49 protein-coding genes (1 of these 49 cut by a window edge) are annotated in these 56,043 nt (G+C 72.7%); 14 read left to right on the forward strand and 35 right to left on the reverse strand.

Annotated features, from left to right (window positions below):
* Window positions 1-305 precede the first annotated feature (305 nt).
* From ACWCRA_RS06740 to ACWCRA_RS06785, 10 genes are all read right to left on the reverse strand, one after another.
* Window positions 306-1,628 carry an MFS transporter gene (locus ACWCRA_RS06740; RefSeq protein ID WP_351548930.1) on the reverse strand — a complete coding sequence of 441 codons (1,323 nt, stop codon included), beginning with the start codon at window positions 1,626-1,628 and terminating at the stop codon, window positions 306-308.
* A 146-nt stretch (window positions 1,629-1,774) separates the two neighbouring features.
* Entirely contained in the window at window positions 1,775-2,386 is a 612-nt protein-coding gene (locus ACWCRA_RS06745) for a TetR/AcrR family transcriptional regulator (RefSeq protein ID WP_351548927.1), read from the reverse strand.
* A gap of 128 nt (window positions 2,387-2,514) precedes the next feature.
* On the reverse strand, window positions 2,515-3,588 hold the full coding sequence (locus tag ACWCRA_RS06750) for an agmatine deiminase family protein (protein ID WP_351548924.1): 1,074 nt from the start codon (window positions 3,586-3,588) through the stop codon (window positions 2,515-2,517).
* Between the two features lie 53 nt (window positions 3,589-3,641).
* Complete coding sequence (locus tag ACWCRA_RS06755) at window positions 3,642-5,333, reverse strand: urease subunit alpha (RefSeq protein ID WP_451066973.1); 1,692 nt, start codon at window positions 5,331-5,333, stop codon at window positions 3,642-3,644.
* Window positions 5,330-5,572: a hypothetical protein gene (locus tag ACWCRA_RS06760; RefSeq protein WP_451066974.1), complete on the reverse strand. Its 243-nt coding sequence runs from the start codon at window positions 5,570-5,572 to the stop codon at window positions 5,330-5,332. Before ACWCRA_RS06760 ends, ACWCRA_RS06755 begins: the two co-directional genes overlap by 4 nt.
* Entirely contained in the window at window positions 5,569-6,252 is a 684-nt protein-coding gene (ureA, locus tag ACWCRA_RS06765) for an urease subunit gamma (protein WP_351548915.1), read from the reverse strand. Before ureA ends, ACWCRA_RS06760 begins: the two co-directional genes overlap by 4 nt.
* A gap of 280 nt (window positions 6,253-6,532) precedes the next feature.
* Complete coding sequence (locus ACWCRA_RS06770) at window positions 6,533-7,621, reverse strand: branched-chain amino acid aminotransferase (protein WP_351548912.1); 1,089 nt, start codon at window positions 7,619-7,621, stop codon at window positions 6,533-6,535.
* Window positions 7,622-7,860: 239 nt separating this feature from the next.
* A complete protein-coding gene (locus ACWCRA_RS06775; RefSeq protein ID WP_351548909.1) occupies window positions 7,861-8,901 on the reverse strand; it encodes a 3-isopropylmalate dehydrogenase in 1,041 nt (346 codons plus the stop codon).
* 123 nt (window positions 8,902-9,024) lie between these two features.
* Complete coding sequence (locus tag ACWCRA_RS06780; RefSeq protein WP_351548906.1) at window positions 9,025-9,156, reverse strand: hypothetical protein; 132 nt, start codon at window positions 9,154-9,156, stop codon at window positions 9,025-9,027.
* Between the two features lie 325 nt (window positions 9,157-9,481).
* A complete protein-coding gene (locus ACWCRA_RS06785; protein WP_351548903.1) occupies window positions 9,482-10,081 on the reverse strand; it encodes a helix-turn-helix domain-containing protein in 600 nt (199 codons plus the stop codon).
* Window positions 10,082-10,188: 107 nt separating this feature from the next.
* On the opposite strand from ACWCRA_RS06785, the gene ACWCRA_RS06790 reads away from it, so the two are divergent.
* Window positions 10,189-10,815, forward strand: a complete 627-nt coding sequence (locus tag ACWCRA_RS06790; RefSeq protein ID WP_451066975.1) for an SAM-dependent methyltransferase — start codon at window positions 10,189-10,191, stop codon at window positions 10,813-10,815.
* 24 nt (window positions 10,816-10,839) lie between these two features.
* Here the strand turns inward: ACWCRA_RS06790 and ACWCRA_RS06795 are convergent, their stop codons facing one another.
* Window positions 10,840-11,454: a class I SAM-dependent methyltransferase gene (locus tag ACWCRA_RS06795; protein ID WP_351548897.1), complete on the reverse strand. Its 615-nt coding sequence runs from the start codon at window positions 11,452-11,454 to the stop codon at window positions 10,840-10,842.
* A 291-nt stretch (window positions 11,455-11,745) separates the two neighbouring features.
* Between ACWCRA_RS06795 and ACWCRA_RS06800 the strand changes: the two genes are divergently transcribed.
* The 5 genes from ACWCRA_RS06800 (at window position 11,746) to ACWCRA_RS06820 (ending at window position 15,400) form a co-directional block, all read left to right on the forward strand.
* On the forward strand, window positions 11,746-12,321 hold the full coding sequence (locus ACWCRA_RS06800) for a CDP-alcohol phosphatidyltransferase family protein (protein WP_351548894.1): 576 nt from the start codon (window positions 11,746-11,748) through the stop codon (window positions 12,319-12,321).
* Complete coding sequence (locus tag ACWCRA_RS06805) at window positions 12,318-13,184, forward strand: phosphatidate cytidylyltransferase (RefSeq protein ID WP_451066976.1); 867 nt, start codon at window positions 12,318-12,320, stop codon at window positions 13,182-13,184. Before ACWCRA_RS06800 ends, ACWCRA_RS06805 begins: the two co-directional genes overlap by 4 nt.
* The gene (locus ACWCRA_RS06810; RefSeq protein ID WP_451066977.1) at window positions 13,181-14,422 is read left to right on the forward strand and encodes a lysophospholipid acyltransferase family protein; all 1,242 of its coding nucleotides are present in this window, start codon (window positions 13,181-13,183) and stop codon (window positions 14,420-14,422) included. The genes ACWCRA_RS06805 and ACWCRA_RS06810 overlap by 4 nt, the downstream gene beginning before the upstream one ends.
* A 97-nt stretch (window positions 14,423-14,519) precedes the next feature.
* Window positions 14,520-14,975, forward strand: coding sequence for an SRPBCC family protein (locus ACWCRA_RS06815; RefSeq protein ID WP_351548885.1), 456 nt, complete (start codon window positions 14,520-14,522; stop codon window positions 14,973-14,975).
* Complete coding sequence (locus ACWCRA_RS06820; RefSeq protein WP_451066978.1) at window positions 14,972-15,400, forward strand: ArsR/SmtB family transcription factor; 429 nt, start codon at window positions 14,972-14,974, stop codon at window positions 15,398-15,400. Before ACWCRA_RS06815 ends, ACWCRA_RS06820 begins: the two co-directional genes overlap by 4 nt.
* 165 nt (window positions 15,401-15,565) lie before the next feature.
* On the opposite strand, the gene pruA is transcribed toward ACWCRA_RS06820, so the two are convergent.
* Both pruA and ACWCRA_RS06830 read right to left on the reverse strand, forming a co-directional pair.
* Window positions 15,566-17,197 (reverse strand): L-glutamate gamma-semialdehyde dehydrogenase, encoded by a 1,632-nt coding sequence (gene pruA, locus ACWCRA_RS06825; RefSeq protein WP_351548879.1) that lies wholly within the window; start codon window positions 17,195-17,197, stop codon window positions 15,566-15,568.
* Between the two features lie 41 nt (window positions 17,198-17,238).
* A complete protein-coding gene (locus tag ACWCRA_RS06830; RefSeq protein WP_351548939.1) occupies window positions 17,239-18,165 on the reverse strand; it encodes a proline dehydrogenase family protein in 927 nt (308 codons plus the stop codon).
* A 181-nt stretch (window positions 18,166-18,346) separates the two neighbouring features.
* Between ACWCRA_RS06830 and ACWCRA_RS06835 the strand changes: the two genes are divergently transcribed.
* Entirely contained in the window at window positions 18,347-19,633 is a 1,287-nt protein-coding gene (locus tag ACWCRA_RS06835; protein WP_451066979.1) for a PucR family transcriptional regulator, read from the forward strand.
* A 104-nt stretch (window positions 19,634-19,737) separates the two neighbouring features.
* Here ACWCRA_RS06835 and serA read toward each other — a convergent pair whose 3' ends face one another.
* The 6 genes from serA to ACWCRA_RS06865 form a co-directional block, all read right to left on the reverse strand.
* Window positions 19,738-21,342 carry a phosphoglycerate dehydrogenase gene (gene serA, locus ACWCRA_RS06840; RefSeq protein ID WP_351548873.1) on the reverse strand — a complete coding sequence of 535 codons (1,605 nt, stop codon included), beginning with the start codon at window positions 21,340-21,342 and terminating at the stop codon, window positions 19,738-19,740.
* Between the two features lie 276 nt (window positions 21,343-21,618).
* Entirely contained in the window at window positions 21,619-22,620 is a 1,002-nt protein-coding gene (gene ilvC / locus ACWCRA_RS06845; protein ID WP_351548871.1) for a ketol-acid reductoisomerase, read from the reverse strand.
* Between the two features lie 169 nt (window positions 22,621-22,789).
* Window positions 22,790-23,314, reverse strand: a complete 525-nt coding sequence (gene ilvN / locus ACWCRA_RS06850) for an acetolactate synthase small subunit (protein WP_351548869.1) — start codon at window positions 23,312-23,314, stop codon at window positions 22,790-22,792.
* A 29-nt stretch (window positions 23,315-23,343) separates the two neighbouring features.
* On the reverse strand, window positions 23,344-25,203 hold the full coding sequence (locus ACWCRA_RS06855; protein ID WP_351548866.1) for an acetolactate synthase large subunit: 1,860 nt from the start codon (window positions 25,201-25,203) through the stop codon (window positions 23,344-23,346).
* A gap of 296 nt (window positions 25,204-25,499) precedes the next feature.
* Entirely contained in the window at window positions 25,500-28,286 is a 2,787-nt protein-coding gene (locus ACWCRA_RS06860) for a putative bifunctional diguanylate cyclase/phosphodiesterase (RefSeq protein WP_351548935.1), read from the reverse strand.
* 402 nt (window positions 28,287-28,688) lie between these two features.
* Window positions 28,689-29,639: a 2-hydroxyacid dehydrogenase gene (locus ACWCRA_RS06865; RefSeq protein ID WP_451066980.1), complete on the reverse strand. Its 951-nt coding sequence runs from the start codon at window positions 29,637-29,639 to the stop codon at window positions 28,689-28,691.
* A 55-nt stretch (window positions 29,640-29,694) separates the two neighbouring features.
* On the opposite strand from ACWCRA_RS06865, the gene ACWCRA_RS06870 reads away from it, so the two are divergent.
* Both ACWCRA_RS06870 and ACWCRA_RS06875 read left to right on the forward strand, forming a co-directional pair.
* Window positions 29,695-30,708: an aldo/keto reductase gene (locus tag ACWCRA_RS06870; RefSeq protein ID WP_351548860.1), complete on the forward strand. Its 1,014-nt coding sequence runs from the start codon at window positions 29,695-29,697 to the stop codon at window positions 30,706-30,708.
* Between the two features lie 162 nt (window positions 30,709-30,870).
* Window positions 30,871-32,055 (forward strand): PQQ-dependent sugar dehydrogenase, encoded by a 1,185-nt coding sequence (locus tag ACWCRA_RS06875; RefSeq protein ID WP_351548857.1) that lies wholly within the window; start codon window positions 30,871-30,873, stop codon window positions 32,053-32,055.
* Window positions 32,056-32,071: 16 nt separating this feature from the next.
* Here ACWCRA_RS06875 and ACWCRA_RS06880 read toward each other — a convergent pair whose 3' ends face one another.
* From ACWCRA_RS06880 to ACWCRA_RS06895, 4 genes are all read right to left on the reverse strand, one after another.
* Entirely contained in the window at window positions 32,072-35,110 is a 3,039-nt protein-coding gene (locus ACWCRA_RS06880; RefSeq protein WP_351548854.1) for a helix-turn-helix transcriptional regulator, read from the reverse strand.
* A gap of 60 nt (window positions 35,111-35,170) precedes the next feature.
* Window positions 35,171-35,341, reverse strand: coding sequence for a hypothetical protein (locus tag ACWCRA_RS06885; RefSeq protein ID WP_351548851.1), 171 nt, complete (start codon window positions 35,339-35,341; stop codon window positions 35,171-35,173).
* Between the two features lie 327 nt (window positions 35,342-35,668).
* Window positions 35,669-36,277, reverse strand: a complete 609-nt coding sequence (locus tag ACWCRA_RS06890; protein ID WP_351548848.1) for a hypothetical protein — start codon at window positions 36,275-36,277, stop codon at window positions 35,669-35,671.
* Window positions 36,278-36,345: 68 nt separating this feature from the next.
* Window positions 36,346-36,924 carry a GNAT family N-acetyltransferase gene (locus ACWCRA_RS06895; RefSeq protein ID WP_351548845.1) on the reverse strand — a complete coding sequence of 193 codons (579 nt, stop codon included), beginning with the start codon at window positions 36,922-36,924 and terminating at the stop codon, window positions 36,346-36,348.
* A gap of 231 nt (window positions 36,925-37,155) precedes the next feature.
* Here ACWCRA_RS06895 and ACWCRA_RS06900 point away from each other — a divergent pair, with 231 nt between their 5' ends.
* On the forward strand, window positions 37,156-38,055 hold the full coding sequence (locus ACWCRA_RS06900) for a hypothetical protein (RefSeq protein WP_351548842.1): 900 nt from the start codon (window positions 37,156-37,158) through the stop codon (window positions 38,053-38,055).
* Window positions 38,056-38,299: 244 nt separating this feature from the next.
* On the opposite strand, the gene gatB is transcribed toward ACWCRA_RS06900, so the two are convergent.
* The 9 genes from gatB to ACWCRA_RS06945 all read right to left on the reverse strand — a co-directional run bounded on the left by gatB (window position 38,300) and on the right by ACWCRA_RS06945 (window position 49,479).
* On the reverse strand, window positions 38,300-39,811 hold the full coding sequence (gene gatB / locus ACWCRA_RS06905; protein ID WP_351548839.1) for an Asp-tRNA(Asn)/Glu-tRNA(Gln) amidotransferase subunit GatB: 1,512 nt from the start codon (window positions 39,809-39,811) through the stop codon (window positions 38,300-38,302).
* Window positions 39,812-39,828: 17 nt separating this feature from the next.
* Window positions 39,829-40,068 (reverse strand): hypothetical protein, encoded by a 240-nt coding sequence (locus ACWCRA_RS06910; protein ID WP_351548836.1) that lies wholly within the window; start codon window positions 40,066-40,068, stop codon window positions 39,829-39,831.
* Window positions 40,065-41,558 (reverse strand): Asp-tRNA(Asn)/Glu-tRNA(Gln) amidotransferase subunit GatA, encoded by a 1,494-nt coding sequence (gene gatA, locus ACWCRA_RS06915; protein ID WP_351548833.1) that lies wholly within the window; start codon window positions 41,556-41,558, stop codon window positions 40,065-40,067. Before gatA ends, ACWCRA_RS06910 begins: the two co-directional genes overlap by 4 nt.
* Window positions 41,559-41,565: 7 nt before the next feature.
* Window positions 41,566-41,862: an Asp-tRNA(Asn)/Glu-tRNA(Gln) amidotransferase subunit GatC gene (gene gatC / locus ACWCRA_RS06920; RefSeq protein ID WP_190125320.1), complete on the reverse strand. Its 297-nt coding sequence runs from the start codon at window positions 41,860-41,862 to the stop codon at window positions 41,566-41,568.
* Between the two features lie 449 nt (window positions 41,863-42,311).
* On the reverse strand, window positions 42,312-44,441 hold the full coding sequence (locus ACWCRA_RS06925; protein ID WP_351548830.1) for a putative bifunctional diguanylate cyclase/phosphodiesterase: 2,130 nt from the start codon (window positions 44,439-44,441) through the stop codon (window positions 42,312-42,314).
* Between the two features lie 318 nt (window positions 44,442-44,759).
* Window positions 44,760-46,997 (reverse strand): NAD-dependent DNA ligase LigA, encoded by a 2,238-nt coding sequence (gene ligA / locus ACWCRA_RS06930; RefSeq protein ID WP_351548827.1) that lies wholly within the window; start codon window positions 46,995-46,997, stop codon window positions 44,760-44,762.
* On the reverse strand, window positions 46,997-48,004 hold the full coding sequence (locus ACWCRA_RS06935; RefSeq protein ID WP_451066981.1) for a methionine synthase: 1,008 nt from the start codon (window positions 48,002-48,004) through the stop codon (window positions 46,997-46,999). Before ACWCRA_RS06935 ends, ligA begins: the two co-directional genes overlap by 1 nt.
* Window positions 48,005-48,189: 185 nt before the next feature.
* The gene (locus ACWCRA_RS06940) at window positions 48,190-48,879 is read right to left on the reverse strand and encodes an SDR family oxidoreductase (RefSeq protein ID WP_351548821.1); all 690 of its coding nucleotides are present in this window, start codon (window positions 48,877-48,879) and stop codon (window positions 48,190-48,192) included.
* 60 nt (window positions 48,880-48,939) lie between these two features.
* On the reverse strand, window positions 48,940-49,479 hold the full coding sequence (locus ACWCRA_RS06945) for an LOG family protein (RefSeq protein ID WP_351548818.1): 540 nt from the start codon (window positions 49,477-49,479) through the stop codon (window positions 48,940-48,942).
* 129 nt (window positions 49,480-49,608) lie between these two features.
* On the opposite strand from ACWCRA_RS06945, the gene ACWCRA_RS06950 reads away from it, so the two are divergent.
* The 3 genes from ACWCRA_RS06950 to ACWCRA_RS06960 all read left to right on the forward strand — a co-directional run bounded on the left by ACWCRA_RS06950 (window position 49,609) and on the right by ACWCRA_RS06960 (window position 51,770).
* Window positions 49,609-50,406, forward strand: coding sequence for an alpha/beta fold hydrolase (locus tag ACWCRA_RS06950; RefSeq protein WP_351548816.1), 798 nt, complete (start codon window positions 49,609-49,611; stop codon window positions 50,404-50,406).
* 207 nt (window positions 50,407-50,613) lie between these two features.
* Window positions 50,614-51,465: a helix-turn-helix domain-containing protein gene (locus ACWCRA_RS06955; RefSeq protein ID WP_351548813.1), complete on the forward strand. Its 852-nt coding sequence runs from the start codon at window positions 50,614-50,616 to the stop codon at window positions 51,463-51,465.
* A gap of 20 nt (window positions 51,466-51,485) precedes the next feature.
* Complete coding sequence (locus ACWCRA_RS06960) at window positions 51,486-51,770, forward strand: DUF397 domain-containing protein (protein WP_351548810.1); 285 nt, start codon at window positions 51,486-51,488, stop codon at window positions 51,768-51,770.
* A gap of 13 nt (window positions 51,771-51,783) precedes the next feature.
* Here the strand turns inward: ACWCRA_RS06960 and mnmA are convergent, their stop codons facing one another.
* Entirely contained in the window at window positions 51,784-52,923 is a 1,140-nt protein-coding gene (mnmA, locus tag ACWCRA_RS06965; protein WP_351548807.1) for a tRNA 2-thiouridine(34) synthase MnmA, read from the reverse strand.
* Between the two features lie 60 nt (window positions 52,924-52,983).
* Between mnmA and ACWCRA_RS06970 the strand changes: the two genes are divergently transcribed.
* Window positions 52,984-53,715 carry an N-acetylmuramoyl-L-alanine amidase gene (locus ACWCRA_RS06970; protein ID WP_351548804.1) on the forward strand — a complete coding sequence of 244 codons (732 nt, stop codon included), beginning with the start codon at window positions 52,984-52,986 and terminating at the stop codon, window positions 53,713-53,715.
* Between the two features lie 31 nt (window positions 53,716-53,746).
* Here ACWCRA_RS06970 and ACWCRA_RS06975 read toward each other — a convergent pair whose 3' ends face one another.
* Both ACWCRA_RS06975 and ACWCRA_RS06980 read right to left on the reverse strand, forming a co-directional pair.
* Window positions 53,747-54,910, reverse strand: coding sequence for a cysteine desulfurase family protein (locus ACWCRA_RS06975; RefSeq protein WP_351548801.1), 1,164 nt, complete (start codon window positions 54,908-54,910; stop codon window positions 53,747-53,749).
* Window positions 54,911-55,405: 495 nt separating this feature from the next.
* Window positions 55,406-56,043, reverse strand: partial view of a helix-turn-helix transcriptional regulator gene (locus ACWCRA_RS06980; protein ID WP_351548798.1) — the 3' portion only. The gene runs 319 nt beyond the window's last position; the window shows 638 of its 957 coding nt (coding positions 320-957); its start codon lies beyond the right edge, outside the window; its stop codon occupies window positions 55,406-55,408.

Below are 56,043 nucleotides of genomic sequence, written 5' to 3' on the forward strand. Positions count from 1 at the left end.
CCGAGGCCGCCAGCAAGGCTGGAGCTGCCCGGGTCACCGGAGAAGCCGAGGCCGCCAGCAAGGCTGGAGCTGCCCGGGTCACCGGAGAAGCCGAGGCCGCCAGCAAGGCTGGAGCTGCCCGGGTCACCGGAGAAGCCGAGGGGTGCGGCACACGCGCCCGGAGGGGCTGGGGTGGTGTGCCTCGGGGCGCCGGAGGGGCTGGATCTTGTGCCTCGGGTCGCCTGGAAGGGCTGGGTTTCGTGCCTCGGCGCCGGGCGGAGGCGGTGGTGTGCGCGGGGCCCCGGTGAGGGCAGACGGCGGCAGGGCTACTCCGCAGGGGCGTGGGCCGGTTTCCTGGGGGCGGGGGGCGCGGGGCGCCCCACCCGGTTCAGATCGATGTCCCGGGTCTCGCGCATCGCGAGATAGACGACCAGCGAAACCGCCGCACACCCAGCCACATACCAATAGAACCCCGACTCCACCCCGGAATCCTTGAACCACAGCGCCACATACTCCGCCGTCCCCCCGAACAGCGCGTTGGCGATGGCGTACGGCAGCGCCACCCCCAGCGCCCGCACCCCGGTCGGGAACAGCTCCGCCTTCACACAGGCGTTGATCGACGTGTAGCCCGTCACCACCACCAGCGCCAGCAGCGCCAGCCCCAGCGCCGGCCAGAAGGAGTCCGCGTGCTTCAGCATGGTCATGATCGGCACGGTGAGGAAGGTGGAGCCCAGCGCGAAGGTGATCAGCAGCGGGCGCCGGCCGATCCGGTCGGAGAGCGCCCCGGCGAGCGGCTGGAGGCAGGCGAAGACGATCAGGGCGCAGAACGACACCAGGGTCGCGGTCTGCTTCTCCATCCCGGCGGAGTTGGAGAGGTACTTGGTGAGATAGGTCGTGTACGTGTAGTACGCGACGGTGCCGCCCATGGTCAGCGCGATGACGAGGAACGCCTCCCGCTTGTGGACCAGCAGCGCCCTGACGGTGCCGCGCTCGGCGGCCGGGGTGTCGTCGCCGGACTCCTCGTACACCTCCGTCTCCAGCATGTTGCGGCGCAGATAGAAGACGACGGCCGCGCCGAGCGCGCCGATGATGAACGGGATGCGCCAGCCCCAGCTGTGCAGCGCCTCGTCGGACATGGTGCGCTGGAGGACGATCAGCAGCCCCAGGCCGAGGATCTGGCCCACCGTCATGGAGACGTACTGGAAGCTGGAGGCGAGCCCCCGGTGGCGGGGGGCGGAGGCCTCGGTGAGATAGGTGGCGCTGGCGGCGTACTCCCCGCCGACGGAGAGACCCTGGAGGAGCCGGGCGACCAGGAGGACGGCGGCGCCGCCGTACCCCGCGACGGCGTAGGTGGGCGCGATGGCGATGAGCAGCGCGGAGGCCGACATCAGGGTGACGGTGAGGGTCAGCGCGGCCTTGCGGCCCTTGCGGTCGCCGACCCGGCCGAGCAGCCAGCCGCCGACCGGGCGCATGAAGAAGCCGACGGCGAAGATACCGGCGGTGTTCATCAGCTTGGCGGTGTCGTTCCCCTCGGGGAAGAACGCTCCGGCGAAGTAGGTGGCGAAGCTCGCGTAGACGAACCAGTCGAACCACTCGACCATGTTGCCCGCCGAGCCGATCCAGATCTTCTTCCAGTGCTCTCGTCCCATGGGGGGAAACCGTGCCGGGCGGCGCGGGGGGCCGACAAGGGGAGGCGGGGCAACGATCGGGAGTACTTGCGTGCGTTGCGTTCCCGGCGGGGTGCCGGGCTCGGTGCGCGGGGAGCGCGCTCCGGAGCGAGCGCGGCCCGAGTGCTTCAGCGCGCCGGGGCGAAGAGGGTTTCGGCGAGGAATTCGCCCACGTGCGCGAGGACTTGCGGCCGTCCGGTCCCGGGGAGGCCGACCGCGACATGGACGCTGAAGCCGTCGAGCAGCGCCCGCAGCCGGGTGGCGTAGCGGTCCGGGTCGACGGCCCGGAAGTCGCCCCGGGAGCTGCCCTCGGCGAGCAGGGCGACGAGGTCCCGGTGCCAGGCGCCCTCGATGGCCGCCTGGCGGGCGCGGGCGTCCTCCCCCGCGTTCTGGGAGCGGTTCCAGACCTCGAGCCACAGCGCCCAGTGGGGGTCGCCCGGTCCTTCGGGGAGGTAGAGCCCGACATAGCCGGTGAGCCGCTCGGCGGTGGGCGCGGGCCCGGAGAGCAGGGCGGCGCGCTCGGCGCCGAGGCGGCCCTCGCTCCACTCCAGGGTGCGCAGCAGGAGTTCGTCCTTGGTGCGGAAGTAGTAGAGGAGGTGTCCGCTGCTCATGCCGACCTCGCGGCCGAGCCCCGCCATGGTGAGCCGGTCGAGTCCATGGGCCGCGATGGTGGCCATGGCGGCGGCGAGCACGGACTCACGGGGCGGGGCGACATTGCGCCGTCGGGCGGGCGGGGTCATTCGGGTGCCTCCACGCGGGGAGCCGCGGTCGTCCGGGGGTGTGACGGCGGGCCGGGGCGGGCGGGCGTCCGGTGGTCACGGACGGCGCACGGCGGCACGGCCGTCCGCGCGCCGCCGTCCATGCGCTGTCATCCGTACGTTGTACCTGATCCGCCGGGAGACTCAAGGGGCGGGCCGGTCTCCCGGGGTACCCGGGGCTGCTGTTGTGTGATGCAGTGGATGCCGCCGCCGCCCGCGAAGACGGTCCGGGCGTCGACCAGGACCACTTCGCGGTCCGGGTGGAGCCGGCGGAAGATCTCCGCCGCGTGCTCGTCGCGCGGGTCGTCGAAGGCGCAGAGGACGACCGCGCCGTTGCAGAGGTAGTGGTTGATGTACGAGTAGTCGGCCCAGCCGCCGCTCTCGTCGCGCAGGGCGGTCGGGGCGGGGACCTCGATCACCTCGATCGGGCGGCCCCGGGCGTCGGTGCTGCTCCGGAGGAGGCCGACGTTCTCCCGGCAGAGGTCGTGGTCGGGGTGGGCGGGGTCCGGCTGGGTGTGGGCGACGATCGTGCCGGGGCGGGCGAAGGCGGCGACGATGTCGACATGGCCGAGGGTGCCGTAGCCGTGCGGCGGGTAGTCCGCCGTCAGACCGCGCCGGAGCCAGATCGCCTTGGTGGTGCCGAGCCGGGCGTGGATCTCGGCCTCGACCTGCTCCCTGGTCCAGCCCGGGTTGCGCTCGGGGCCGAGCTGGACGGTCTCGGTCAGCAGCACCGTGCCCTCGCCGTCGACATGGATGCCGCCGCCCTCGTTGGTGAGGGGTGAGCTGTGCACGGGGACACCGGCCAGGGCGGCGACATGGCGGGCGAGTGAGGCGTCGTGCTCCCAGCTCGCCCACTCCTGGGCTCCCCAGCCGTTGAAGACCCAGTCCACGGCGGCCAGCCGGGTGCCGTCGGTGACGAAGGTGGGGCCGGTGTCCCGCATCCAGGCGTCGTCCAGCTCGCGCTCCACGATCTCGGTCCCCGGGCCGAGGAGGGCGCGCGCCTCCGCCGTCCCGCCGGGGCCGACGACCATCGTCACCGGTTCGAAGCGCCCCACCACACGGGCGACCTCCGCCCAGGCGCGGCGGGCGGCGGCGAGGTCGTCGCCGGTGAAGGTGGGGTTGGCGACCGGCCAGGCCATCCAGGTGCGCTCGTGCGGGGCCCATTCGGGCGGCATGCGGAACATCGTCCGTCCTAGAGGAGCTAGAGGAGCCAGAGATAAGAGAGATAAGAGAGGTACTAGAGGAAGTAGAGGCGGTTGAGGGAGACCGACTCGGCGGGCGAGGAGCGGACCGGGGCGCCGTCGAGGGTGACCGCCCCGGTGCGGGCGTCGACGGACACCTCGCCGATCCGGGAGTTCAGCAGCAGATCGGCGGGGCCTTTCCCCCGGGTGTTCCGGACGGCGACCCGCCGCCGGCGGGTCGGCATCCGGTCCCCGCCGAGGTCGGCGGCGGCCCGGGCGACAAAGGCGACGGACAGCTCGGCCGGGGCCGCTCCATGGGCGCCGAACTGAGGGCCGAGGACCAGGGGTTCGCAGGTGTCCGTGGCCGCGTTGGGGTCACCGGTCACTCCGTACGCGGGGAAGCCGGACTTCAGTACGAGCTGGGGTTTGGCCCCGAAGAACTCCGGGCGCCACAGCACGATGTCGGCCATCTTCCCCCTCTCCACGGAGCCGATCTCATGGGCGAGGCCGTGGGCGATGGCGGGGTTGATGGTGAGCTTGGCCAGATAGCGCAGCACCCGGCCGTTGTCGTCGTGGGCGCCGTCGCCCTCCGCGGGGCCGAGTTCGGCCTTCATCTTCCCGGCCATGGCGAAGGTGCGGCGGACGGTCTCGCCCGCGCGGCCCATGCCCTGGGCGTCGGAGGAGGTGATGCCGATCGCGCCGAGGTCGTGCAGCACGTCCTCGGCGCCCATCGTCCCGGCGCGGATGCGGTCCCGGGCCATGGCGGCGTCCCCGGGCAGATCGGTCTTGAGGTCGTGTACGGAGACGATCATGCCGTAGTGCTCGGCGACGGCGTCCCGGCCGAAGGGGAGGGTCGGGTTGGTGGACGAGCCGATGACGTTCGGCACGCCCGCCATTCTCAGGACGTTGGGGACATGGCCGCCACCGCACCCCTCGATGTGGAAGGCGTGGATGGTCCGGCCGTCCAGGACGCGGAGGGTGTCCTCGACGGAGAGGCACTCGTTGAGTCCGTCGCTGTGCAGCGCGACCTGGACATCGTGCTCCTCGGCGACGCGCAGGGCGGTGTCCAGGGCACGGGTGTGGGCGCCCATGTCCTCGTGGACCTTGAATCCGCTGGCGCCGCCCTCGGCGAGGGCCTCGGTCAGCGGGGCCGGGTCGGACGAGGAGCCCCGGGCGAGGAAGCCGATGTTGACGGGCCAGGCGTCGAAGGCGGCGAAGGCGTGCCGCAGGGCCCAGGGGGAGTTGACCCCGACACCCCAGACGGGGCCGAACTCCTGGCCGATGACGGTGGTGACCCCGGAGGCGAGGGAGGCCTCCATGATGCGCGGCGAGAGCAGATGGACATGGGTGTCGACGGCGCCGGCGGTGGCGATCAGGCCCTCGCCGGAGACGATGGCCGTGCCGGTGCCGGTGACGACATCGACCCCGTCGAGGGTGTCGGGGTTGCCGGCGCGGCCGATGCCCGCGATCCGGCCCTCGCGGATGCCGATGGAGACCTTGCGGATGCCCTGGACGGCGTCGATGAGCAGGACGTTGCTGATGACGAGGTCGCAGGTGTCACGGACGGCGGCGGCCTTGAGGTGGAGTCCGTCGCGGGCGGTCTTGCCGAAGCCGGCGAGGAACTCGTCGCCGGGTTTCTGCGCGTCGGACTCGACGCGCACCACGAGCCCGGTGTCGCCGAGCACGACCCGGTCACCGGCGCGGGGGCCGTGGACGGCGGCGTACTCGGCGGGGTCGATTCCGGTCATGGGCTCCGCTCCTTCTTCCGGGGCTGTCCGGGGCGCCCGGGGCGCCCGGGCCGGGCGGTGGCGGCCCTGCGGGCGGCGGTTCCCGCGCGCGGCGAGAGCAGCCCGGTCACCGCGGTCACGGCGGCCACCACGAGGACGACCGTCAGCAGGGAGTACGAGGGCAGTTGGGGGGCCGGGGAGGTCTGGCCGGGCGGCTCGGGCCGGGCGACCACCGCGATCACCGGAATGACCGCGATCACCGCTCGGCGCCCAGATACCCGCAGGCGGCGGCCCTGCGCAGGGCCTCCTCCCTGGCTCCCGGGGCGTCCAGCTCCCCGTCGACCAGCCCTGCGAAGCCGATGGCGATCCGGGCGCCGCCGATGGGGAGGAGACCCACCTCGGACTCGGCTCCGGGGTCGAAGCGGACGGTGGAGCCGGCCGGGACGCACAGCCGCATGCCGTAGGCGGCGGACCGGTCGAAGTCCAGCCGGGGGTTGGCCTCGAAGAAGTGGAAGTGGGAGGTGACGCTCACCGGTACGGGCGCGGTGTTCCGCACCGTCAGCCGCAGCTCCGGCTCCGGCCCGGGCAGCGCGGGCCCGGGGAGCACCGCGCCGGGGGCGGCGGCGCCCAGACCGCCGCCGCCGATCGGGTCGGCGACCACCGCGAGCCGGGAGCCGTCGTCGAAGACCGCCTCGACATGGACCTCGGTCACCACATCGGCGACCCCGGGCAGCACGTCATCGGGCCCGAGGACGGAACGGGCCGCCTCGATCGCCTCGGCCAGCCGCCGCCCGTCGCGCGCGGCCTCGCAGACGGTGTCCGCGATCAGCGCGGTCGCCTCGGGCACATTGAGCCGCAGCCCCCGCGCTCTGCGGGCCCGCGCCAGCTCGGCGGCGCTGAAGAGCAGCAGCCGGTCCCGCTCGGTCGGGGTGAGTCGCACAGCGTGACCTCCTTCTTGGAACGGCACTCTAATCATGAGGTCCGAAAAGTGGAAGGCCACTGCTTGATTCATTGAACCCGGCTCGAATATCCAACGGCCCGGGCTCAGTCGACTGCTCCGCCCAGATCCTTGGCACAGGCCGAGACCGCCGCGCGGAACGGACGCGCCGAGGGGTCGTCGTCCCGTTTCCGCTCGGGGTCCTCCCCCCCCCGTGACGCGCCCATGCCCCCGTCCTCACCGAAACGGGAGGACAGGGGCATGGACAGCGGGGCGGAATCGGTCAGCCCAGGTCGTGCATCCAGCCGTGCTCGTCCGGGGTGACGCCGCGCTGGATGTCCAGCAGGGCCTGGCGGAGCCGGAGCGTCAGCTCGCCCGGGCGGCCGTCGCCCTGGGTCCACTCGGCGTTCGCCGACTTCACCGAGCCGACGGGGGTGATCACCGCGGCCGTGCCGCAGGCGAAGACCTCGGTCAGGGTGCCGTTCTCGGTGTCGCGCCGCCAGTCCTCGGTGGAGATCCTGCCCTCCTCCGACTCGTACCCCAGGTCCTCGGCGAGCTTGAGCAGCGAGTCCCGGGTGATGCCGGCGAGCAGGGAGCCGGTCAGCTCGGGGGTGACGATGCGGTTCCCGTACACGAAGTACAGATTCATCCCGCCCATCTCCTCGACCCACCGGTGCTCCAGGGCGTCCAGCCAGACGACCTGGTCGCAGCCCTTCTGGGCGGCTTCGGCCTGGGCGAGCAGGGAGGCGGCGTAGTTGCCGCCGGTCTTGGCGAAGCCCATGCCGCCGGGGACCGCGCGGACATAGTTCTCGGAGAGCCAGACGGAGACCGGCTGGACGCCGCCGGGGAAGTACGCGGCGGCGGGGCAGGCGATCACGATGAAGAGGTACTCGTTGGCCGGCCGGACCCCGAGGCCGACCTCGGTGGCGATCATGAACGGGCGCAGATAGAGGGAGGCCTCGCCGCCGTGCGCGGGGACCCATGCCTTGTCCTGGCGGACCAGCGCGTCACACGCCTCGATGAACAGCTCGGTGGGCAGTTCGGGCATGGCGAGCCGGCGGGCGGAGCGCTGGAAGCGCTCGGCGTTGGCGTCCGGGCGGAAGGTGGCGACGGAGCCGTCGGGGCGGCGGTAGGCCTTGAGTCCCTCGAAGATCTCCTGCGCGTAGTGCAGCGTCATGTTCGCGGGGTCGAGCGAGAGCGGCGCGTACGGGGTGAGCTGGGCGTCGTGCCAGCCGACACCCTCCGACCACTTGATGGTCACCATGTGGTCGGTGAAGTGGCGGCCGAACCCGGGGTCGGCCATGATCGCCTCTCGCTCCGCGTCGGAGAGCGGGTGCGACGAGGGCTTCAGCTCGATCGTGGGCGTCGTCATGAGTGCAAATGTCCTTCACCGTTGATTGTGACGGACCGCGCTCACGCCGCTACTGATGCTAGGACGTCCGAGCATTCCCGTATGCCACGGCCCGGTTCGATTATCGCTCGAAGGTACCGGTGCGAGAAAGCAGGGTGGAACGGGTGAAAGCGGTCCCGGTCAGATGATGCACCCGGGGCCGCACAGGAGGAAGCCGCCGGGTGCGTGTGCGACCCGGCGGCTTCCGTGGAAGCGTCGGGTCAGCCGGCTACTCGTACGGCGAGCGCGTCGCCGATCTCCTCCGTGGTACGGAAGGTGCCATCGCGCTCCGCGAGGTCGGCGGAGACGGCCTGCTCGATGCGCGCGGCCTCGGGCTCGAAGCCGAGGTGACGCAGGAGGAGGGCGACGGAGAGAACGGTGGCCGTCGGGTCCGCCTTGCCCGTGCCCGCGATGTCGGGGGCCGAGCCGTGCACGGGCTCGAACATCGACGGGAAGGCGCCCGAGGGGTTGATGTTGCCGGAGGCGGCGAGGCCGATCCCGCCGGTGACGGCGGCGGCCAGGTCGGTGAGGATGTCACCGAAGAGGTTGTCCGTGACGATGACGTCGAAGCGCTCCGGCTGGGTGACGAAGAAGATCGTCGCCGCGTCGACGTGCAGATAGTCGGTGGTGACCTCGGGGTACTCCTGGCCGACCCGGTCGAAGATGTTCTTCCACAGATGGCCCGCGTAGACGAGGACGTTGTTCTTGTGGACCAGCGTCAGCTTCTTGCGGGGGCGGGAGTTGGCCCGCTCGTACGCGTCACGGACGACGCGCTCCACTCCGTACGCCGTGTTCAGGCTGACCTCGGTGGCCACCTCGGCGGGCGTGCCGGTGCGCAGCGAGCCGCCGTTGCCGGTGTAGGGGCCCTCGGTGCCCTCGCGGACGACGACGAAGTCGATCTCGGGGCGGCCGGCCAGCGGGGTCGCGGTGTTCGGGAAGAGCTTCGACGGGCGCAGGTTGACGTAGTGGTCGAAGGCGAAGCGCAGCTTGAGCAGCAGCCCGCGCTCCAGCACCCCGGAGGGGACGGAGGGGTCGCCGATGGCGCCGAGGAGGAGGGCGTCATGACCCTTGAGGGCCTCCAGCTCCGCGTCGGGGAGGGTCTCACCCGTGCGGTGCCAGCGCTGGGCGCCGAGGTCGTACTCCTTGGTCTCCAGCTTCACATCCTGCGGGAGGACCGAGGAGAGGACTTTCAGGCCCTGGGCCACGACCTCCCGGCCGATGCCGTCACCGGGGATCACTGCGATGTTGAGGCTGCGAGACATGTCGGGCACCCTACTCTTCGTCCCATCCCATGACATCGCACGTCCAGAATATGGACGCGCCCGGTTACCGGACCCACGGCCGGCGCTCAGCGCGCCCGGGCGCCGGGCGCCGCGGCCCGCCGGTCAGTGCCCGGCGGAGCCTCCGTTGTCGCGGCGGTCCAGGGCGCGCTGGAGCGCCGCCGCGGCGTTCTTCCGGTCGGACTCGGACAGATGGCGGGCGGCGTGGCGGACACGGCGGACGGTCGCTGCGGGCATGGTGATCGACTCCTCGGAGATCGCGGGGATTTCGAAGGCGCCGGGCGGGGCGGGGAGCGGGCCACAGGGGTTGCCTGCGCGGGCACCGGCTCACAGCCGCCATTCGCTGGATCGAGCGATTCGTTCGGCTGCCACCACGCTAAGGCAGCGGCCTCTCACTGTCTCCACAAATAGTCGGACTTCCTAGTATCTGAGACGGAGATCATGGAACCCGCAGGTCACAGAGGTACGTCCAGGGGGCCGTCCAGGGCGCTTCCTGGGACCAGGCCGGATCAGGGAGCGGGCCCCCAGGCGCGCGAGCCCGGCACGATCCACAGGAAGCGCCTCAGGTCCGGGGCGCCCGTGGCTCCCGGCCGGCACGCGCATGCGCCCGCACCCCCTGCACATCGAAGAGAACGAGGAGTTCCGCCGCCCGGCCGTCCGCGCTGCCCATCCAGTGCGGTACGGAGGTGTCGAACTCGACGGCGCTGTCCGCCCGTACGGTCAGATCCCGCTCCCCGACCACCAGCCGCAGGGTGCCGCTGAGGACATACAGCCACTCATGGCCCTCATGGGTCCGCAGGGTCGGCTCCAGCGGTTCCGCCCGCGCCGGAATGATCATCTTGAACGCCTGGGTGCCGCCCGGGCGCCGGGACAGCGGAACGAGCGTCACGCCGAACCGGCTGATCGGCCTCAGATGAATCCGGGGGTCGCCGGCCCGGGGGGCGCCCACGAGATCGTCCAGCGGGATGTCGTAGGCGCCGGAGAGCCGCAGCAGCAGTTCCAGGGTGGCCCGGCGCAGACCGCCCTCCAGCCGGGACAGGGTGCTCTCCGAGACCCCGGTGGCCGCGGAGAGCTCCCCGAGGGTGAGGCCGCGCGAGAGCCGCAGCGCGCGCAGCCTCGGCCCGACCGCGTTCAGTACGTCTTCCCTTGCGGAATGGTCCATGGGGCCAGCTTGCCGAAACAGCAAGGATCGGTGCGACACCGGGGCACCGCCGCCGAGACTGGCCGCCCGGAACCCACCCGGGAGTCCGAAGGCGAGGAAGGGACCTCATGGAGCACTCCGAAGCGGCACGTTACTGGGACCAGGTGTACGCGGAACGGCCCGCGCCGACCGATCCCCGGCCGAACGACCGGCTGGTCGAGACGGTCGGCGCACTGCCCCCGGGGGACGCGCTGGACCTCGGCTGCGGGGGCGGCGGCGACGCGCTCTGGCTCGCGGGCCGGGGCTGGCGGGTCACCGCCCTGGACATCTCGGCCGTGGCGACCACCCGCCTCGCCGGGCTGGCCCGGGCACGCGGCCTCGACGATCTGATCACCGCCGAACAGCACGACATGCGCGCCTCACTGCCCGCGGCGCCCCGCGATCTGGTCACCGCCCACTACTTCCACACCCCGTACGCACAGGACCGGACGGCCATCCTCCGCTCCGCCGCGGAGCTGTTGCGCCCGGACGGACGGCTCCTGGTCGTCGACCACGGATCAACCGCGCCGTGGTCGTGGAACCAGGACCCGGAGGCGCGCTTTCCCTCTCCCCACGAGGTGGCCGCCCTGATGGACCTCTCCCCCGCGCGGTGGACGGTCGAGCGCGCGGACGCGGCGCGCCGGATCGCGGCCGGCCCCGACGGCAGCACCGCCGAGGTCGTCGACCACATCCTGCTCATCCGCCGGACCGGGTGACACCCGGGCGGGCCGCCGGTCCGGTCAGGGGTGGGCGGGGCGCTCCCAGACCAGGAGATAGCGCCAGAGCACCAGCCGCCGGTAGCGGCAGCCGGGCAGCGCGGCGGACGCCTCCGCGCGCACCCGGGACCAGCTCATCTCCGCGTCGCGCACGGGCATCCCCGCCGGGCCCCCGTCACCGCCGTGCCGGCGGGCGTGCAGCCGGTGGGCCACCGCTCCCGCCCCGCTGGTGAGCCAGTCGCCCGGTGTCCGGTCCCGGCCCAGACCGAGGACGGCGAGCCGGCCGCCGGGGGCGAGCAGCTCCGACAGTCTGGTGAGGGCGGCGGTGAAGGGGACATGGTGGAGCACGGCGACCGCGCTGATGAAGTCATAGCCCGCCGAGGGGAGGCCGGAGCCCGCCGGGTCGAGGAAGTCCGCCTCCCGGAAGGTGAGTCCGGGCACCCCCGCGCCGCGCTCGCGGGCGAGACGGATCATCTCGGGCGAGCGGTCGATCCCGGTGACCGCCCCGGCCCGCCGGGTCAGCCGGTGCGCCAGTAATCCGTCGCCGCAGCCGATGTCGAGGGCGGTACGGGCACCCGGCGGCACGGCGGCCAGGAGTCGCGGGTGATAGTGGACGTTGTGGTTCCAGTAGTCGGTCATCGGATCACCGTAGACAGCGGGGTCCCCGTAGCCGGCCATCGGGTCACCGTGGACAGTGGGGCGGCGCCGTCGCGAGCCATCGGCGCCCGCCCCGGGCCCTGCCCCCCGGCGCCCGCCCCGAACCACCCGGCGCCCAACCACCCGGCGCCCAACCGCCCGACCGCCCGGCCGCCGCCCCCGCGCCCGGGTCCCCGGCCGCCCGGTGTCCGATCCGGTCGCTCACACATACTCAGGAACGGTTGAGTATCCGGCCCGTGGTGGGGATTCGGCCACCGGACGAGAGTGAGCGCCATGAACGGCCTCTACGCTCTCAAGCCCTGGTACGCGGCCCGGCTCTCCGGAGTCCGGGGCGCGCTCGTCCGGCGGCAGGTGTCGCCCGACACCCTCACGGTCGCGGGTGTGGTGTGCGCGGCCGGTGCCGCCGCTGCGCTCGCCTGGCTGCCGGCGCCCCTCGCCGCCGCGCCGGTCGCGGTGCTGCTCGCCGCGCGGCTCGCCTTCGCCAATCTCGACGGCGCGCTCGCCCGGGACACCGGCCGCGCCACCCGGCGCGGCTCGGTGCTCAATGAACTCGGCGACCGGGCGGCCGATCTGCTGGCCCTGGCCGGATTCCTCAGCCTCGCGCCGCTGTGGCTGGTGGCCGTCGCCGGACTCGCCGCGACGCTGCCCTCCTGGGTGTCGCTGGCGGGCGCGGCGGCCGGCGGTCCCCGGCTCAACGGCGGCCCCGTGGGCAAGACCGAGCGCTGTCTGCTGGTGGTCGTGGCCGCGGCCACCGGCTGGGCGGTCCCCGTGCTGGCCGTCATCGCCGCCGGGTCCGCGCTCACCGCGCTGCTCCGGCTGGGACGGCTCCGGAAGGAGCTCGCGCGATGAGCGGGGTGATGGTCGCGGGCGACGCGGTGGGGCGGGCCCTGCCGCTGGTGGCCGGGGCGCTGGGGGCGGGCGGGATCGCGGTCGCCGCACTGCCCGCGCGGATACGGGCGCGGGCCGAGCTGCGCCGTCGCTGGCGCACCTGGGCGCTGGCCGCCCCGGTCTTCCTGGGGGCGCTGTTCCTCGGCGGGGGCGGGGCGTTCGCCCTGGCCGCCGGGCTCGGGGTGATCGCGGTGGGCGAGTACGTCCGGATGGCGGGGCTGCGCACCGCCGATCACGCGGTGCTCGTGGTGGCGTCGGTGCTGCTGCCGGGGCTCGCCTGGCTCGCGCCACAGGCCCTGGATTCGCGGACGGCGGGTCTGCTGCTGCTCGCCGCCGCGCTGCCGCCGCTGCTGTCGGGGGACACCGGCGCGGGCTTCACCCGGGCCGCCCGCTCGGTCTTCGCCCTGCTGTGGATTCCGGTCGCGCTGACGGGTCTGGTGACGCTCGGGGAGACGGCGGTCGCGGTGGGGCTCGCGGTGGCGCTCGGCGATGTGGGCGCGTGGTGCGGGGGTACGGCCCTGGGCCGGCGCGGCCCGCTCGCCCGGCCGCTCTCCCCGCTCTCCCCCAACAAGACCTGGGCGGGTGTGATGGGGGCCGCCGCGGCGACGGCCCTGGTGCTGGTCGCGGTCGGTGCCTTCGGCTGGCTGCTGTGGGCGGCGGTGCTGGCGGGGGGCGTGCTCGGGGATCTGCTGGAGTCGATGGTGAAGCGCGAGTCGGGTGTGAAGGACGCCGGGACCTGGCTGCCGGGGTTCGGCGGCCTCCTGGACCGGATCGACTCCCTGCTGCCGGCGCTGCTGCTGACGATGGTGGTGACGGTCCGATGACCCCGGTCACCGCCGGGCGGCGGCGCCCCGAGGTCCCGGCCGGGGCCTCCGGCCCGGGTGCCGCCGGACGCGGGCGCGGTTCCCTGGGCGGGGCGCTGCTGCGGCGGGCGCTGTGGTGGCTGGTGCTCACCCTCACCGGAGGGATCGAGCGGCGCGGGCGGCTGCCGCGCGGGGGGTGCGTGGTGGTGGCCAACCACGCCTCGCACGCCGACACCGCCGCCCTCCTCGCCGCCCTCGACGCCCGCCACACCCCCGCGATCGGCGCTGCCGCCGACTACTGGTTCGCCTCGCCGTGGCGGAGCCGGATCTGCGGCAGGCTCGCGGCCGGCTTCCCGGTGCGGCGGACCGGCGGCGGGATGGACGATCTGCTGGCGATGGCGGACGGGCTGCGGGCCGGGCGGGCGGTCGTCCTCTTCCCCGAGGGCACGCGCGGCGGCGACGGCCCGGTGGGCGCCTTCCACCGGGGGGCACTGGTGCTGGCCGCCGAGGCGGGGGTTCCGGTGGTCCCGGTCGGCATCGCGGGGACGGACCGGCTGCTGCCCAAGCACGGGCGGCTGCGCTCCTCGCTGGTCAGGGTGCGGATCGGCGTACCGCTGCCGCCGTCGGCCACGCCCGGGGAGGCGCGCGCGGCCGTCACGGCGCTGCACCGCAGGACGCGTGCCGAGTCGCTGCGGGACTCGGCGGCCCGGCGCCGGGTCGCCGCGTGGGCCGTCTCCCGGCTGGGGCTCCTGACCGCCTTCGTCTGGGCCTTCGCTGAGGCGCTGAGCTGGCCCCTGATGCCCGAACTGCTGCTGGGCGCGGCCTGTGTGGCGGCGCCCGGGGCCGCTCTGCGGCTCTCGGTGACCGCTCTCGCGGGCAGCCTCGCGGGCTCGCTGCTCGCGCTCCAGCTGGCGGGCGCCGGTCTCGCGCCGCCGGCGCCGCTGACGACGGACCGGATGCGGAGCGAGGTCCGGCGGCACATGTCGTCCGAGTCGGCGGACGCGGTGCGCCGGCAGCCCTGGAACGGCATCCCGTTCAAGGTGTACGCGGCCGAGGCGGGCCGGGCGGACATCCCGGCGGGCGAGTGGCTGGCGTCATCGGCCGCGGCGCGGGGCTCGCGGACCCTGACGGTGGGTCTGGGATTCGCGGCGCTGGGGCTGCTGCTGCGCCGCTGGCGGCGGTGGTACGGCGGATATCTGGTGCTGCTGGGCGGTGTCTTCGCGGTGGGCCTCGCCCTGATCGTCCGCGCCTGGCACTGACCGCCGGATTCGCGCAACCGACCGGTTGCGGATGGATCGGCCAGGTGCAACCCTGGAGTAGCACGTCACGAGAGATCCACCGAAGGAGGCGGCCACCATGACCGCGGACCGCATCGAGAAGGAGATCACCATCGCCGCGCCCGTCCAGCGGGTGTGGGCGGTCCTCACGGAGCCGGAGCACGTCGGCGCCTGGTTCGGCCAGGGCGAGCCGACACCCGTGGACCTGCGCCCCGGCGGGACGATGTTCCTGGACCACGGCGAGTACGGACAGTTCCCCACCACCATCGTGACGGTGGAGCCCCCGCACCGCTTCTCCTACCGCTGGGCGGCCGGATTCCCCGGCGAGCAGGCCACCGAGTCCAACTCCACCCTGGTCGAGTTCACCCTGACCCCCGAGGGCGACGGCACCCGGCTGCGGGTGGTGGAGACCGGCTTCGCCTCGCTCACCGTCCCCGAGGAGCGGCGGCAGAACGCCTCGTACGAGAGCCACGACGCCGGCTGGGCCGACCAGGTGGTCAACATCCGGACGTACGCGGAACGACCGGCGGCATGACGGAGGAGCCGATAGCCGCGACGGAGCGGTCCGGCGCCGACGGGACGGCGGAGGCCGCGGTCTCCGCCGTCCTGTCGGCGCTGGCCGACCCCACCCGCCGCCGGATACTGGACGCCCTCGCCGCCCGCGGCCGCGCCACCGCGACCGTGCTCGCCGGCGAGATGCCGGTGAGCCGGCAGGCCGTCGTCAAACATCTGGCCGTCCTCGCCGCCGCGGGGCTGGTCTCCGGCCGCCGGGAGGGCCGGGAGACGCTCTACACGGTCCTGCCCGCCCCGCTCGGGGTCACCGCCCGGTGGATGGAGCGGGTCGCGTCCGACTGGGACTCCCGGCTGGCGGCCGTCAAACGGCTGGCGGAGGCGGAGCGGGAACGGGACAGCCCCGCGGGAGCGCCGGGAGCGACGGGCGGCCGGGATGACCGGGGGTGACCGGACGGCCGGGGGTGACCGGGTCACCGGGTCACCGGGTCACCGGGTCACCGGGTCACCGGGTCACCGGGTCACCGGGTCACCGGGTCACCGGGAGCATGGAACCGCCCCCGTTCCGGCGTGGGGGCCGGAACGGGGGCGGGATCAGGGGGGCGGCCCGAGGGCTCAGCCCATGTGCGGGTAGCCGTACTCGGTCGGCGGCACCAGCGTCTCCTTGATGGCGCGGGTCAGCGTCCAGCGCATCAGGTTCTGCGGCGCGCCCGCCTTGTCGTTGGTGCCCGAGGCCCGGCCGCCGCCGAAGGGCTGCTGGCCGACGACGGCACCGGTCGACTTGTCGTTGATGTAGAAGTTGCCCGCGGCGAAGCGGAGCTTCTCCATCGTGTGCGCGGCGGCGGCGCGGTCGTTGGAGATGACCGCACCGGTCAGCGCGTAGTCCGAGACCGACTCCATCTGGTCCAGCATGGCGTCGTAGCGGTCGTCCTCGTAGACATGGACCGCGAGGATCGGACCGAAGTACTCCGCCTTGAAGACCTCGTTCTCCGGGTCGGAGCACTCGATGACGGTCGGGCGGACGAAGTAGCCGACCGAGTCGTCACAGGTGCCGCCGGCGATGATCGTGCACGCCGGGTCGGCGGCGGCACGGTCGATCGCGGCCTTGTTCTTGGCGAAGGAGCGCTCGTCGATCACGGCGCCGATGAAGTTCGACAGATCGGTGACATCACCCATGGCGATGCCGTCGACCTCGGCCGCGAACTCCTCCTTGAACCCGTCGTTCCAGATGGAGGCCGGAACGTACGCACGCGAGGAAGCGGAGCACTTCTGGCCCTGGAACTCGAAGGAGCCGCGGGTCAGCGCGGTCTTCAGCACGGCGCGGTCGGCGCTCGGGTGCGCGACCACGAAGTCCTTGCCGCCGGTCTCGCCGACGATCCGCGGGTAGGAGCGGTACTTCTCGATGTTGTTGCCGACCGTCCTCCACAGGTGCTGGAAGGTCCGGGTCGAGCCGGTGAAGTGGATACCGGCCAGGTCGCGGTGGTTCAGCGCCACCTCGGAGACGGCGATGCCGTCACCGGTCACCAGGTTGATGACGCCCTTGGGCAGGCCCGCCTCCTCCAGGAGCCGCATCAGCAGCACGGCGGAGTGGGTCTGGGTCGGGGACGGCTTCCACACCACGACATTGCCCATGAGGGCGGGGGCGGTGGGGAGGTTGCCCGCGATGGCGGTGAAGTTGAAGGGCGTGATCGCGTAGACGAAGCCCTCCAGCGGGCGGTGGTCCATGCGGTTCCACACACCCGGGGAGTTGGCCGGGGGCTGCTCGGCCAGGATGTCGCGGGCGTAGGCGACATTGAAGCGCCAGAAGTCGATCAGCTCACAGGGAGTGTCGATCTCGGCCTGCTGGGCGGTCTTGGACTGGCCCAGCATGGTGGAGGCGGCCAGCGTCTCGCGCCAGGGGCCGGAGAGCAGCTCGGCGGCGCGCAGAATGATCGCGGCGCGGTCGTCGAAGGACATGGCGCGCCAGGCGGGGGCCGCGGCCAGGGCGGCGTCGATCGCGTCCTGGGCGTCCTGCTCGGTGGCGCCGGCGAAGGTGCCGAGCACCGCGCCGTGGTTGTGCGGCTGCACGACGTCGACCCGCTCGCCGCCACCCATCCGCCGTACGCCGCCGATGGTCATCGGCAGGTCGATCGGGTTCTCGGCCAGCTCCTTGAGCCTGGCCTCCAGACGGGCGCGCTCGGGGGAGCCGGGGGCGTAGCCGTGCACCGGCTCGTTGACCGGCGCGGGAACCTTGGTCACAGCGTCCATGGGTGCCGAATCTCCTTAAGCAGTAGGTCGGTTGTGGGGGTTCAGCCGCGGCTGACCAGCGAGCGCAGGAAGAACGCCAGGTTGGCGGGGCGCTCCGCGAGGCGGCGCATGAAGTAGCCGTACCAGTCGGTGCCGTACGCGATGTAGACGCGCACGCGGTGGCCCTCGGCCGCCAGCCGGTGCTGCTCGGCCTCACGGATGCCGTACAGCATCTGGAACTCGTACTCGTCGAGCTTACGTCCGGCGCGGCGGGCCAGCTCCTGGCTGATGGAGATGATGCGCGGGTCGTGGGACCCGATCATCGGGTAGCCCTCGCCCTCCATCAGGATCTTCAGGCAGCGGATGTACGCCTTGTCGACCTCGGCCTTGTCCTGGTGGGCGACGGTCTCGGGCTCCTTGTAGGCGCCCTTGACCAGCCGGACCCGGGAGCCCGCGTCGGCGAGCGCGCGGCAGTCGTCCTCGGTGCGGAAGAGGTACGACTGGACCACGGCGCCCGTCTGGGGGAACCGCTCGCGCAGCTCGGCGTGGATCGCCAGGGTCGAGTCGACGGTGGTGTGGTCCTCCATGTCGAGGGTGACCGTGGTGCCGATCTCGGCGGCGGCCTCGACCACCGGAGTGACATTCCGCAGCGCCAGCTCGTGGCCGCCGGTGAGGGCCTGGCCGAAGGAGGAGAGCTTCACCGACATCTCGGCGCGGACCCCGAGGTCCAGCGGCTTGAGGGCCTCGATCAGCTCCAGATAGGCGTCACGGGCGCGCAGCGCCTCGGCCGGGTCGGTGATGTCCTCGCCGAGGACATCGAGCGTGATCTCCAGACCCCGGGCGGCGGTCTCCTGGACGACGGGGACCGTCTCCAGGACCGACTCACCGGCGATGAAACGGTTCACCACGGGCTTGGTGACCGGAGCGGCCGAGACAATCCGGCGCATCTGGTCGCTGCGCGAGGCGGCGAGGATCACGGGACCCAGCACGGGGACCTCCATCGAGAAGTACGGACGGCGCCGGGCACGGATCACGGGAAACGCGTCCGGAACGGCACGAAGAACCACCGTGAAATCTAAGGATCGCTCCGGTGCCCGGCCATCGACAGCTGTCACGCATCCGTGGCCGGGATCTCAGACATATGTCTGAGAGACATGCCAGAATGTCCTGATGAAGGGCGATTACCAGGATCTCGTCGATGAGATCTCCGGTCTGCTGGAGGCCCCGGCGACACTGGAGAACCGCGATTTCGGGCTGATCGCCTTCGGCGCGCACGACAGCGACGACGACAGCGCGATGGACCCGGTCAGGACCCGCTCGATCCTCACCCGGAAGTCCGCCCCCGCCGTCCGCGCCTGGTTCGAGGGGTTCGGCATCGCCCGCGCGACGGGCCCCGTCCGCATCCCCGCCGCCCCGGACGCCGGGGTGGTCCGGGGCCGGATCTGTCTCCCGGTACGGCACCGGGGCGTCGTCCTCGGCTATGTCTGGCTGCTCGACTCCACCCCCGGCCCCACCGACGACCGGCTGGCGGCGGCGATGGAGGTCGCCGAGCGGATCGGGAGCCTGCTGGCGGACGAGGAGCGGGCGGGCGCGGATCTCTCCCGGGAGCTGCGGGCGGTACTGACGGCCCGGCGCGGCTGGCAGTACGACATGGCGGTGGCCGCGCTGCGGACCGCGCTCGGCGGGGACGAGCGGGGGGCGGACGGGCCGCACGCCGTGGTCTGTGTGACCCCGTGGCCCTCGGCCGACGCACCGCCGGCCCGCTCGCTGCCGGGTGCGGCGGCCGTCTGCACCATGCCCCTGCCCGGCCCCGGCGAGCCGGAGCCCGCCGGCCCGCCGCCCGGGCCGGGGGCGGCGGGACCGGCCGGCGGCGCCCCTCCCGGGGCGGCTCCCACCGGCCCCGGGGCATCCGGATCTCCCGGCTCCGGGGACCGTCCGGCCGGGCACACGGCCCACGCCCTGGCCGTGCTGGTGCGCCTGCGCGCCGCCGACACCCCCGCCCCCGCGCTGGCGGCGGCCGAACGCCTGCGCACCACGGCGGGCGGCCCGGCGACCGGAGGCGTCGGCGCCTCCCGGCGCGGGCTCACCGGGCTGGGCGAGGGCTGGCGGGAGGCGCTGGCGGCGGCCCGGGCGGCCCGGGCCCAGCCCCGGCTCGGCCCGGTCGCCCCGTGGTCGGGCATCGGCCCCTACCGCCTGCTGGCCGCCCTCCCCCACGGCGCCCCGCCGGACCGCTCCGTACGGGAGCTGCTGGAGCGCTCCCACACGGAACTGGCCCGCACCGCCGAGGTGTTCCTCGACTGCGCGGGCCAGGCGGGCCGCACGGCGTCCGCGCTCGGCATCCACCGGCAGACGCTGTACTACCGGCTCTCCCGGGTGGAGCAGCTGACCGGTCTCGATCTCGCGGACGGCGAGGACCGGCTGCTCCTCCACATGGCGCTGAAGGCCGCCCGTCTGTAGCGGGACCGGCCGGTACGGGTGAGGGCCCGGCGCGCCGGGAGGCCCGAGCCTCCGGTGCGCCGGGCCCTCACCCGTACGGTCGTGCGCCGTGCGGCGGGAACGGCTCAGTCGGTGAGGTTCACCGAGCGGGCCGAGACCGCGCCGATCTCCTCGGCGATCTCCGTGAGCACGGACTGGGGCACGGTGTCGTCGACGGTCAGCACGACCAGCGCCTCCCCGCCCTCCTCCGCGCGCGAGACCTGCATGCCCGCGATGTTCAGCCCGGCCTCGCCGAGAATCCGGCCGACGGTGCCGACGACACCGGGGCGGTCCTCGTACCGCAGCACGGCCATGTGGTCGGCGAGCGCCAGATCCACGCCGTGGTCACCGATGGCGACGATCTTCTGGTGGTTCTTGGGGCCGGCGAGGGTGCCGGAGACCGAGACCTCCTCGCCACCGGAGAGCGTGCCGCGCACGGTGACGACATTGCGGTGCTCCGGGGACTCGGAGCTGGTCGTCAGCCGCACCTCGACACCGCGCTCCTGGGCGAAGAGCGGGGCGTTGACATACGAGACGGTCTCGTCGACGACGTCCTCGAACACGCCCTTCAGCGCGGAGAGTTCGAGCACCTTCACATCGTGCTGGGTGATCTCGCCGTAGACCTCGACATCGAGGCGGACCGCGACCTCGCCGGCGAGCGCGGTGAAGATCCGGCCGAGGCGCTCGGCCAGCGGCAGTCCGGGCTTGACGTCCTCGGCGATCACTCCGCCCTGGACGTTGACCGCGTCCGGGACCAGCTCGCCGGCGAGCGCGAGCCGCACCGAACGGGCGACGGCGACGCCGGCCTTCTCCTGGGCCTCGTCGGTGGAGGCGCCGAGGTGCGGGGTGCAGACGACCTGGTCGAACTGGAAGAGCGGGGAGTCCGTGCAGGGCTCCTTGGCGTACACGTCGAGACCGGCGCCCGCGACCCGGCCCTCCTTGAGTGCCGAGTACAGCGCCTCCTCGTCGACGATCCCGCCGCGCGCGGCGTTGACGATCCGCACGGTCGGCTTGACCTTGTGCAGGGCGTCGTCGCCGATCAGCCCCAGGGTCTCGGGCGTCTTGGGGAGGTGGACCGTGATGAAGTCCGCGACTTCGAGCAGCTCGTCGAGGGAGAGCAGCTTGACGCCCATCTGCGCGGCCCGGGCGGGCTGCACATAGGGGTCGTACGCCACGATCTTCATGCCGAAGGCGGACATCCGCTGGGCGACCAGCACACCGATGCGGCCGAGGCCGACGACACCGAGGACCTTCTCGCTCAGCTCGACACCGGTGTACTTGGAGCGCTTCCACTCGCCGTTCTTCAGCGCGGTGTTGGCCTGCGGGATATTGCGCGCGGTGGCGACCAGCAGACCGCAGGCCAGCTCGGCGGCGGTGACGATATTGGAGGTCGGGGCGTTGACCACCATCACGCCGGCCTTGGTGGCGGCGGAGACGTCGACATTGTCCAGGCCGACGCCCGCACGGGCGACGACCCGCAGTTTGCGGGCGGCGGCGATGGCCTCGGCGTCGACCTTGGTGGCGGAGCGGACCAGGATGGCGTCGACATCGGCGATGGCGGGGAGCAGCTCCGCGCGGTTCGCGCCGTTGCAGTGCCGGATCTCGAAGTCGGGGCCGAGCGCGTCCACAGTGGCGGGCGACAGCTCTTCAGCGATGAGTACCACTGGCTTCTTGCTGGGGTTCGAGCTCACGTGAGTCCTCACATGTCCAGTGCGGACGGCCGTCCCGACGGCCGCAGGCGGTGGAGGGGGCAAGCCGCGTGGAAGACGCACGACACTGTGGGCCTGACGCGTGTGTTGTCGAGAAGTGTAGTGGTGCTTTGGGCCATGTCTTGCGCCTGAGAGGCAGGATCACCCGTCCGTGGCCGGACGAAGTGGAGCACTGCCCGCCCCCGGCGGTGCCGGTCCCGACCGGGCCGGGATACGGCGAAGGGCCGGGACCCCTGCGTCCCGGCCCTCGCCCACGACTCACGCGTCGTCGTTGTCGACCCAGCTCATGAGCTTGCGCAGCTCCTTGCCCGTGGTCTCCAGCAGGTGGTTCTCGTCCTGCTTCTTGTACTCGTTGTACTTCTTCAGACCGCCGTGGTACTCGTCCATCCAGTTGCGGGCGAAGGTGCCGTCCTGGATCTCGGTGAGGACCTTCTTCATCTCGGCCTTGGTCTGGTCCGTGATGATGCGGGGGCCGGTGACGTAGTCGCCCCACTCGGCGGTCTCGGAGACCGACCAGCGCATCTTCTCCAGGCCGCCCTCGTACATCAGGTCCACGATCAGCTTCAGCTCGTGGAGGCACTCGAAGTACGCGATCTCCGGCTGGTAACCGGCCTCGACCAGGGTCTCGAAGCCGGCCTTGACGAGCGCCGACGCACCGCCGCACAGCACGGCCTGCTCGCCGAAGAGGTCGGTCTCGGTCTCCTCGGTGAAGGTGGTCTTGATGACGCCGGCGCGGGTGCCGCCGATGCCCTTGGCGTACGAGAGGGCGAGCGCGAAGCCGTTGCCGGTGGCGTCCTGCTCGACGGCGGCGATACACGGAACGCCGCGGCCCTCCTCGTACTGGCGGCGGACCAGGTGGCCCGGGCCCTTGGGGGCGACCATGGCGACGTCGACACCGGCCGGCGGCTTGATGAAGCCGAAGCGGATGTTCAGGCCGTGGCCGAAGAACAGCGCGTCGCCGTCCTTGAGGTGCGGAGCGATGGACTCCTCGTAGACCTGGGCCTGGATCGGGTCCGGGACCAGGACCATGACGACATCGGCCCAGGCCGACGCCTCGGCGGGGGTGACGACGGTCAGGCCCTGCTCCTCGGCCCTGGCCTTGGACTTGGAGCCCTCGTGCAGACCGACGCGGACGTCGACACCCGAGTCACGGAGCGACAGCGCGTGGGCGTGGCCCTGGCTGCCGTATCCGATGACCGCGACCTTGCGGTTCTGGATGATGGTCAGGTCGGCGTCGTCGTCATAGAACAGCTCGGCCACTGGAATGTCTCCTTGGTGTGCAGGTGTGCGTCCCACCGTACGGCGGGGATGGATGGACAAGTCTTCCGGTCTCGCTATGCGAGCACAGGTCACGGTGCGGTGCGGGCACAGGTCACGGCGCCGCTCCGCGAGCGCGTCCCACAGCACCGCTGTGGGGCGCGCGGGTGGGTCAGGCGCTGCGGTCCAGGGCCCGCAGGGAGCGGTCCGTGATCGAGCGGGCGCCGCGCCCTATGGCGATGGTCCCCGACTGCACCAGCTCCTTGATACCGAACTGCTCCAGCATCTTGAGCATCGCGTCGAGCTTGTCGCCGGAGCCGGTGGCCTCGATGGTGACCGCGTCGGGTGAGACATCGACCGTCTTGGCGCGGAAGAGCTGGACGATCTCCACGATCTGGGAGCGGGTCTCGTTGTCCGCGCGGACCTTCACCAGCACCAGTTCGCGCTGGATCGCGGAGCCCGGCTCCAGTTCGACGATCTTCAGAACGTTGACCAGCTTGTTGAGCTGCTTGGTCACCTGCTCCAGCGGCAGGTCCTCGACCGTGACCACGATGGTGATGCGGGAGATGTCGGGGTGCTCGGTGACGCCGACGGCGAGGGAGTCGATGTTGAAGCCCCGGCGGGAGAACAGGGCGGCGATCCGGGCGAGGATGCCGGGGGTGTTCTCGACCAGAACGGAGAGCGTGTGCTTGGACATGGGTCGGTCTCTCGTCTCTCTCTGCTCGGTCAGTCGTCTGCGCTGTCGCCGAAGTCGGGGCGGACGCCCCGCGCGGCCAGGACCTCGTCGTTGGAGGTGCCGGCGGCGACCATCGGCCAGACCATGGCGTCCTCGTGGACGATGAAGTCGATCACCACGGGGCGGTCGTTGATCGCGTTGGCCTCGGCGATGACCTTGTCCAGGTCGTCCGGGGACTCACAGCGCAGTGCGACACAGCCCATGGCCTCGGAGAGCTTGACGAAGTCGGGGACGCGGGTGCCGGCGCTGGGCTCCTTGCCGCTGGCTCCGGGGCCGGAGTGCAGCACGGTGTTGGAGTACCGCTGGTTGTAGAAGAGGGTCTGCCACTGGCGGACCATCCCGAGCGCGCCGTTGTTGATGATGGCGACCTTGATCGGGATGTTGTTGAGCGCGCAGGTGGTGAGTTCCTGGTTGGTCATCTGGAAGCAGCCGTCGCCGTCGATGGCCCAGACGGTGCGGTCGGGGGCCCCGGCCTTCGCGCCCATGGCGGCGGGGACCGCGTACCCCATCGTTCCGGCGCCGCCGGAGTTCAGCCAGGTGGCGGGCCGCTCGTAGCTGATGAAGTGGGCCGCCCACATCTGGTGCTGGCCGACGCCGGCCGCGTAGATGGTGTCCTCGGGGGCGAGCTGTCCGATGCGCTGGATGACCTGCTGCGGGGAGAGGCTGCCGTTCTCGGGCTGGTCGTAGCCGAGGGGGTAGGTCTCGCGCCAGCGGTTGAGGTCCTTCCACCAGAGGCTGTAGTCGCCGGTGTGGCCGTCGCTGTGCTCGGCCTGGACGGCCTGGACCAGGTCGGCGATGACCTCGCGGGCGTCGCCGACGATCGGGACGTCGGCGGTGCGGTTCTTGCCGATCTCCGCCGGGTCGACATCGGCGTGGACGATCTTCGCGTACGGGGCGAAGCTGTCGAGCTTCCCGGTGACGCGGTCATCGAAGCGGGCTCCCAGGGCGACGATCAGGTCGGCCTTCTGGAGTGCGGTGACGGCGGTGACCGAACCGTGCATGCCCGGCATTCCGACGTGCAGCGGGTGGCTGTCGGGGAATGCGCCCAGCGCCATCAGGGTGGTGGTGACGGGGGCTCCGGTGAGTTCCGCGAGGACCTTCAGCTCGGCGGAGGCGCGGGCCTTGAGGACCCCGCCGCCGACGTAGAGGACCGGGCGCCTGGCCTGGACGATCAGCTTGGCGGCCTCCCGGATCTGCTTGGCGTGCGGCTTGGTGACCGGGCGGTAGCCGGGCAGATCGAGGGCGGGGGGCCAGCTGAAGGTGGTCCGGGCCTGGAGGGCGTCCTTGGCGATGTCGACCAGGACGGGCCCGGGGCGGCCGGTGGAGGCGATGTGGAAGGCCTCGGCGATGGTGCGCGGGATGTCCTCGGCCTTGGTGACGAGGAAGTTGTGCTTGGTGATCGGCATGGTGATGCCGACGATGTCCGCCTCCTGGAAGGCGTCGGTGCCGATCGCCTTGGAGGCGACCTGGCCGGTGATCGCGACCAGCGGGACGGAGTCCATGTGCGCGTCGGCGATCGGGGTGACCAGATTGGTGGCGCCGGGGCCCGAGGTCGCCATGCAGACCCCGACCTTGCCGGTGGCCTGGGCGTATCCGGTGGCCGCGTGGCCGGCGCCCTGCTCGTGGCGGACCAGGATGTGACGGACCCGGGTGGAGTCCATCATCGGGTCGTACGCCGGGAGGATGGCCCCGCCGGGAATGCCGAAGACGGTGTCGGCGCCCACTTCCTCCAGAGAGCGGATGAGCGACTGCGCGCCCGTGACGTGCTCAACTGCGGCGGTCGGGTGTCCGCCGTTACGGGCCCGCGGCTGCGGATGGTGGGCCCCGGTGGCCTGCTCGGTCATCGGCATTCTCTTCTCGAAGCTGAGGGCTGAAGCTGAGGGTTGGAGCTGAGGAGCGGACTGACGTTTTCGCGTGGTTTCTTGCGGCTTGGGCGGGGTGCCGGTGCAACAAAAAACCCCTCGTGCCGTGAGGCAAGCGAGGGGAGCGCGTCGGGAGGGTGTCAGCGGGGGCCTGGTGAGGTCCCCGCTCAGCCGACGCGCTTTCCAAGTACGAGAATTCGGGTGCGCATGGCATTGACCCTCTCCCCGACCCGCCATGACTGTCAAGCGGGTGGGATGCGCGTCTCACTATCTGAGCCATGCGCCTACTTGGTCCACTGCGGATGCTCCACCCTCCAGCGGTGCGGAACGGGCAGGGCCAGACCGCCCGGCACCGGGAAGTCGTCCCGGACCAGGGCGCGGCGCAGCCGGTACTCGTCGAGCAGTCCGGAGAAGGCCATGCCCTGGCCATGAGTGCAGCCCATGGCGCGCAGGGCGATCACCTGCTCCGGCGCGTCCACCCCGTCGGCCACGGACTGGAGACCGAGGTCTCCGGCGATCCGCAGCAGCCCGTTGGTGATCTTGTGCAGCCGGGCGGACTCCACGATGCCCTCGACCAGACATCTGTCCAGTTTCAGTATGTCGACGGGGAGTCTGCGCAGCGCCGTGAAGGCGGCGTGGCCGGTGCCGAAGCCGTCGAGAGCGATCCGCACGCCGAGTCTGCGCAGGGCCACCAGCCGCTGCTCCAGCTCGTCGAAGGAGATCCGGGGGTCGCTGTCGGCCAGCTCGACGATCAGCGCCCCGGACGGTAGCCCGTGCCGGTTGAGCAGGGCCTCGACGGTGCCCATCGGCAGGGATCTGTCCAGCAGCCGGCGGGCGGAGAGCCGGACCGACACGGGGACCCGGTGGCCGAGCCGGTCCCGCTCGGCGGCCTGCTGCACGGCCTCCTCCAGCAGCCAGCGCCCCAGGTCGGCGGTGCGGTCGCTGTCGGCCGAGACCCGGAGGTACTCGGCCGGGGTGAAGAGGATGCCCTGGGTCGAGCGCCAGCGCGCCTGGGCGGTGACGGACTCGATCCGGCCGGTGGTGAGCGAGACCACCGGCTGGTGGAGCAGGGCGAACTCGCCCTCGTGGAGCGCGCTGCGGAGCCGGGCGGCCAGCTCGGTGCGGCGCACCACCTCGGCCTGCATCTGGGGCACGTACAGCTCGACCCGGTCCTTGCCGGCGGCCTTGGCCCGGTACATGGCCAGATCGGCGTTGCGCATCAGATCGGTGGGGGTGATCCCCTTCTCCGCGAAGGCGACCCCGATGGAGGCGGCCACCCGTACGTCGTTGCCGTCGATGCGGTAGGGCTGGGAGAGGGTGAGGCGGAGCCGGTCGGCGATCTCGACGACCTGGCTCTCCCGGTCGGTCTGGTCGCGGATGCCCTCGCCGAGGATGAGGGCGGCGAACTCGTCGCCGCCGAGCCTGGCGGCGGTGTCGCCGGAGCGGACGGAGTCCTCCAGCCGGTGGGCCGCCTGGATCAGCAGATTGTCCCCGGCCTGGTGGCCGAGGCGGTCGTTGACGCCCTTGAAGCCGTCGAGGTCGATGAAGAGCACGGCGGTGCCGGGGTCGCCGGCGCGCCGGCCGGTGAGCGCCTGCCGGACCCGCTCGGTGAACAGGGCCCGGTTGGGCAGATCGGTGAGCGGGTCGTGCTCGGCGCTGTGCTGGAGCTGGGCCTGGAGCCGCACCCGGTCGGTGACATCGCGGCTGTTGAAGATCAGCCCGCCCTGGTGGCGGTTGACGGTGGACTCCACATTGAGCCAGGCGCCCCCGCCGGACTTGAAGCGGCACTCGATGCGGGTGGTGGGCTCGTCCGCCGGCGGGGCGGCCAGGAAGCGGCGCACCTCGTGCAGGACCCGGCCGAGGTCGTCGGGATGGATGAGGGAGGAGAGCGGGGAGCCGACCAGCTCCTCGGCGTCGCGTCCGTAGACACCGGAGGCGGCGGGGCTGACATAGTGCAGCATCCCGCTGGGGGCGGCGATCATGATGACATCGCTGGACCCCTGGACCAGGGAGCGGAAGTGGTTCTCCTTCTGGGCCAGCTCGTGGGTGAGGGCGACATTGTCCTGGAGCATGATGCCCTGCCGTACGACGAGGGCGAGGACCACCGTGCAGCCGGTGAGGACGACGACGCGGTCGGGGGTGCGGCCCTCGACAACGTTGTAGAGGATGCCGAGGGTGCAGACGGCGGCGGCGAGATAGGGGGTCAGGGCGGCCAGCGATCCGGCGACCGGCCGGCCCGCGGGGTGGCGCGGTGCGCGCTGGACCCGGACCACTTCGACGCAGCGGCGGGCCCCCCAGGGGGCGTAGGCGAGCAGCAGGGAACCGGCGAACCAGCCCGCGTCGAGGAGCTGTCCCGACCGGTAGGTCTCCCGCAGCAGCGGTGAGGTGAAGAGCGCATCGCAGACGACGGTCAGCGCGAGGGCGCCGATCGCGGTGTTGACGGCGGAGCGGTTGGTGGCCGAGCGCCGGAAGTGCAGCGCGAAGACCATGCTGACCAGGACGATGTCCAGCAGCGGATAGGCGAGCGCGAGCGCGGCGGGAGCCACGCTCTCGCCCTGCACCCGGGTGGTGTGGGCGAGCGCGAGGCTCCAGGAGAGGGTCAGCAGGGAGCCGCCGATCAGCCAGGCGTCGAGACCGAGGCAGACCCAGCCGGCCCGGGTGACCGGGCGCTTGGCGAGCACGAGCAGGCCGATGATGGCGGGCGGGGCGAAGCAGAGGAAGAAGAGATCGGCGATGGACAGATCGGGCACCTTGCGCTGGAGCACCACCTCGTACCACCCCCAGACCGCGTTTCCCGCGCAGGCCATGGCGGAGGAGAGGGCGAAGAGCAGCCAGGCGGGGCGGACCCGGGGAGGGCTGCTACGGGCGTAGAGAAAACAGGAGACGGCGGCGATCAGGGCACCGGCGCTGAGGCCGAAGTCGCCCATGATGAGGGCCAGCTCGCGGGAGCCCCAGCCGAGGGCGGCACCGACGGCATAGCCGGCGCAGACGAGGGCGAGGAAGAGCTGGGTGAGCAGTCCGGTGCCGGCGGAGACGGACTCTCGGGCCAGGAGCGCCCCCGGCGCGCTCACCGGGTCGCTCCCCGGGGTGTCGGCACCGGACAGCGGCGCACCGCCGGGTCCGTGGCGGCGCCGGCGGGGTGGTACGGGGAGGGCGAGGGTCGTCGTCGGCGTCCTCGCCGTGTCGGATCTTTGGTCCATTGGCCGTGCATCGCCCGTCGCCCCCCTCGAAGTCCGATCGGCAGTCAGGTCGCATCACCGCACCGCCCCTTGCTCCGGCGCGGCCCCCAGGACCGGACGATACACCAGGATCGTCACTCAGGGACATAGGCCCTCTACTCTCAGTGACCACCATTCGCCACGCAGGCACGCGGAGCGATCGGATGACTTCGCAGAGTTTTCGCCTGTGACGGTTTCGCGCCGGGGCGCCGGAGTCATGGTGCCGGTGCACGGGGCGGCTCCGGAAGGCCGGGGCTATTCGGTGGTGAGTACGAGATTGTCGAGCGGCTCGCCCGCGACAAAACGGGCGATCTGGCGGATGAGAAGCCGCTCGGCGCGCGGCCGGAACGCCGAAGTGGAACCGCCGACATGCGGACTGATCAGCACTCCAGGAGCGTGCCAGAGGGGATGTCCGGAGGGCAGCGGCTCGGGGTCGGTGACATCGAGGGCCGCGGTGATGCGCCCGGTCGTCACCTCGGCGAGCAGCGCTTGGGTGTCCACCACCTGTCCCCGGGCGACATTGACCAGAAGTGCCCCGTCCTTCATCCGTGCCAGGAACTCCGCGTCCACCAGCCCCTTCGTCCGCTCGGTCAGTGGGGTTGAAAGGATCACGACGTCGGCGTTCGGGAGCAGAGAGGGCACATCGGCGAGACCGTGCACCTCCCCGCGCGCCGTTGTGCGGGCGGAGCGCGCGACGCGCGCGACCCGCGCGCACTCAAAGGGCGCGAGCCGGTCCTCGATGGCCGCGCCGATCGATCCGTACCCGACGATGAGGACGGACTTGTCGGCGAGCGAGGGATAGAAGCCGGCCCGCCACTCCTCGGCGTCCTGGCCCCGGACGAAGGAGGGCAGGGCCCGCAGGGAGGCGAGGGTCAGGGCGAGGGCCAGCTCGGCGGTGGAGGCGTCGTGGACCCCCTTGGCGTTGCAGAGGCGTACGCCGGGGTGGAGCGACGCCAGGCCCGGCGCGAGGTGGTCGGTGCCTGCGGAGAGTGTCTGGATGACCCGCAGCGAGGTCATCTCGGACAGCACACGGACCGAGATCTCGGCCGGCTGGAGATACGGATAGGTGTAGAAGACGCACTCCGCCGGGTCGGCGGGGAAGTCCGGACCGCCGTTCCAGTAGCGGTAGCGGTAGCCCGCCCCGGCGACCGGGGGAAGATCTTCGAGCTCGTCGGGCGGGAGGGAGAGCCATATGTCTGCGGTCATGGCCAGCAGGCTAATTGGTTAGTTTGGTGGACGGCTGAGGGAGGGGTACGGGCAGGTGGAGCGCAGGACACTCGGTGCGGCGGCTCTGGAGGTGGGCGCGGTCGGGCTCGGCTGTATGCCGATGAACTGGGCCTACACCACCTCCCAGCAGCGCGGGGAACGATCACTGCGGACGGTGCACGCCGCGCTGGACGCGGGCTCCACCCTGCTGGACACGGCCGATATGTACGGTCCCTTCACCAATGAGCTGCTGCTCGGCCGGGCGCTGAAGGAGCGGCGGCGGGACGCGTTCGTCTCGACCAAGGTCGGGCTGCTCGCCGGTGAGCAGCATGTGGTGGCCAATGGGCGGCCCGGGTATGTGAAGCGGGCCTGTGACGCGTCGCTGCGGCGGCTCCAGACCGATGTGATCGACCTCTACCAGCTGCACCGCGCCGACCCCGAGGTCCCGGTCGAGGAGACCTGGGGCGCGATGGCGGAACTGGTGGGCGCGGGGAAGGTGCGGGCGCTGGGGATGTGCGCGATGGAGGTGCGCAGGCCGGGAGTGCGCCGCTCACGCCGGGCCGACGGACATCTGTACGAGGGAACGATCCGGCAACTGGAGCGGATGCAGCAGGTGTTCCCGGTCAGCGCGGTGCAGGCGGAGCTGTCGGTGTGGTCGCCGCAGGCGCTGGAGCGGCTGCTGCCCTGGTGCGAGGCCCGGGGGGTCGGCTTTCTGGCCGCGATGCCGCTCGGGAACGGGTATCTGAGCGGGACGCTCACTCCGGGGCAGGGCTTCGAGCCGGACGACATCCGGGCCCGGCACCCCCGGTTCACGGCGGAGATGATGGCGGCGAACCAGCCGGTGGTGGCGGGGCTGCGGCGGATAGCGGAGCGCCACGGCCCGGGGATCACCCCGGCGCAGGTGGCGCTGGCGTGGGTGCTGGGGCGCGGCCGGAACGTGGTGGCGGTGCCGGGCACCAAGCGGGTGGAGTGGGCGGTGGAGAACGCCTCGGCGGTGCGGCTGGGGCTCTCGCCGAGGGATCTGTGGGAGATAGCGGGGCTGCCGGAGGCGCGGGGCTCCTGGGACTGAGGGGGGCGGGGGCTCGGGGGGCGTCGCGGGGCGCCGGGCGCTCGGGGCTTGGGGCTCGGGGCTCGGGGCGAAAGATCGTCCGGATCGGGGACCCGGGGGCCCCGGGCGGTGTAGGAAGGACAGTCAGGCGGCTCGATCGGCCTGCCGGGAAGGAACGGAACTGTGCAACGTCCCGCTGTGACGGCCGCGCTGGCCACCGTGGTGGCCCTGCTGGCCACCGGATGCTCGTCGGACGGGGACGGGACGCCGAACGGCCTGCCGGGGCTGACCACCTCGGCCCCCGCCGCCTCGTCCCCCGCCGCCTCCGCCTCCCCCGGTGGCTCCCCGAAGCCGTCCCCGCCGCCCGCGAAGGGCTCGGCGGAGGTGGTGTCCACGCTGACGGAGGGGCTGAAGTCGCCCTGGGGGGCGGCCGTGCTGCCCGGGGGCGATCTGCTGGTCTCCTCGCGCGACGAGGGCACGATCACCCGGGTGGACGCCGAGGACGGGAAGAAGACCGGGATCGGCTCGGTGCCGGGGGTCGCCCCGGCCGGTGAGGGCGGACTCCTCGGGATCGCGCTCTCGCCGTCCTTCGCCTCGGACCGGATGGTCTACGCCTACTTCACCACCGAGTCCGACAACCGCGTCGCCCGGATGCTCTTCGACGAGCGGAAGCCCGCGGGCCGGCAGCTGAGCGCGCCGGACACGATCCTGCGGGACATCCCCAAGGGCTTCACCCACAACGGCGGGCGGATCGCCTTCGGCCCGGACCGGATGCTCTACGCGGGCACCGGCGAGATCGGCGAGACCGGGCTGGCCCAGGACCCGAAGTCGCTGGCCGGAAAGATCCTGCGCATGACGCCGGACGGCCGGCCCGCGCCGGGCAACCCGGACCCGGCGTCGCTGGTCTACTCCCTGGGCCACCGCAATGTGCAGGGGCTGGCCTGGGACTCCGAGAAGCGGCTGTGGGCGGCGGAGTTCGGCCAGAACACCTGGGACGAGCTGAATCTGATCGAGCCGGGGAAGAACTACGGCTGGCCGGAGGTGGAGGGGAAGGGCGAGGGCGGCGACTCGCGGTTCGTCGACCCGGTGACCGTCTGGTCCACGGAGGAGGCGTCCCCGAGCGGTATCGCCTGGGTCCGGGGCTCCATCTGGATGGCGGGCCTGCGCGGCGAGCGGCTCTGGCGCGTCCCGCTGGCGGGGACCGGGCTCGCCGCCGAGCCCGAGTCCTTCCTGAGCGGAGAGTACGGCCGGCTGCGCACCGTCCTGGCGGCGGGCCCCGACACCCTCTGGCTGATCACCAGCGAGACCGACACCCGGGGCACCCCCGGGCCCGGGGACGACCGCGTCCTGCGGCTGAAGGTCGGCTGAGGCGCTCCCGGCGGGTTCACGCCGTGATCTGGTCCTCGACGGCCGGGGGGAAGAGGCGCAGCCGGTGGGCGAGGGCGGCGGCCTCACCCCGGCCCGAGACGGAGAGCTTGGCGAGGATGTTGGAGACATGGACGCTCGCCGTCTTCGGCGATATGTACAGGGTGTCGGCGATCTGACGGTTGCTCCGGCCGGCCGCGACCAGCCGGAGCACATCCTGCTCGCGCGGGGTGAGGCCCAGGGCCGGCGCCTGCTGGACGGCGGGATCGGCGGCGTCGGCCGCGCCGGGGGCCAGGGAGATCCTGGCGCTCTGGGCGCAGCGCGCGATGTCCTGGACGAGGGGGTGGGCGCCCAGATCACGGGCGGCGCGGTCGGCGAGACGGAGCAGTTCCGCCGCGCGCGGGCGGTCCGATGCCAGCAGGGCCAGCGCCCAGCGCATCCGTACCATCGCGTGTTCGTAGGGGAAGCCGGTGTTCTCGAAGGCCTCGGCGGCCTCCGCCCAGTCGGCGGCCGTGTCGGCGCCCTCGGCGCGGAGCAGTTCGGCGCGGACCCAGCGCTCATGGGCCGCCCAGACCGGCACGGCACCGGCGAGCGGGCCGGCGGCCCTGCGGATCAGCGCCAGCGCTTCGGCCCGGCCGGCCTCCGCCTCGGGCAGCCCCCGGGCGTCGGCCTCCAGGGTGACGGCGGCGCGCACCAGCGGCCAGGAGTACCGCTGGGTGCCGGGCGGGAAGCCGGCCTCGGCGGCCCTGCGGAACTCGGCTCTGCCGTCCGCCACCCGGCCATCGGCCGCCGCCGTCCCGACCGCGAGGGCGGCCAGCGGCAGGGAACTCTGGTGCAGGGGGTCGTGGGGGCCGAAGTGGGCCCTGGCGGCGGTCAGCCGCGCGGCGGCGCCGGCCCGGTCGCCCCGGGCGAGGGCGAGGACCGCGAGGTGGAGCGCCGCGTACCCCCGGGGTTTGGGGCTGAGCCCGGTGCGCAGCGCCTGCTCGGCGGCGGCGTGCGCCTCGCCCCAGCGGCCGAGGGAGTAGTACGACTCGGAGAGGTTGCACAGCATCCAGGCCCGGGAGTCCAGCAGGCCGTAGTGGTGGAGGATGCCGGCGCCCTCGGTCATGACCTCCACGGCCTCGCGGGAGCGCCCGACGCTCTCCAGGGCGGTCGGCAGATTCACATAGGCCCGGCCGATCAGCGAGGGCAGACCGAGGGCGACGCTCCGCTCGCGGACCGCGTACATCTCGGCGAGGCCGGTGTCGATGTCCCCGGCGTCGACCAGCAGGCCGCCGAGGATCAGCCGGGAACGCAGCTCGATCTCCTCCTCGCCGACCATCCGGGCGTACTCCACGGCGCGCTCGGCGGTCTCCAGGCTGCCGGGGCCGGGGGCGTGCAGCCGGTGCCAGCCGGCGGCCTCGGCGAGCACCTCGGCGTGGACGGCGGACGGCGGCAGTCCGCGCACCAGGGCCTGGGCCTCGGCCAGCTCGGCCCAGCCGTCGCCCCGGCTCAGCGCGGAGACCAGCCGGGAGCGCTCCACGGAGAACCAGGCGGCGCGCAGCGGGTCGTTCTCGGCGACGGCGAGGCGCTGACCGCGCTTGGTGATCTTCAGGGCCCGCTCGCGCTCACTGCTGAGCCGGCCCGCGACGGTGGCCTCCGCCATCAGATCGAGGAAGCGCAGCGGGGTGGTGTCGGGGTCGCAGCCGCACGCCGGGTAGGCCTCGGCGTAGTCCAGCGGGCGCAGGGCGGCCCGGATCTCGTCGGGGACGGCGTCCCACAGCTCCATCGCGCGCTCCAGGAGCCGCAGCTGCTCGGCGTAGGCGTGGCGCAGCCGGGCGGCGACGGAGGCCCGCAGCACGGCGGGGAGGGCCTTGGCGGGCACATGGGCGTGGTACCAGTAGCTGGCGAGGCGGGTGGCCCGCTCGTCCTCCCGGACGAGGGCGGGATCGGCCTCCAGCACCTCCGCGTACCGCCGGTTGATGCGGGAGCGCTCGCCGGGGAGCAGATCGTCGCTCACCGCCTCGCGGGCGAGCGAGTGGCGGAAGCGGTAGCCGTCGCCGTCCGGGGAGGGCAGCAGGATGTTGGCGCCGACGGCGGCCCGCAGCGCCTCGATGAGGTCGTCCTCGCAGAGCCGGGCGACGGCGAGGAGGAGGCCGTACTCCACGGTGGAGCCGCCCTCGGCGACGATCCGGGCGACCCGCTGGGCGTCCTCGGACAGCTCCTCGACCCGGACGAGCAGCACATCGCGCAGGGAGTCGGAGAGCCCGCAGGTGCTGCCGTCGGCCATGCTGCGGGCCAGCTCCTCGACGAAGAAGGCATTGCCGTCGGAGCGTTCGAAGACCCGGTCGACCATGGCCGGTTCGGGTTCGGCGTCGAGGATGCCGGCGAGCTGGCGGTGGACCTCGGGGCGGGTGAAGCGGGTCAGCTCGATGCGCTGGACGGTGCGCATCCGGTCCATCTCGGCGAGGAAGGGCCGCAGCGGGTGACGGCGGTGGACGTCGTCGGAGCGGTAGGTCGCGATGGCGACGAGCCTGCCCCGGCCCACGGTGCGGAAGAGGTACGACAGGAGGTGGCGGGTGGAGGCGTCGGCCCAGTGCATGTCCTCCAGGACCAGGACGACCGTCCGTTCGGCGGAGATCCGCTCCAGGAGCCGCACGGTCAGCTCGAAGAGGCGGGCCATGTCCTCCTCGTCGTAGCGGCTGTGCTCGCCGCGCGGGCGCTCGCCCAGCTCGGGCAGGAGCCGGGCCAGCTCGTCCTCCTGGCCGGCGGCGGCTGCCGCCAGCTCGTCGGGGAGCCGGAGCTTGAGGGCCCGCAGGGCGGTGGAGAACGGTGCGAACGGCAGCCCGTCGGCGCCGATCTCGACGCAGCCGCCGACGGCGACGACCGCGCCCCGGCGCCCGGCCTCGATGAGCAGCTCCTCGATGAGCCGGGTCTTGCCGACCCCGGCCTCCCCGCCGATGAGCAGGGCCTGAGGGGCCCCCGGAGCACGGCCGAGCGCGTCGGTGAGCGCGGACAGCTCACCGGCGCGGCCCACGAACACGGGACTGACTGACCTGGTCTCCACGCTGGTGAGCATCGCACAGCGGTCTGACAGCGCGACAGCTGCCGGTAGCGTGCCCATGGCCCCGGGCACCGCTCAGGCGGCCCGTGCGTACTGTTCCGGCCCGCCGTCCGCCGGGCCCTCCGGGTCCTTGCCGGACCGCTTGGCGGCCCGGCGCTCCCGGCGGATGCTGCGGGCGATCCGGTGGGCCTCGGCCTCCTGGATCAGTTCCGCCCTGCGCAGCTCCTGAAGCCTGTACTCGTACATGTCGTGCCCCCTGGTGGATGGTGATCGACCGGCGCTGTGCCGTGTCACCAATCTCGTCTCCCAGGGGGGCGCGGCACATCGGGAGAGTGCCGCATTCCCCCGGGGGGCGGGTCCTTAGGCCGGGCCCCGGACCCGGGGCGGGAGGCCGGGGGCGCCCTAAGGCCCCCCGGCGGGCGTCTGAGCGGGGGGCTCAGGGGGGCTCGGGGTGTACGGAGCCGCGGGTGCGGGGCGGGGGCGGCGAGGGCCGTGCGCCCGCCCGGGTCTCCGGCGGATCGGCCGGCTCGCGGCCCGGCGGCGGTGCCCCGGGCCGCCGCCCCCGGGGCGCGGTTATCCGGCCTTCGGGAGGTCGAGGATGAGGTCGAAGTACATCCCGGTCGCCGTGAGCAGCCCGATGCCGCCGAGCACGGCCCCGCCGACGGCGACGGCGCGGACCCAGCCCGGCTTGTTCGGGCGGGTGAGCACGGTGAGGCCGACGATCAGGGCGAGCAGCGCGAAGATCCCGTTCACCAGGGCGGTGGCGTGCCAGGCGTCGCCCCACATCGCGGAGATCTGGTCGGCCGGGCTGCCGCCCTGGGAGGTCTGGATCTGGCCGAGCAGGGTCTGCCGTTCGGCGGCGATCCTGCTGACCCAGCTGCCGCTGAGACCGACGACCCCGAGTCCGGCGGCGACGACCGCGGCCGAGGCCGAGAGCAGCCCTGAGGACTCCCGGGGGGTCTCGGTCAGCTCCTCGGTCCCGTCGACGCCCTCCACCTCGCCGATGGCCTCCGCCGCCTCCCCGGAGTCCGCGTCGGCGGGCGGCCGGGAGGTCTCGTCGGCGGGGCTCTTCTCGATGGTCACGGCCGGTTCGGTGCTCTGCGGCGCCGTCTGGCCGGTGGCCTCGCCGGTCGTCTCCCCGGCGGTCTTGTCGGTGGTCTTGTCGGTCTCGGTGGGGTTCATTGGGCGCACGGTAGGCGGCCTGTCTGAGAGTCTTCTGAGAGCCCCTCGGGGACGGCCCGGAGCCGGCCTCAGACCCCGGCCGGGCCCTCGCGGCGGGCGCGCCACTCGGGGGCCAGCGTCGACCAGACCTCCATGTCGTGCCGTACGCCCCGGTAGAGGTAGGTCTGCCGCATGACGCCGTCCAGCCGCATCCCCAGCCGCTCGGCGACCCTGATGCTCGCGCTGTTGCCCGAGGAGACCACCCACTCCACCCGGTGAATCCCGCGCCGCTCGACCGCCCAGTCGATCAGCACCGATGCGGCGCGGGTGACCAGACCGTTGCCCACGGCGGCGGGTTCGAGCCAGCAGCCGACCTCGCAGGTGCCCGCGTCCGCGTCGAAGAGCCGGAACAGCACCCCGCCGACGAGCGTGCCGTCCAGCCAGATGCCGTGCAGCCCGCCGCTGTCGGCGGCCCGCTTGCCGGCGTACGCCTGGAGGTAGGCGCGTACCGATGCGAGGTCCGTGGTGACGTCCGGGAGGCCGACGTACGTACCGATGTACTCCCGCCCCCGGTCCATGTGGGCGAGGAACTCCTCCGCGTGCCACGGCTCCAGGGGGCGCAGCTCGGCGCTGGTGCCGCCGGGGGACTCCAGGGGGATCGCGTACATCGTGGCCTTTCCGCCGGGCTGGTGACGGCGGGGCTGTCCTTGTCGCCCGGGTGCCGTCCGGAAATCCTCGCACATGCGTGGCATTCCGCTGTTTCCTGCCCTGATGCGGCGCCGTCCGCCGTCCGCGGTCGTCCGCCGTGGCCGGCCGACGGTCCGCCCGGGCACCGTCCGCCCGGTGAATGACCCTGTCCGCCGCGCCCGTTGTCGGTCCCGGCTGGCACGATGGACGGCATGGAGACGACGGGGACCAACCAGCCGACCCTGACGCCCGGCGAAGCCGCGGAGTTCGCTCTGACCCTGCACGAGGCCACCGGGGCCGTGGCCGGGAGCGGCCCCGTGCCGGTGCTCGCGTACGAGCCGGGCGCCTCGCTCCGGGAGCGGCGGGAGGCCTTCGGCGCGGTCTACGCGGCGATCGTCGCCCGGATCGGCCGGCCCACGCTCTACGGGGGCTCCGCCCACGGGCCCAATGTCCGCTGGCGGAGCGCCGAGCGGATCGTGCTGCTCTCCGGGAGCCGGCAGCGGGCCCAGCTCTCCGTCCACGGCACCGACGCGCTGGAGGCCGAGGAGCTGTCGGTCTTCGCCTGGGGCGGCGCCTGGTCGGCGGAGGAGCCGCACGACTTCGATCTGCTGCCGTACATCTGGCAGCTGGACCGCACGGGCCCGGGCGAGCCCCCGGTGGAGCGCACCGGCGGCCGGATGGCCTCGTCCCTGGAGCACTTCGGGAGCGCGCTGGAGCTGATGCTCGCGGCCTGGGTGGAGCAGTTGCCGGTGCAGGTCGGCGGCGACTGGGCCGGGTTCTCGCTGACGAGCTGCGCCGACCGGGGCCGCCGGCTCCAGCTCACCTACGCCCTGGGGGACGGGCTGCACGTCTCGGTGGACGACCGGGACGGCGAGGACACCCCGGAGCGCGCCCGGCTGATGCGCTCACGCGGCTGGCACTCCCGGGACCGGGGCTGGTGGCAGGCGGAGTTCCCCGATCCGGAGCAGCCCGAGACGGCGGAGGCGGCCCGGCTGGCGATGGCCGAGCTGAGAGCGCGGGGCACCAGGGAGCCGAAGGACCTGCGGGCGCGGGACGTGAGCTGCAAGGACCGCGGCGAGCTGCTGCTGCCGGGGCTCGGCGTCCGGCACTAGGGAGTCTCCCCCGGATCGGGCCGGGTCGGTGAGCGGGGTCCGGTGCCGTGGAGCGCGGGGCGATCGCGGGGCGGAGGAGGGAGCCCGCGGAGCGCCGGCGACCGACGACGACGCGGCGGGCGGCGGCCGGGCGCCCCGACCTGGCGTGGAGGCGGAGCCTGGGGCGGAACGGCGCGGCGGCCCGTACACGCCCCGGAAGGGCGTACGGGCCGTCGCGGCCGGAGGCACGGGGGCGCGGGAGGGATCAGCCCTCGCTCACCCCGAGCCTCTCCAGGATCAGCTCCTTGACCCGGGCGGCGTCCGCCTGGCCCCGGGTGGCCTTCATGACCGCGCCGACGAGCGCGCCGACGGCCGCGACCTTGCCGCCGCGGATCTTGTCCGCGATGGCCGCGTTGCCCGCGATGGCCTCGTCCACGGCCGTGCCGAGCGCGCCCTCGTCGGAGACGACCTTGAGACCGCGCTTGTCCACGACGGTGTCCGGGTCGCCCTCGCCGGCGAGAACGCCCTCGATGACCTGGCGGGCCAGCTTGTCGTTGAGGTCGCCGGCGGCCACCAGCGCGGTGACCCGCGCGATCTGCCCGGGGGTGATGGGCAGCTCGTCCAGCGCGCGGCCGGACTCATTGGCGTTGCGGGCCAGCTCGCCCATCCACCACTTGCGCGCCTGGTCGGCCGGGGCGCCCTCCTCGATGGTGGCGGCGATCAGCTCGACCGCGCCCGCGTTGAGGATCGACTGCATGTCGTGCTCGGAGACGCCCCACTCCTCGCGGAGCCGGTTGCGGCGCAGCCGCGGCAGCTCGGGCAGGCCCGCGCGCAACTCCTCCACCCACTCCCGGGAGGGAGCGACGGGGACGAGGTCGGGCTCCGGGAAGTACCGGTAGTCCTCGGCGTTGTCCTTGATCCGTCCGGAGGTGGTGGAGCCGTCGTCCTCGTGGAAGTGACGGGTCTCCTGGACGATCGTGCCGCCGGTCTCCAGTACGGCGGCGTGCCGCTGGATCTCGAACCGGGCGGCGCGCTCGACCGAGCGGAGCGAGTTGACGTTCTTGGTCTCGCTGCGGGTGCCGAACACCGTGGTGCCCTTCGGCATCAGCGAGAGGTTGACGTCACACCGCATCTGGCCCTTGTCCATCCGGGCCTCGGAGACGCCGAGCGCCTTGATCAGCTCGCGCAGTTCGGCGACGTACGCCTTGGCGACCTCCGGGGCCCGCTCGCCCGCGCCGACGATCGGCTTGGTGACGATCTCGATCAGCGGGATGCCGGCCCGGTTGTAGTCCAGCAGGGAGTGGGACGCGCCGTGGATACGGCCGGTGGCGCCGCCGACGTGGGTCGACTTGCCGGTGTCCTCCTCCATGTGGGCGCGCTCGATCTCCACACGGAAGACCTCGCCGTCCTCCAGCTGGACGTCCAGATAGCCGTTGAAGGCGATCGGCTCGTCGTACTGGGAGGTCTGGAAGTTCTTCGGCATGTCCGGATAGAAGTAGTTCTTCCGGGCGAACCGGCACCATTCGGCGATCTCGCAGTTGAGGGCGAGACCGATCTTGATGGCGGACTCGATGCCGATCGCGTTGACGACCGGGAGGGAGCCGGGCAGGCCGAGGCAGGTCGGGCAGGTCTGCGCGTTGGCCGGGGCACCCAGCTCGGTGGAGCAGCCGCAGAACATTTTCGTTCTGGTGCCCAGTTCGACATGGACCTCAAGGCCCATGACGGGGTCGTAGCCGGCGAGAGCCGCCTCGTACGACACCAGTTCAGTGACGGTCACGGTGAAAACTTTCCCTCTCAGCCGAACAGGACGTCGTCGTCGCCGATGCGCTTCAGCTCGCGCACCAGCAGGGCGATGCCCGTGACAATGGCGGCACCGGTGACCGCGGCGTCGATCAGCCGGAGCGTGTCGTGCTCGGTGCGGGCCTTCTTCGCCGCCTTGAGGACGCCGAGCGCCCCGAAAGCGGTGGTGCCGATCGACAGGTAGGTGCCGGCCTTCGACTTCTTGAAGCCCTTGGCCTTGGTCAGTGCGCTCACAGTGACGGTGCCTCCTCCAGCAGCGGGTGCCCCCACCTTCGCACGAAGGCGGCCTCGACGGCGGCGCCGACCTTGTACAGCCGGTCGTCCTTCATGGCGGGAGCGATGATCTGCAGCCCGACCGGGAGGTTGTCCTCCGGGGCCAGGCCGCACGGCAGCGACATCGCCGCGTTGCCGGCCAGGTTGGTCGGGATCGTGCACAGGTCGGCGAGGTACATCGCCATCGGGTCGTCGGCGCGCTCGCCGATCGGGAACGCGGTGGTGGGGGTCGTCGGCGAGACGATCACATCCACCTGCTCGAAGGACCGGTCGAAGTCCTGCTGGATGAGCGTGCGGACCTTCTGGGCGCTGCCGTAGTACGCGTCGTAGTAGCCGGAGCTGAGCGCGTAGGTGCCGAGGATGATCCGGCGCTTGACCTCGTCGCCGAAGCCGGCCTCACGGGTGAGGGCGGTGACCTCCTCGGCCGACCTGGTGCCGTCGTCGCCGACCCGCAGGCCGTACCGCATGGCGTCGAAGCGGGCCAGGTTCGAGGAGCACTCGGAGGGTGCGATCAGGTAGTACGCGGAGAGGGCGAGGTCGAAGGAGGGGCAGTCCAGCTCGACGATCTCGGCGCCCAGCTCCTCCAGCAGGGTGACGGCCTCGCCGAAGCGCTGCATCACTCCGGCCTGGTAGTGCTCGCCGCGGAACTGCTTGACGACACCGACGCGCATGCCCGTGACGCTGCCGTTGCGGGCGGCCTCGACGACCGGCGGGACCGGGGCGTCGATGGAGGTGGAGTCCAGCGGGTCGTGGCCCGCGATGACCTCGTGCAGCAGGGCCGCGTCCAGGACCGTGCGGGCGCAGGGGCCGCCCTGGTCCAGGGAGGACGAGAAGGCGACCATGCCGTAGCGGGAGACGCCGCCGTAGGTCGGCTTGACGCCGACCGTGCCGGTGACGGCGGCGGGCTGGCGGATGGAGCCGCCGGTGTCCGTGCCGATGGCGAGGGGCGCCTCGTAGGAGGCGAGGGCGGCGCTGGAGCCGCCGCCGGAGCCGCCGGGAATCCGGGTGAGGTCCCAGGGGTTGCCGGTGGGGCCGTAGGCGCTGTTCTCGGTGGAGGACCCCATGGCGAACTCGTCCATGTTGGTCTTGCCGAGGATGACGACGCCGGCCTCCTTCAGCCTGCGCGTCAGGGTGGCGTCGTACGGGGGAATCCAGCCTTCGAGGATCTTGGAGCCCACGGTGGTGGGGACGCCCTCGGTGGTGAAGATGTCCTTGAGCGCCAGGGGCACCCCGGCGAGGGGGCCGAGCGGCTCGCCGGCGGCGCGCTTGGCGTCCACGGCACGGGCCTGGGCGAGGGCGCCCTCGCGGTCGATGTGCAGGAACGCGTGGACCTTCTCGTCCACGGCGTCGATACGGGCGAGGTGGGCCTCGGTGACCTCGACCGCGGTGAGCTCGCCGGAGGCGATGCCCGCGGCGATCTCGGCGGCGGTGAGCTTGATGATGTCCGTCATGGTGGTGTTAGTCCTCCCCCAGGATCTGCGGCACCTTGAAACGCTGCTGCTCCTGGGCAGGGGCGCCGGAGAGCGCCTGCTCGGGGGTGAGCGACGGACGGACCTCGTCCGCGCGCATGACGTTGGTCAGCGGCAGCGGGTGGGAGGTCGGGGGTACGTCTTGGTCGGCGACTTCGGCGACGCGGGCGACCGCGCCGATGATGTCTCCGAGCTGACCGGCGAAATGGTCGAGTTCGTCGCCGGACAGCTCCAGACGCGCCAGCCGGGCGAGGTGGGCGACCTCCTCGCGCGTAATGCCAGGCATGCAGCGATCCTCAGGGGTGAGTGTGTGTGTTGTGACGCAATCCTATGGGCCTTCCCCCCTCGACCACGAAACGGAGCCCCCCGGCCCCCCGGGGACCGCTCGCCGGGGGCACCCGATCCCGACGCCCCCCTCGGCTGGACGAAGCCCCCCGGCCACGGGCACCCCGACCACCCCCATCCCGCCCGGCCACCCGAGCACACCGGTCCATGGGCACCCCGACCACCCCCATCCCGCCCGGCCACCCGAGCACACCGGTCCATGGGCAGCCCGAGCACACTCAGCCCGTCCGGCGCTTGAGGACGGCCCCCGCACCACGGGGAGCCCGAGCACATCAGCCCGTCCGGCGCTTGAGGACGGCCCCCGTGCCACGGGGAGCCCGAGCACACTCAGCCCGTCCGGCGCTTGAGGACGGACCCTGCGCCACAGGACCCCGCATCCTGCGGCCCCGGTCAGGGAACCACCTGGGTGGAGGGGGACTCCGTGGAGTCGGGCGCGGGAGGGGCCGGCTGAGGGTGGCGGTGCCAGCCGCGCTCACCACGAGCCCGCAGCCACGCGGTGGTCTCCTGCGGCGGCATAGCGGCAGCGACCAACCACCCCTGCACCGCGTCACACCCCAGATCCCGCAGCCGCTCCCACGTCTCGTCGTCCTCCACCCCCTCCGCCACCACCAGCAGCCCCAGCGAGTGCGCCAGGTCCACCGTGCAGCGGACGATCTCCGCGTCCTCGGTGTCCACCGCGAGGCGGGCCACGAACGAGCGGTCGATCTTCAGCTCGCTCACCGGGAGCCGGCGCAGATGGACGAGGGAGGAGTACCCGGTGCCGAAGTCGTCCAGCGACATCTTCACGCCGTGGTCGGTCAGCCCCGCCAGGGTGTCCGCGGCCCGCTGCGGGTCCTCCAGCAGCACATGCTCGGTGATCTCCAGCTGGAGCGCGCCCGGCGGCACCCCGTGCCGGGCCAGCCGGGCGGCCACGGACCCGGCGAAACCGGGGGTGTGGACATCGCGCGGGGAGACATTCACCGCGACCGGGACCTTCAGCCCCTGCGCCCGCCACTTGGCGACCTGCGCGAGCGCCGTGTCGAGGACGTACTCCGTGAGGTGGGGCATCAGCCCCGAGGACTCCGCGATGGCGATGAACTCGTCCGGCGGCACCCGCCCCCGGTCCGGGTGGACCCAGCGGACCAGCGCCTCCAGGCCCGCCACATGCCCGTCGAAGCGGACCTTGGGCTGGTAGTGCAGCTCCACCTCGCGCGCGTCCAGCGCACGGCGCAGATCGCCGAGGAGGCCGAGCCGGTCGGGGGTGTTGCTGTCGCGCTTCGACTCGTACACCTCCACTCCCGTGCGGTCCCGCTTGGCCTGGTACATCGCCACATCGGCGCGGCGCAGCAGCCCCTCCGCGTCGAGGGCGTGCTCCGGGAAGACCGCGACGCCCGCGCTGGCCTCCAGGACGAGGGTGAGCCCGTCCAGGTCCAGCGGCGAGGACAGCTCCACGGCGAGCTGCCGGGCCACGCGCTGGGCGCTGGTGATGGAGTCCGCCGTCGGGAGCAGCACCGCGAACTCGTCGCCGCCGAGGCGGGCGGCCTCGGCGCCGCGCGGCAGGGCGTGCCGGAGGCGGTGGGCTATCTGCAACAGCAGCCGGTCCCCCGCCAGATGGCCGAGGGTGTCGTTGACCGAGCGGAACCGGTCGAGGTCGATGAGGACCAGCGCGGCGCGGGTGCCGCCCGCCTCGGCCTCCTCCAGCGCGGACCAGGTCCGCTCCAGCAGCCACTGCCGGTTGGGGAGGCCGGTGAGCGGGTCGCGGAGCTGCTCCTCGGCCCGGGCGCGGGCGATCCACAGGGTGGAGTCCAGAGCGATCAGCGGTATCGCGAAGAGCGGGAGCAGCACCGGCAGCGCCGCCGCGACGACACAGATCAGCGGGGCGATACCGAGCAGTGCCACAGCGACGAGGCCCTGCCGCAGCAGGGCCGTACGGGCGATGGTGGGCAGTCCGCCGCCCTGGGGCGCGAGCACGTACCACAGAAGCAGCCGGGTGACCCCGAGGTAGACGGTGGCCGCGAGGATCAGTTCGGGCGCGGCCTCGATGCCCCAGTCGAGTGGCTCCCAGGGGTGCTCGACGCTGGGGGACGCCCCGAACGCCGCGAGGACGAGGGCCGCCGCCCCGATGCCGAGGATGTCGACGGAGCCGTGGAGCACACCGTGCCGCCAGCGGTGTTTGCGGACGGTGCCCACGAGGGCGACGACGGCGAGGCTGACGAGCCCGGCGGGCACCCAGCCGTAGAGCAGCAGGACCGCGATGGTCAGGGCGGCGCCGGAGCCGGTCCCGCCCCACCAGCGGTCCCGGCCGAGCGCCACCAGATGCCCGACGATGATCCCGGTGAGCACGGCGAACGCCCACCCCACCGTGGAGCCGGGGAAGAGCGCGCGGTCGTCCCGGAACGCCCCGCTGATTCCGGTGGCGAGGACGAGCGCGGCTCCTGTGACGACGGCGATGTGCAGCCCGGGTGTCATGCCCGCGAGGCCCGCGAGGGCTGCGAGCCCGCGCGGCCGTGGGACAGGGGCGGCGCTCTCGGTCGGTTCCATTCCCGTCCCTCTCACAGCCGGCGGTGCCGATGCCTGGCGATGGTTCCCTTTTGTCATGCCACCACGACGGAAATCCCACCACGCGGCCGTGCACGACAGGCGCACATCTCAACAGTAGGCGGCGGGACGCTCCGACGGGCAGCGCTCTACTGCTCTTGCCCGAATGCGACCGGACCACCCTTATCCATCTGCTATGCGCCGAACGGGTGACCTGTACCAGTCGTTCCCCCGGCGCGGAAGTCGTCTTGTTCCCGCTCCGGCAGCGCCTTTCGGATGCCGGGGCGAGCCCCTTCCAACTCCCGCGCACGCCCCCCTCCGTCACGCCTCAGCAGGCACTGCCGCCTCACGGGCCGCCTCAGGACCCTCCGCGAGCAGAATTCCGAATCCCTCCTCATTCAGAACCGGCACCTTCAGCTGCATCGCTTTGTCGTACTTGGAACCCGGGTTGTCTCCGACAACCACAAATCCAGTCTTCTTGGAAACAGATCCGGTCACTTTCGCACCGAGCCTCTGAAGGGCCTCTTTTGCGCCATCCCTGGTGTGGTTCTCCAGGGTTCCGGTGACGACCACGGTGACCCCTTCGAGCGGCCGGGGACCGGTCTCCTCACCCGCGCCCTCGTCCTCCATGCGCACCCCGGCCGCCCGCCACTTGCGCAGGATCTCCTGGTGCCACTCCTCGGCGAACCACTGCTTGAGGGAGGCGGCGATGGTGGCGCCCACCCCCTCGGTGGCGGCCAGCTCCTCCTCGGTGGCCTCCTGGATGCGCTGGACGGAGCGGAACTCCCGGGCCAGCGCCTCGGCCGCCACCGGGCCCACATGGCGGATGGAGAGCCCGGTGAGAATCCGGGCGAGCGGGCGGGTTCTGGCCGCCGCGATGTTCTCCAGCATCGCCACGGCGTTCTTCCGGGCCTCGCCCTCCTGGTTGGCGAAGACGGTGGCGATCTTGTCCTCGCCCGTCTTCGGGTCCCGCTTGGGCAGCTTGCTGTCCTGGTCGAGGACGTACGCCCGGATGGGGAGCAGCTGCTCCATCGTGAGGTCGAAGAGGTCGCCCTCATCCCTCAGCGGGGGCTGCGAGGGCTCCAGCGGCCTGGTGAGGGCCGCCGCCGCCACATAGCCGAAGTGCTCGATGTCGAGCGCCTTGCGGCCCGCGAGATAGAAGAGCCGCTCGCGCAACTGGGCCGGGCAGGAGCGGGCGTTCGGGCAGCGCACATCGATGTCGCCCTCCTTCATGGGCCGCAGCGCGGTGCCGCACTCCGGGCACTCGGCGGGCATCACGAACTCCCGCTCGGTGCCGTCCCTCAGCTCGGCCACCGGCCCCAGGATCTCCGGAATGACATCACCGGCCTTGCGCAGCACCACCGTGTCGCCGATGAGGACGCCCTTGGCCTTCACCACGTCCTGGTTGTGCAGGGTGGCGAACTCGACCTCGGAGCCGGCCACCTGCACCGGTTCCACCTGGGCGTAGGGGGTGACCCGGCCGGTGCGGCCGACGCCGACGAGGATGTTCACCAGCTTGGTGTTGACCTCCTCCGGCGGGTACTTCCAGGCGATGGCCCAGCGGGGCGCCCGTGCGGTGGAGCCCAGCCGCCCCTGGAGCGGGATCTCGTCGAGCTTGACCACCACCCCGTCGATCTCGTGCTCCATGGAGTGGCGGTTCTCGCCGAAGTGCGCGATGAACCGGCGCACACCCTCCAGGGAGTCCACCACCTCGTTGTGCCGGGCGGTGGGCAGGCCCCAGGAGCGCAGCAGGTCGTAGGCGTGGGAGAGGCAGTCGATGGTGAAGCCCTCGCGCGCGCCGATGCCGTGGACCACCATGTGCAGCGGGAGGGTCGCCGTGACCTTGGGGTCCTTCTGGCGCAGGGAGCCGGAGGCGGAGTTGCGCGGGTTGGCGTAGGGCTGCTCGCCGGCGGCCACCCGTCTCTCGTTCAGCTCCAGGAACTTGTCCATCGGGAAGTAGACCTCGCCGCGGATCTCCACGAAATCCGGGACGTTGTCGCCGTGCAGCCGCTCGGGGATGTCGGCGATGGTGCGGATGTTCGGCGTGATGTCCTCGCCGACGCGTCCGTCGCCCCGGGTCGCGGCGCGGGTCAGCCGGCCCTTCTCGTACGTCAGGTTCACGGCGAGGCCGTCGACCTTCAGCTCGCACAGGAAGTGGAAGCCGGAGGCGCCGACCTCGCGCTCGACCCGCTCGGCCCAGGCGGTCAGCTCCTCCTCGTCGAAGGCGTTGTCCAGGGAGAGCATGCGCTCGCGGTGCTCGACCTTGGCCAGGTCGGTCTCGTACTGCCCGGCGACCTTCTGGGTCGGGGAGTCGGGCGTCCGCAGGGCGGGATGCTCCTCCTCCAGGGCTTCGAGCGAGCGCAGCAGCCGGTCGAAGTCGCCGTCGCTGATGACCGGCTGGTCCTTCACGTAGTACCGGAAGCGGTGCTCCTCGATCTGTTCGGCGAGGTCGGCATGGCGCTCGCGCGCCTGCGCGGGCAGCCCCGACTCCTCCTGCGCGGACAGGTCCGTCCGCTCTTCGCCAGCCACCGTAGTGTCCTCCCGGCCCTCGGCACCCATTACTCAGGGTTGTCTGCGAGCGATCTCGCGGCGCTGACGCAGTGGGCGAGCGCCGCCCGTGCGTACGCCGGTGACGCGCCCGCCAGACCGCAGGCGGGAGTGATCACCACGGACTCGGCGAGAGTCCCCGGATTCAGCCCCAACCTGCGCCACAGCGTCCTTACCCCCATGACGCTACCTGCCGGGTCTGACAATGCGGTGTCGATGGCCGGCACCGTTCCGGCGAAGAGCCGGGTGCCGCCCTCGACGGCCTCACCGATCACCTCGTCGTCACGCTCGGTAAGGAGCTGGAAGTCGAAGGAGACTCCCGCCGCGCCGGCCCGGCGCAGCAGGGCGAAGGGCACGTCCGGGGCGCAGGAGTGGACGACCGCCCGCTCCCCCGCCATCAGGTCCCGGAGCACGGACTCCACGGTCTGCCGGTCCACGGCGCGGTGGGTGCGGTAACCGCTGGCGCTGCGGATCTGCCCGCGCAGCACGGCGGTGAGGGAGGGCTCGTCCAACTGGAGCACGACCCGCGCGCCCGGGACGCGGCGGCGCACATCGGCCAGATGGGTGCGGAGCCCCTCGGCGAGCGAGGCGGCGAGGTCGCGGCACGCCCCGAGGTCGGAGAGAACGGACTCCCCATTGCGCAGCTCCAGTGCGGCGGCGAGTGTCCACGCGCCGGCGACCTGCACCTTCAGCGGTCCTTCGTACCCTTGTGTGAACTCCTCCAGGGCGTCGAGGTCCTCGCCGAGCCAGGAGCGGGCGCGCCGGGTGTCGCGGCCCGGCCGGTCGCTGATCCGCCACCCGCTGGGCTCGACATGGGCGTACATCTCGACGAGCAGTCCGAGGCTCCGGCCGATCATGTCGGCGCCGGGCCCGCGCGCGGGAAGCTCGGGGAGGTACGGAAAGCCCTCGAAGGAGCCGGTGACGGTGCGGGCCGCCTCCCGGGCGTCACTGCCCGGCATGGACCCGACACCGGTGGCGGGGCCCCAGCCGGTCTGCTCTGTCTCGCTCTTGTCGCTCACCCGGGAAGGGTACGTGCCCCTCCCGGCGCTCCCCGGGGAAGGCCCCCGCCCGGGGAGCCGCCGGGGCGGGGAGCGCGGGACCTCCGGGGAGCCGCCGGAGGACCCTCGGGACGGGGAGCGGGAACGAGGCCGGGAGCCGCGGGGAGCCGGTGCGGGAGCGGGCGCGGGCGCGGAGCCGCGGGCCCTCAGCGACCCGGGCGGACGCTCAGATTGTCGATCTCGGCGTCGCGCGGCAGATCGATCGCGGTGATGATCGCGGTCGCCACCGACTCCGGGTCGATCCAGCGGGACACCTCGTACTCCCGGCCCTCCTGGGAGTGCACCTTGGCCTGCATGGGGCTCGCCGTGCGCCCAGGGAAGACCGAGGTGACCCGTACGCCGTTGCCGTGCTCCTCCTCGCGGAGGGAGTCGGCGAGGGCCTTGAGCCCGTGCTTGGAGGCCGCGTACGCGCTCCACTGGGCGTGGGCGGCCAGCCCGGCACCCGAGTTGACGAAGACCACATGGCCGCGGGCGGCCCGCAGCTGGGGCAGCATCAGCCGGGTCAGCTCGGCGGGGGCGATCAGATTGGTGTTGAGCTGCTGGTGCCAGGTCTTGGGCCGCAGATCGCCGACCGGGCCGAGGTCGACGACGCCCGCGATGTTGAGGAGGGAGTCCAGCCGGTCGGGCATCGGCTGGTGCGAGAAGGCCCAGGAGATCCGGTCGGGGTCGGCGAGGTCGGCGACGAGCGTACGGGCGCCGGGGTGGGCGGCGGCCAGCTCCTTCGCGCGGCCGGCGTCACGCGCCAGCAGAATCAGGTCGTCACCGCGCCCGTGGAGCCGGCGGGCGACAGCCGCGCCTATGCCGGAGCCCGCTCCGGTGATCAGATGTGTTGCCATGGGGCCATGGTCGCACTCCGGACACGGGCGGTCCTCCGCGCCGCCCGCCGGGCGCCGCCCTCACCGGATACCGGCCTGCTCCTCCAGGTGGGCGAGGGCCGCGACACCGTCCTCGGCGAAGAACACCAGTTCGGTGAGGGGCAACGGAAGAAATCCCTCGTCCTCCATCCGCCGGAGCTGTTCCTTGAGCCCGTCGTAGAAACCCGCGGTGTTCAGCAGGACCACCGGCTTGGTGTGTTTGCCGTGCTTCTTCAGCTCCAGGATCTCGGTGGCCTCGTCCAGTGTTCCCATGCCGCCGACCATGACGACGATCGCGTCGGCCCTGGCGAGCAGCAGCGCCTTCCGCTCGGCCAGATCCCCGGCGACCACCAATTCATCGGCGTCCGCCCGGGCCACATGGGAGAGGAAATCGACGGACACCCCGACGAGCCGCCCGCCGCCCGCCCGCACCCCATCGGCGACGACCTTCATCAGACCGCTCTCGGAACCGCCCCAGACCAGGGTGTGACCCCCTTTGCCGAGCAGCGCCGCGAACTCCCGGGCGGGCCCGGTGTAGCGGTCGTCCAGATCGGCGGCGGAGAGAAAGACACAGATGTTCATGGAATCACCGTACGGGTCGCCGCTGACATCCGTGAACACTCCGCATGTCAGCGGGGGTTCGGCCCGTTCCGGCGGAAAAATCTTCCGGCCGGACGATGAGTTCGGGGAACGGCACCGGTCAGCACTGCCATGGACAATATGAGCCGGACGCTCAGCAAGGCGCGGTCGGGAGACGGCACGCTCATCGCGTACGAGCGGTGGGGTGAGGGGCCGCCCGTGGTGCTGGTCGGCGGGGCGCTCTGCACGGCGGCCACGGACGCGCCGCTCGCCGGGCTGCTCGCACCCCGTTTCGGTGTCGTCACCTACGACCGGCGCGGCCGGGCGGCGAGCGGGGACACCGCCCCCTACGCGGTGGAGCGGGAGATCGAGGACCTGGCGGCGGTGATCGAGGAGGTGGGCGGCAGCGCCTCGGTGCACGGTATGTCGTCGGGCGGCGCGCTCGCCCTGCGGGCCGCGGCGGCGGGTCTGCCGATCACCCAGCTCTCCGTCTACGAGCCGCCGTTCAATCCGGCGGTACGGGCCGGTCAGCGGCCCGCGACCGACCTCCCCGGAATGCGGCGGACGCTGGCCTCGGGCAGACGCTCGGAGGTGCTCGCGGCCTTCCTGGGCGAGGCGGGGATGCCCGGCGAGACGGTGGCCCGGATGCGCCACTCCCCCCTGTGGGCCGGGCTGGAGTCGGTGGCGCACACCCTTCCGTACGACCACGAGGTCATGGGCAACGGAGCGGTGCCCACCGGGCTGCTGCGCTCGGTCGGCGTCCGGGTCATGGTGGTCGACGGCGGCGCGAGCCCGCCGTGGACGCGCGAGGCGGCCCGGCTCACCGCCCAGGCCCTGCCGCGCGGCCGGCACCGCACCCTGACGGGACAGACCCACGAGGTGGCGCCGCATGTGCTGGCCCCCGTGGTGGAGGATTTCCTGGCGGCGTGAAGGGCCGGGGAGGGAGGAGAGGGGCTGGGGGCGGAGGGGGTGCCGCACCGTGTGCGGAAGGGGTACGGAGTGCGCGGCCCGGGCCCTCGTACCGCACGGGCCGCTCCCGTGCCACCGCCCTCACCGGAACGAGTGGTCTGTGGGGAAGGGGCGGCCGGGGCGGGCGGCGGGGTCGGCAAACTGTGCGCGCGAGCGAGGAGTTGCCCCATGGCCCCCAGGCACAGCCCCACCATCCGCCAGCGCCGGTTCGGCGCCGAACTGCGCAGGCTGCGCGAGAGCGCCGGGCTCTCCGCGCCCGTGGCGGCGGACCGCCTCGGGGCGGACCGCACGATGATCTCGAACATCGAGGCCGGACGATTCGGGATCAGCGAGGAGCGGCTGCGCCGGCTCGCGGGCATCTACGACTGCGGGGACGCCGGACTCGTCGACGCGCTGGCGGCGATGACCGGCGGTCGGGCGAAAGGGTGGTGGGACGAGTACCGCGGAAAGATCCCACCGGATTTCCTGGACGTCGCGGAACTGGAACACCACGCGTCGGCGCTCACCACGCTGCAGACCGCCCATATTCCCGGTCTGTTCCAGACGGAGGACCATGCCCGCGCGCTCTTCGGGCTCTTTGTCCCGGCGCTGCCCCGGCTGGAGATCGAATTGCGGATCGCGCACCGGCAGGCCCGGCACGAAGTGATCACCCGGACACCCGCGACCCCCTATGTGGGAATGATCCACGAGACGGCGCTCAGCATGTGTGTCGGAGGGCGCGCGGTGGCCAGGGCGCAGTTGGAACGGCTGCTGGAGGAGAGCGACCGGCCGAATGTCCGGCTGCTGGTCATCCCTTTCGCGACAGAGGGATTTCCGATGGCCGGGGACACGATGATGTACGCGTCGGCGGAGAATGCGCATCTGGACACCGTGGAAGTGGACTCGCCGATCGGGGCGGTCTTCTTCGACTCACCCACGCAATTGGCCAACTTCCGGAAACGCCTGGACGTCGTCGAGCGGGTCGCGTTGAATCCGGAGCGGTCGAGGGACCGCATCCTCGCCATCGCCGGGAGTCTCTAGCGCTTCTCAAGAGGTACCGCTTGTCCACGCTGAGCTGGTTCAAGTCCTCGTTCTCCGAGGCGTCCGGCAATGCCTGCATCGAGGTGGCGGCGGACGGCGGAGCGGGAATCGCCATCCGGGACAGCGGCTGTCCGGCACAGGTGATCACAGCGGGGCGCTCGGTCTTCGCCGTCTTCGTGACCTTCGCCGCGAGGGCCCCGGCCCCGGTGTCGGCACGGGCCGCTCCGGCACCGGTTCCGGCTCATGCTCCGGGGCCGGTTCCGGGGCCGGGGCCGGCGGTGCGCTCCGGGGCGCCCCGCCGGTGACCACGCCCGGGCCTCAGGCCACCGAGGCGGCCGAGGCGGCGGCCGGGGCCCTGCGGGTCGCGGAGATCGTCGCCGAGCCCACCACACGGGTGCCGTCGTAGAGCACGATCGCCTGGCCGGGGGCGACACCCCGCACCGGCTCGGCGAAGTCCACCAGCAGCTCGCCGCCGTCCAGCCGGGCCGTCACGGCGGTCTCCCCGCCGTGGGCGCGCAGCTGGGCCGTGTAGGCGCCGGGGCCCGCCGGGGCAGCGCCGCACCAGCGGGGCCTGATCGCGGTCAGGGAGACCACGTCCAGCGCCTCGACCGGTCCGACCGTCACGGTGTTGTTCACCGGTGAGATGTCCAGCACATAGCGGGGCTTTCCGTCGGGCGCGGGCCGGCCGATGCGCAGCCCCTTGCGCTGGCCGATGGTGAAGCCGAAGGCGCCCTCGTGGGTGCCGACCTTCGCCCCCGACTCGTCGAGGATGTCGCCCTCGGCCGCGCCGAGGCGGTTGGCGAGGAACCCCTGGGTGTCGCCGTCGGCGATGAAGCAGATGTCGTGGCTGTCCGGCTTCTTGGCGACTGCCAGACCGCGCCGCTCGGCCTCCGCGCGGATCTCGTCCTTGGTGGTGAGGGTGTCGCCGAGGGGGAACATCGCGTGGGCGAGCTGGCGCTCGTCCAGCACACCGAGGACGTACGACTGGTCCTTGGCCATGTCCTCGGCGCGGTGCAGCTCCCGGCCGCCGTCCTCGCGGAGCACGACCGTGGCGTAGTGGCCGGTGCAGACCGCGTCGAAGCCGAGGGCGAGGGCCTTGTCGAGCAGCGCGGCGAACTTGATCTTCTCGTTGCAGCGCAGACAGGGGTTGGGGGTGCGCCCGGCCTCGTACTCCGCGACGAAGTCGTCGACCACGTCCTCGCGGAAGCGTTCGGCGAGGTCCCACACATAGAAGGGGATGCCGATCACGTCGGCGGCCCGGCGGGCGTCGCGCGAGTCCTCGATGGTGCAGCAGCCGCGCGCACCCGTGCGGAAGGACTGCGGGTTCGCGGAGAGCGCGAGGTGCACACCGGTCACATCGTGTCCGGCCTCGGCGGCGCGGGCGGCGGCGACGGCGGAGTCCACTCCGCCCGACATGGCGGCGAGCACGCGCAGGGGGCGCGGGGAAGTCTGAGTCATAGCTCTACCAGGGTAAGGGCCCGGGGAACCAGGAGCTCGCGCGTATGCGTTGAAGACGGCATGGGAAGCGATGCGAGAAGCAGTGCCGCCGGAGGCAGCGGCGGCGGCGGCCGGGCGAAGGGGGGCGGGCGGGGCAAGGGCGGGAGACCGCGGCTGGGCAGACGGGGTGTGCTGATCGGGGGCGCGGCCGTGGTGGCGGGCGCCGGGGCGCTCGCGTGGGATGAGCTGGAGCGGCTGTGGTGGCGGGTGCCGGGGATGGCGAAGCCGCGCAAGGAGGGTGAGCTGGACCACGCGGACGCGGAGTGGACGGCGGCGTCGACGGCGAACTGGCGGCTGGCGGACCGCCCCGACGACTTCACGATCGACCGGGTGATCATCCATGTGGTGCAGGGGAGCTACCCCACGGCGCTGCGGGTCTTCAAGAACCCGGGGCACGGCGCGGCGACCCACTACGTGGTGCGCAAGGACGGGCATGTGGCACAGATGATCCGTGAGCTGGATGTGGCCTTCCACGCGGGGAACCGCTCGTTCAACGAGCGCAGTATCGGGATAGAGCACGAGGGGTTCGTGGACCGGCCGCGGGATTTCACGGCCGCGATGTACGAGGGGTCGGCGCGGCTCACCGCGGGGATATGCGTGCGGTACGGGCTGCCGGTGGACCGGGAGCACATCATCGGGCATGTGGAGGTGCCGGGGACGGACCACACGGACCCCGGGCCGCACTGGGACTGGGACCGCTACATGAAGCTGGTCCGGGCGGCGATGCCGTCGGCGCGGGCCGCCGCCGGGTAGCCCGCCGGGTGGCCGGCCCGGGCGGGGCCGGTCAGCTCAGTCCGGCGGTGCGGGCGCGGGCCACGGCCGGTCCGATCGCCTCGGCGACTGCCGCGACGTCCGCCTTGGTGGAGGTGTGGCCGAGGCTGAAGCGGAGGGTGCCGCGCGCGAGGTCCGGGGGGGTGCCGGTGGCGAGGAGTACGTGGCTGGGCTGGGCGACCCCGGCCGTGCAGGCCGAGCCGGTGGAGCACTCGATGCCCTGGGCGTCCAGGAGGAGGAGCAGGGAGTCGCCCTCGCAGCCGGGGAAGGTGAAGTGGGCGTTGGCGGGGAGGCGGTCGTCGGGGTCGCCGCCGAGGATCGCGTCGGGGACGGCCGCGCGGACGGCGCGGATCAGTTCGTCGCGGAGGGAGCCGACGTCGTGGGCGTACCGCGCGCGGCGCTCGGCGGCGAGCCTGCCGGCGACCGCGAAGGCGGCGATGGCGGGGGCGTCGAGGGTGCCGGAGCGCACATGGCGCTCCTGGCCGCCGCCGTGCAGCACCGGTACGGGGGTGTACTCCCGGCCCAGCAGCAGGGCGCCGGTGCCGTAGGGGCCGCCGATCTTGTGGCCGGAGACGGTCATGGCGGCGAGGCCGGAGGCGGCGAAGCCGAGTTCGAGCTGGCCGAAGGCCTGGACGGCGTCGGAGTGCAGGGGGATGTGGAACTCGTGGGCGACGGCGGCGAGTTCGGTGATCGGCATGACCGTGCCGATCTCGTTGTTGGCCCACATCACGGTGGCGAGCGCCACATCGTCCGGGTTGCGCTCGATCGCCTCGCGGAGGGCTTCGGGGTGGACCCGGCCGTAGGGGTCGACCGGCAGGTACTCGACGGTCGCGCCCTCGTGCTCGCCGAGCCACTCGACGGCGTCGAGGACGGCGTGGTGCTCGACGGGGCTGGAGAGGACGCGGGTTCTGGCGGGGTCGGCGTCGCGGCGCTGCCAGTAGAGGCCCTTGACGGCGAGGTTGTCGGCCTCGGTGCCGCCGGAGGTGAAGACCACCTCGCTGGGCCGGGCGCCGAGGGCCTCGGCGAGGGTTTCCCGGGCCTCCTCGACGGTCCGCCGGGCGCGCCGCCCGGCGGCGTGCAGGGCGGAGGCGTTGCCGGTGGTGGTGAGCTGCGCGGTCATTGCCTCGACGGCCTCCGGCAGCATGGGAGTGGTCGCAGCGTGGTCGAGGTAAGCCATGGTGCCCCAATCCTAACGAGCCCCTCGGCCCCCGGGGCCCGCGCGGTGCGGCCGCCGGCCGCGGGGGGTCGTCCTCAATCGCCGGACGGGCTGGAAATGCCCGGGGCGCCCGTCGCACGAGGGTTGTCCTCGCCGGACCGCCCGGAATTGCTCGGGTGACCCGTGGCACAGGGTCCGTCCTCAAACGCCGGACGGGCTGGAAATGCCCCGGCCGTCCTCACCCGACCAGCCGGAATCGCTCGGGCCACCCGTGGCACAGGGTCCGTCCTCAAACGCCGGACGGGCTGGAGATGCCCGGGCCGTCCTCGTCCGCCGGACGGAAATGCCCGGGCCGTCCTCGTCCGCCGGACGGAAATGTTCGGGCCGTCCTCGTCCGCCGGGCGGAAATGTTCGGGCCGTCCTCGTCCGGCCGGGCGGGAATGTTCGGGCCGTCCTCGTCCGGCCGGGCGGGAATGTTCGGGCCGTCCTCGTCCGGCCGGGCGGGGGGCGCTTGGGCTACTCGTAGAGAGCCGATATCGCTGCCGCCTCGCGGGCGAGGTCCTCGCGGGCCGCGGGCGGGGTGAGGACCTCGACACTCGCGCCGAAGGCGAGCAGCGAGCGCACCGCCCTCAGCGGTGAGAACCCCAGCTCCACCCGGAACCACTCCCCGCCCTCCTCCACCGGCCCACCCCTCAGCCGCCCGAGATGCAGCCGCAGAAAGAGATCCAGGCGGTCCGCCCTGACCCGGGCGGTCACCGGGGACTCCTCCGGAGGGTCCTCGATCCGGCTGCGCAGGGTCCGCCAGATGTCCGCGAGTTCCAGCCCGGCCCGCCGGCGCGCCGGCTCGTCCACGACATGCGCGGCGTCCACCCGGTCCGCCCGGAAGAGCCGGGGCTCGCCCTCCTTGTCGGCGACCAGGTACCAGACCCCGGCCTTCACCACGAGGCCGTACGGGTCGACCAGATACTCCCGCGGCTCGCCCGCCCCGCCCCTGCGGTACCGCAGCCACAGCCTGCGGTCGGTGAAGACCGCGCTGTTGAGGGCGTCCAGGTCGACGGCCGCCCCGGGCCGCCGGGTGAGCCAGCGCTCGGGGTCGACCAGAATCCGCCGGCTCGTCAGCTCGGCCGCCGGCCGGTGCGGCTCGGGCAGCGCCG

Source organism: Streptomyces sp. NPDC001889 (genome assembly GCF_053594535.1).

Excerpts from the sequence above, each read along its gene's own strand:
- ACWCRA_RS06740 (WP_351548930.1), bottom strand. The coding sequence starts at position 1,628 with ATGGGACGAGAGCACTGGAAGAAGATCTGGATCGGCTCGGCGGGCAAC.
- ACWCRA_RS06745 (WP_351548927.1), bottom strand. The coding sequence starts at position 2,386 with ATGACCCCGCCCGCCCGACGGCGCAATGTCGCCCCGCCCCGTGAGTCC.
- ACWCRA_RS06750 (WP_351548924.1), bottom strand. The coding sequence starts at position 3,588 with ATGTTCCGCATGCCGCCCGAATGGGCCCCGCACGAGCGCACCTGGATG.
- ACWCRA_RS06755 (WP_451066973.1), bottom strand. The coding sequence starts at position 5,333 with ATGACCGGAATCGACCCCGCCGAGTACGCCGCCGTCCACGGCCCCCGC.
- ACWCRA_RS06770 (WP_351548912.1), bottom strand. The coding sequence starts at position 7,621 with ATGACGACGCCCACGATCGAGCTGAAGCCCTCGTCGCACCCGCTCTCC.
- ACWCRA_RS06775 (WP_351548909.1), bottom strand. The coding sequence starts at position 8,901 with ATGTCTCGCAGCCTCAACATCGCAGTGATCCCCGGTGACGGCATCGGC.
- ACWCRA_RS06780 (WP_351548906.1), bottom strand. The coding sequence starts at position 9,156 with ATGCCCGCAGCGACCGTCCGCCGTGTCCGCCACGCCGCCCGCCATCTG.
- ACWCRA_RS06785 (WP_351548903.1), bottom strand. The coding sequence starts at position 10,081 with ATGGACCATTCCGCAAGGGAAGACGTACTGAACGCGGTCGGGCCGAGG.
- ACWCRA_RS06790 (WP_451066975.1), top strand. The coding sequence starts at position 10,189 with ATGGAGCACTCCGAAGCGGCACGTTACTGGGACCAGGTGTACGCGGAA.
- ACWCRA_RS06795 (WP_351548897.1), bottom strand. The coding sequence starts at position 11,454 with ATGACCGACTACTGGAACCACAACGTCCACTATCACCCGCGACTCCTG.
- ACWCRA_RS06800 (WP_351548894.1), top strand. The coding sequence starts at position 11,746 with ATGAACGGCCTCTACGCTCTCAAGCCCTGGTACGCGGCCCGGCTCTCC.
- ACWCRA_RS06805 (WP_451066976.1), top strand. The coding sequence starts at position 12,318 with ATGAGCGGGGTGATGGTCGCGGGCGACGCGGTGGGGCGGGCCCTGCCG.
- ACWCRA_RS06810 (WP_451066977.1), top strand. The coding sequence starts at position 13,181 with ATGACCCCGGTCACCGCCGGGCGGCGGCGCCCCGAGGTCCCGGCCGGG.
- ACWCRA_RS06815 (WP_351548885.1), top strand. The coding sequence starts at position 14,520 with ATGACCGCGGACCGCATCGAGAAGGAGATCACCATCGCCGCGCCCGTC.
- ACWCRA_RS06820 (WP_451066978.1), top strand. The coding sequence starts at position 14,972 with ATGACGGAGGAGCCGATAGCCGCGACGGAGCGGTCCGGCGCCGACGGG.
- pruA (WP_351548879.1), bottom strand. The coding sequence starts at position 17,197 with ATGGACGCTGTGACCAAGGTTCCCGCGCCGGTCAACGAGCCGGTGCAC.
- ACWCRA_RS06835 (WP_451066979.1), top strand. The coding sequence starts at position 18,347 with ATGAAGGGCGATTACCAGGATCTCGTCGATGAGATCTCCGGTCTGCTG.
- ilvN (WP_351548869.1), bottom strand. The coding sequence starts at position 23,314 with ATGTCCAAGCACACGCTCTCCGTTCTGGTCGAGAACACCCCCGGCATC.
- ACWCRA_RS06855 (WP_351548866.1), bottom strand. The coding sequence starts at position 25,203 with ATGCCGATGACCGAGCAGGCCACCGGGGCCCACCATCCGCAGCCGCGG.
- ACWCRA_RS06865 (WP_451066980.1), bottom strand. The coding sequence starts at position 29,639 with ATGACCGCAGACATATGGCTCTCCCTCCCGCCCGACGAGCTCGAAGAT.
- ACWCRA_RS06880 (WP_351548854.1), bottom strand. The coding sequence starts at position 35,110 with ATGCTCACCAGCGTGGAGACCAGGTCAGTCAGTCCCGTGTTCGTGGGC.
- ACWCRA_RS06885 (WP_351548851.1), bottom strand. The coding sequence starts at position 35,341 with ATGTACGAGTACAGGCTTCAGGAGCTGCGCAGGGCGGAACTGATCCAG.
- ACWCRA_RS06890 (WP_351548848.1), bottom strand. The coding sequence starts at position 36,277 with ATGAACCCCACCGAGACCGACAAGACCACCGACAAGACCGCCGGGGAG.
- ACWCRA_RS06895 (WP_351548845.1), bottom strand. The coding sequence starts at position 36,924 with ATGTACGCGATCCCCCTGGAGTCCCCCGGCGGCACCAGCGCCGAGCTG.
- ACWCRA_RS06900 (WP_351548842.1), top strand. The coding sequence starts at position 37,156 with ATGGAGACGACGGGGACCAACCAGCCGACCCTGACGCCCGGCGAAGCC.
- gatA (WP_351548833.1), bottom strand. The coding sequence starts at position 41,558 with ATGACGGACATCATCAAGCTCACCGCCGCCGAGATCGCCGCGGGCATC.
- gatC (WP_190125320.1), bottom strand. The coding sequence starts at position 41,862 with ATGCCTGGCATTACGCGCGAGGAGGTCGCCCACCTCGCCCGGCTGGCG.
- ACWCRA_RS06925 (WP_351548830.1), bottom strand. The coding sequence starts at position 44,441 with ATGGAACCGACCGAGAGCGCCGCCCCTGTCCCACGGCCGCGCGGGCTC.
- ligA (WP_351548827.1), bottom strand. The coding sequence starts at position 46,997 with ATGGGTGCCGAGGGCCGGGAGGACACTACGGTGGCTGGCGAAGAGCGG.
- ACWCRA_RS06940 (WP_351548821.1), bottom strand. The coding sequence starts at position 48,879 with ATGGCAACACATCTGATCACCGGAGCGGGCTCCGGCATAGGCGCGGCT.
- ACWCRA_RS06945 (WP_351548818.1), bottom strand. The coding sequence starts at position 49,479 with ATGAACATCTGTGTCTTTCTCTCCGCCGCCGATCTGGACGACCGCTAC.
- ACWCRA_RS06950 (WP_351548816.1), top strand. The coding sequence starts at position 49,609 with ATGGACAATATGAGCCGGACGCTCAGCAAGGCGCGGTCGGGAGACGGC.
- ACWCRA_RS06955 (WP_351548813.1), top strand. The coding sequence starts at position 50,614 with ATGGCCCCCAGGCACAGCCCCACCATCCGCCAGCGCCGGTTCGGCGCC.
- mnmA (WP_351548807.1), bottom strand. The coding sequence starts at position 52,923 with ATGACTCAGACTTCCCCGCGCCCCCTGCGCGTGCTCGCCGCCATGTCG.
- ACWCRA_RS06970 (WP_351548804.1), top strand. The coding sequence starts at position 52,984 with ATGGGAAGCGATGCGAGAAGCAGTGCCGCCGGAGGCAGCGGCGGCGGC.
- ACWCRA_RS06975 (WP_351548801.1), bottom strand. The coding sequence starts at position 54,910 with ATGGCTTACCTCGACCACGCTGCGACCACTCCCATGCTGCCGGAGGCC.